At 62.1% G+C, this 56,514-nt stretch carries 51 protein-coding genes and 1 tRNA gene (2 of these 52 running past the window's edge); 11 read left to right on the top strand and 41 right to left on the bottom strand.

The window, feature by feature from the left end:
• Window positions 1-523, top strand: partial view of a LysR family transcriptional regulator gene (locus CAG02_RS15380; protein ID WP_085712665.1) — the 3' portion only. 398 nt of this gene lie to the left of the window's left edge; only the last 523 of its 921 coding nucleotides appear in the window; its start codon lies off the left edge, out of view; the stop codon is at window positions 521-523.
• 39 nt (window positions 524-562) lie between these two features.
• Here the strand turns inward: CAG02_RS15380 and CAG02_RS15375 are convergent, their stop codons facing one another.
• A complete protein-coding gene (locus CAG02_RS15375) occupies window positions 563-1,576 on the bottom strand; it encodes an ABC transporter substrate-binding protein (protein ID WP_085712664.1) in 1,014 nt (337 codons plus the stop codon).
• Window positions 1,577-1,879: 303 nt separating this feature from the next.
• Here CAG02_RS15375 and CAG02_RS15370 point away from each other — a divergent pair, with 303 nt between their 5' ends.
• From CAG02_RS15370 to CAG02_RS15360, 3 genes are read left to right on the top strand one after another with little or no spacing between them, the layout of a single operon-like run.
• The gene (locus tag CAG02_RS15370; protein WP_085712663.1) at window positions 1,880-3,478 is read left to right on the top strand and encodes an ABC transporter permease; all 1,599 of its coding nucleotides are present in this window, start codon (window positions 1,880-1,882) and stop codon (window positions 3,476-3,478) included.
• The gene (locus CAG02_RS15365) at window positions 3,475-4,290 is read left to right on the top strand and encodes an ABC transporter ATP-binding protein (RefSeq protein WP_085712662.1); all 816 of its coding nucleotides are present in this window, start codon (window positions 3,475-3,477) and stop codon (window positions 4,288-4,290) included. The genes CAG02_RS15370 and CAG02_RS15365 overlap by 4 nt, the downstream gene beginning before the upstream one ends.
• 14 nt (window positions 4,291-4,304) lie before the next feature.
• Window positions 4,305-5,915, top strand: coding sequence for an arylsulfatase (locus CAG02_RS15360; RefSeq protein WP_085712661.1), 1,611 nt, complete (start codon window positions 4,305-4,307; stop codon window positions 5,913-5,915).
• A gap of 53 nt (window positions 5,916-5,968) precedes the next feature.
• Here CAG02_RS15360 and CAG02_RS15355 read toward each other — a convergent pair whose 3' ends face one another.
• The gene (locus CAG02_RS15355; protein ID WP_085712660.1) at window positions 5,969-7,042 is read right to left on the bottom strand and encodes a fatty acid desaturase; all 1,074 of its coding nucleotides are present in this window, start codon (window positions 7,040-7,042) and stop codon (window positions 5,969-5,971) included.
• Window positions 7,043-7,142: 100 nt separating this feature from the next.
• Here CAG02_RS15355 and CAG02_RS15350 point away from each other — a divergent pair, with 100 nt between their 5' ends.
• Window positions 7,143-8,147 (top strand): AraC family transcriptional regulator, encoded by a 1,005-nt coding sequence (locus CAG02_RS15350; RefSeq protein ID WP_085712659.1) that lies wholly within the window; start codon window positions 7,143-7,145, stop codon window positions 8,145-8,147.
• 3 nt (window positions 8,148-8,150) lie between these two features.
• Here CAG02_RS15350 and CAG02_RS15345 read toward each other — a convergent pair whose 3' ends face one another.
• A complete protein-coding gene (locus CAG02_RS15345; RefSeq protein ID WP_085712658.1) occupies window positions 8,151-8,834 on the bottom strand; it encodes a Crp/Fnr family transcriptional regulator in 684 nt (227 codons plus the stop codon).
• An 85-nt stretch (window positions 8,835-8,919) separates the two neighbouring features.
• Between CAG02_RS15345 and CAG02_RS15340 the strand changes: the two genes are divergently transcribed.
• Entirely contained in the window at window positions 8,920-9,444 is a 525-nt protein-coding gene (locus CAG02_RS15340; protein WP_085712657.1) for a DUF962 domain-containing protein, read from the top strand.
• Between the two features lie 95 nt (window positions 9,445-9,539).
• Here the strand turns inward: CAG02_RS15340 and CAG02_RS15335 are convergent, their stop codons facing one another.
• The 6 genes from CAG02_RS15335 to dibA all read right to left on the bottom strand — a co-directional run bounded on the left by CAG02_RS15335 (window position 9,540) and on the right by dibA (window position 15,747).
• A complete protein-coding gene (locus CAG02_RS15335; RefSeq protein WP_085712656.1) occupies window positions 9,540-10,529 on the bottom strand; it encodes a sulfate/molybdate ABC transporter ATP-binding protein in 990 nt (329 codons plus the stop codon).
• Window positions 10,530-10,532: 3 nt separating this feature from the next.
• Window positions 10,533-11,405: a sulfate ABC transporter permease subunit CysW gene (gene cysW, locus CAG02_RS15330; protein WP_003220512.1), complete on the bottom strand. Its 873-nt coding sequence runs from the start codon at window positions 11,403-11,405 to the stop codon at window positions 10,533-10,535.
• A gap of 13 nt (window positions 11,406-11,418) precedes the next feature.
• Window positions 11,419-12,237 carry a sulfate ABC transporter permease subunit CysT gene (cysT, locus tag CAG02_RS15325; protein WP_085712655.1) on the bottom strand — a complete coding sequence of 273 codons (819 nt, stop codon included), beginning with the start codon at window positions 12,235-12,237 and terminating at the stop codon, window positions 11,419-11,421.
• Between the two features lie 71 nt (window positions 12,238-12,308).
• A complete protein-coding gene (locus tag CAG02_RS15320) occupies window positions 12,309-13,322 on the bottom strand; it encodes a sulfate ABC transporter substrate-binding protein (RefSeq protein ID WP_065257482.1) in 1,014 nt (337 codons plus the stop codon).
• Window positions 13,323-13,454: 132 nt separating this feature from the next.
• Window positions 13,455-13,637, bottom strand: a complete 183-nt coding sequence (gene oscA, locus CAG02_RS15315) for a sulfur starvation response protein OscA (RefSeq protein ID WP_085712654.1) — start codon at window positions 13,635-13,637, stop codon at window positions 13,455-13,457.
• Window positions 13,638-13,827: 190 nt separating this feature from the next.
• Window positions 13,828-15,747: a phosphodiesterase DibA gene (gene dibA, locus CAG02_RS15310; protein ID WP_085712653.1), complete on the bottom strand. Its 1,920-nt coding sequence runs from the start codon at window positions 15,745-15,747 to the stop codon at window positions 13,828-13,830.
• A 146-nt stretch (window positions 15,748-15,893) separates the two neighbouring features.
• Here dibA and desA point away from each other — a divergent pair, with 146 nt between their 5' ends.
• Together desA and CAG02_RS15300 are read left to right on the top strand one after the other, a co-directional pair.
• The gene (gene desA / locus CAG02_RS15305) at window positions 15,894-17,078 is read left to right on the top strand and encodes a delta-9 fatty acid desaturase DesA (RefSeq protein WP_085712652.1); all 1,185 of its coding nucleotides are present in this window, start codon (window positions 15,894-15,896) and stop codon (window positions 17,076-17,078) included.
• 144 nt (window positions 17,079-17,222) lie between these two features.
• Window positions 17,223-18,212, top strand: coding sequence for a sensor domain-containing diguanylate cyclase (locus CAG02_RS15300; RefSeq protein WP_085712651.1), 990 nt, complete (start codon window positions 17,223-17,225; stop codon window positions 18,210-18,212).
• 25 nt (window positions 18,213-18,237) lie between these two features.
• Here CAG02_RS15300 and CAG02_RS15295 read toward each other — a convergent pair whose 3' ends face one another.
• The 6 genes from CAG02_RS15295 to CAG02_RS15270 form a co-directional block, all read right to left on the bottom strand.
• Window positions 18,238-19,449, bottom strand: coding sequence for a response regulator (locus CAG02_RS15295; protein WP_085712650.1), 1,212 nt, complete (start codon window positions 19,447-19,449; stop codon window positions 18,238-18,240).
• Between the two features lie 141 nt (window positions 19,450-19,590).
• Entirely contained in the window at window positions 19,591-20,868 is a 1,278-nt protein-coding gene (gene gabT / locus CAG02_RS15290) for a 4-aminobutyrate--2-oxoglutarate transaminase (protein WP_085684283.1), read from the bottom strand.
• 186 nt (window positions 20,869-21,054) lie between these two features.
• Window positions 21,055-22,497: an NADP-dependent succinate-semialdehyde dehydrogenase gene (gabD, locus tag CAG02_RS15285; protein ID WP_085712649.1), complete on the bottom strand. Its 1,443-nt coding sequence runs from the start codon at window positions 22,495-22,497 to the stop codon at window positions 21,055-21,057.
• A gap of 319 nt (window positions 22,498-22,816) precedes the next feature.
• Window positions 22,817-23,134, bottom strand: a complete 318-nt coding sequence (locus tag CAG02_RS15280; RefSeq protein ID WP_085712648.1) for a RebB family R body protein — start codon at window positions 23,132-23,134, stop codon at window positions 22,817-22,819.
• A gap of 43 nt (window positions 23,135-23,177) precedes the next feature.
• Entirely contained in the window at window positions 23,178-23,717 is a 540-nt protein-coding gene (locus CAG02_RS15275) for a hypothetical protein (RefSeq protein ID WP_085712647.1), read from the bottom strand.
• Window positions 23,717-23,944, bottom strand: coding sequence for a RebB family R body protein (locus CAG02_RS15270; protein ID WP_085712646.1), 228 nt, complete (start codon window positions 23,942-23,944; stop codon window positions 23,717-23,719). Before CAG02_RS15270 ends, CAG02_RS15275 begins: the two co-directional genes overlap by 1 nt.
• A gap of 198 nt (window positions 23,945-24,142) precedes the next feature.
• On the opposite strand from CAG02_RS15270, the gene CAG02_RS15265 reads away from it, so the two are divergent.
• Window positions 24,143-24,219, top strand: a tRNA-Arg gene (locus tag CAG02_RS15265).
• Between the two features lie 66 nt (window positions 24,220-24,285).
• Here CAG02_RS15265 and CAG02_RS15260 read toward each other — a convergent pair.
• The 20 genes from CAG02_RS15260 to CAG02_RS15165 all read right to left on the bottom strand — a co-directional run bounded on the left by CAG02_RS15260 (window position 24,286) and on the right by CAG02_RS15165 (window position 43,900).
• Entirely contained in the window at window positions 24,286-24,555 is a 270-nt protein-coding gene (locus tag CAG02_RS15260; RefSeq protein ID WP_244220768.1) for a hypothetical protein, read from the bottom strand.
• Between the two features lie 20 nt (window positions 24,556-24,575).
• On the bottom strand, window positions 24,576-25,187 hold the full coding sequence (locus tag CAG02_RS15255) for a hypothetical protein (protein WP_085712645.1): 612 nt from the start codon (window positions 25,185-25,187) through the stop codon (window positions 24,576-24,578).
• A complete protein-coding gene (locus CAG02_RS15250; protein WP_256576855.1) occupies window positions 25,184-25,765 on the bottom strand; it encodes an RNA polymerase sigma factor in 582 nt (193 codons plus the stop codon). The genes CAG02_RS15255 and CAG02_RS15250 overlap by 4 nt, the downstream gene beginning before the upstream one ends.
• Before the next feature lie 29 nt (window positions 25,766-25,794).
• The gene (locus tag CAG02_RS15245) at window positions 25,795-27,486 is read right to left on the bottom strand and encodes a VWA domain-containing protein (RefSeq protein ID WP_085712794.1); all 1,692 of its coding nucleotides are present in this window, start codon (window positions 27,484-27,486) and stop codon (window positions 25,795-25,797) included.
• Between the two features lie 86 nt (window positions 27,487-27,572).
• A complete protein-coding gene (locus tag CAG02_RS15240; protein ID WP_085712643.1) occupies window positions 27,573-28,133 on the bottom strand; it encodes a YbhB/YbcL family Raf kinase inhibitor-like protein in 561 nt (186 codons plus the stop codon).
• A 103-nt stretch (window positions 28,134-28,236) separates the two neighbouring features.
• Window positions 28,237-28,767, bottom strand: a complete 531-nt coding sequence (gene pgaD, locus CAG02_RS15235) for a poly-beta-1,6-N-acetyl-D-glucosamine biosynthesis protein PgaD (RefSeq protein WP_085712642.1) — start codon at window positions 28,765-28,767, stop codon at window positions 28,237-28,239.
• Complete coding sequence (pgaC, locus tag CAG02_RS15230; RefSeq protein WP_085712641.1) at window positions 28,764-30,119, bottom strand: poly-beta-1,6-N-acetyl-D-glucosamine synthase; 1,356 nt, start codon at window positions 30,117-30,119, stop codon at window positions 28,764-28,766. The genes pgaD and pgaC overlap by 4 nt, the downstream gene beginning before the upstream one ends.
• 1 nt (window position 30,120) lies before the next feature.
• Window positions 30,121-32,118 (bottom strand): poly-beta-1,6-N-acetyl-D-glucosamine N-deacetylase PgaB, encoded by a 1,998-nt coding sequence (gene pgaB, locus CAG02_RS15225; protein WP_085712640.1) that lies wholly within the window; start codon window positions 32,116-32,118, stop codon window positions 30,121-30,123.
• Window positions 32,119-32,130: 12 nt separating this feature from the next.
• Window positions 32,131-34,614: a poly-beta-1,6 N-acetyl-D-glucosamine export porin PgaA gene (gene pgaA / locus CAG02_RS15220; RefSeq protein WP_085712639.1), complete on the bottom strand. Its 2,484-nt coding sequence runs from the start codon at window positions 34,612-34,614 to the stop codon at window positions 32,131-32,133.
• Between the two features lie 258 nt (window positions 34,615-34,872).
• Window positions 34,873-36,384 (bottom strand): YdgA family protein, encoded by a 1,512-nt coding sequence (locus CAG02_RS15215; protein ID WP_085712638.1) that lies wholly within the window; start codon window positions 36,382-36,384, stop codon window positions 34,873-34,875.
• A gap of 199 nt (window positions 36,385-36,583) precedes the next feature.
• A complete protein-coding gene (locus CAG02_RS15210) occupies window positions 36,584-37,219 on the bottom strand; it encodes an NADH:ubiquinone oxidoreductase subunit N (protein ID WP_085712637.1) in 636 nt (211 codons plus the stop codon).
• 93 nt (window positions 37,220-37,312) lie between these two features.
• Complete coding sequence (locus CAG02_RS15205; RefSeq protein WP_085712636.1) at window positions 37,313-38,755, bottom strand: efflux transporter outer membrane subunit; 1,443 nt, start codon at window positions 38,753-38,755, stop codon at window positions 37,313-37,315.
• Entirely contained in the window at window positions 38,752-39,636 is an 885-nt protein-coding gene (locus tag CAG02_RS15200) for an HlyD family secretion protein (protein ID WP_085712635.1), read from the bottom strand. The genes CAG02_RS15205 and CAG02_RS15200 overlap by 4 nt, the downstream gene beginning before the upstream one ends.
• Window positions 39,633-39,842, bottom strand: coding sequence for a DUF1656 domain-containing protein (locus CAG02_RS15195; protein WP_007957657.1), 210 nt, complete (start codon window positions 39,840-39,842; stop codon window positions 39,633-39,635). The genes CAG02_RS15200 and CAG02_RS15195 overlap by 4 nt, the downstream gene beginning before the upstream one ends.
• Window positions 39,839-41,902 (bottom strand): FUSC family protein, encoded by a 2,064-nt coding sequence (locus tag CAG02_RS15190; RefSeq protein ID WP_085712634.1) that lies wholly within the window; start codon window positions 41,900-41,902, stop codon window positions 39,839-39,841. The genes CAG02_RS15195 and CAG02_RS15190 overlap by 4 nt, the downstream gene beginning before the upstream one ends.
• Entirely contained in the window at window positions 41,899-42,327 is a 429-nt protein-coding gene (locus tag CAG02_RS15185; RefSeq protein WP_085712633.1) for a MarR family winged helix-turn-helix transcriptional regulator, read from the bottom strand. The genes CAG02_RS15190 and CAG02_RS15185 overlap by 4 nt, the downstream gene beginning before the upstream one ends.
• A 124-nt stretch (window positions 42,328-42,451) precedes the next feature.
• Window positions 42,452-42,733, bottom strand: a complete 282-nt coding sequence (locus CAG02_RS15180) for a type II toxin-antitoxin system RelE/ParE family toxin (RefSeq protein ID WP_065257454.1) — start codon at window positions 42,731-42,733, stop codon at window positions 42,452-42,454.
• Complete coding sequence (locus tag CAG02_RS15175; protein ID WP_039773014.1) at window positions 42,723-42,968, bottom strand: type II toxin-antitoxin system Phd/YefM family antitoxin; 246 nt, start codon at window positions 42,966-42,968, stop codon at window positions 42,723-42,725. The genes CAG02_RS15180 and CAG02_RS15175 overlap by 11 nt, the downstream gene beginning before the upstream one ends.
• 95 nt (window positions 42,969-43,063) lie before the next feature.
• Complete coding sequence (locus CAG02_RS15170) at window positions 43,064-43,309, bottom strand: DUF2789 domain-containing protein (RefSeq protein ID WP_085712632.1); 246 nt, start codon at window positions 43,307-43,309, stop codon at window positions 43,064-43,066.
• Between the two features lie 129 nt (window positions 43,310-43,438).
• Complete coding sequence (locus CAG02_RS15165) at window positions 43,439-43,900, bottom strand: aminoacyl-tRNA deacylase (protein ID WP_085712631.1); 462 nt, start codon at window positions 43,898-43,900, stop codon at window positions 43,439-43,441.
• Window positions 43,901-44,094: 194 nt separating this feature from the next.
• Between CAG02_RS15165 and CAG02_RS15160 the strand changes: the two genes are divergently transcribed.
• Both CAG02_RS15160 and CAG02_RS15155 read left to right on the top strand, forming a co-directional pair.
• Entirely contained in the window at window positions 44,095-44,625 is a 531-nt protein-coding gene (locus CAG02_RS15160) for an NfeD family protein (protein WP_085712630.1), read from the top strand.
• Window positions 44,626-44,627: 2 nt separating this feature from the next.
• On the top strand, window positions 44,628-45,386 hold the full coding sequence (locus tag CAG02_RS15155; RefSeq protein WP_085712629.1) for a slipin family protein: 759 nt from the start codon (window positions 44,628-44,630) through the stop codon (window positions 45,384-45,386).
• Here CAG02_RS15155 and CAG02_RS15150 read toward each other — a convergent pair.
• The 6 genes in view from CAG02_RS15150 to CAG02_RS15125 are tightly spaced (at most 53 nt apart) and all read right to left on the bottom strand, a layout consistent with a single transcriptional unit that may run on beyond the window.
• The gene (locus tag CAG02_RS15150) at window positions 45,352-46,326 is read right to left on the bottom strand and encodes a sulfotransferase family protein (protein ID WP_085712628.1); all 975 of its coding nucleotides are present in this window, start codon (window positions 46,324-46,326) and stop codon (window positions 45,352-45,354) included. The two genes, CAG02_RS15155 and CAG02_RS15150, sit on opposite strands and share 35 nt — an antisense overlap.
• Entirely contained in the window at window positions 46,314-47,099 is a 786-nt protein-coding gene (locus CAG02_RS15145; RefSeq protein ID WP_085712627.1) for an aspartyl/asparaginyl beta-hydroxylase domain-containing protein, read from the bottom strand. The genes CAG02_RS15150 and CAG02_RS15145 overlap by 13 nt, the downstream gene beginning before the upstream one ends.
• A complete protein-coding gene (gene cysC / locus CAG02_RS15140) occupies window positions 47,096-47,701 on the bottom strand; it encodes an adenylyl-sulfate kinase (RefSeq protein WP_085712626.1) in 606 nt (201 codons plus the stop codon). Before cysC ends, CAG02_RS15145 begins: the two co-directional genes overlap by 4 nt.
• Window positions 47,685-49,199 (bottom strand): TolC family protein, encoded by a 1,515-nt coding sequence (locus CAG02_RS15135; protein WP_085712625.1) that lies wholly within the window; start codon window positions 49,197-49,199, stop codon window positions 47,685-47,687. Before CAG02_RS15135 ends, cysC begins: the two co-directional genes overlap by 17 nt.
• 47 nt (window positions 49,200-49,246) lie before the next feature.
• Window positions 49,247-55,630: an Ig-like domain-containing protein gene (locus CAG02_RS15130; protein ID WP_085712624.1), complete on the bottom strand. Its 6,384-nt coding sequence runs from the start codon at window positions 55,628-55,630 to the stop codon at window positions 49,247-49,249.
• Between the two features lie 53 nt (window positions 55,631-55,683).
• A protein-coding gene (locus CAG02_RS15125; protein WP_085712623.1) for a sulfotransferase crosses the window boundary here: on the bottom strand, window positions 55,684-56,514 show its 3' portion. It continues 15 nt past the right edge of the window; the window shows 831 of its 846 coding nt (coding positions 16-846); the start codon falls outside the window, past its right edge; the stop codon is at window positions 55,684-55,686.

Here is a 56,514-nt window from a genome sequence, read left to right as displayed (position 1 = left end):
CCGTGCCCTGAGCCGCGAAGAGATCGAATTCTTCATCGCCGACATCCGCCATTTCGAGTCCGACCCGAACTTCCAGACCCAGCCGCTGACACCCAAGCGCGGGGTGTTTTTCTGCCGGCCGGGGCATCCGCTGCTGGCCAAGGAAAGCCTGTCGACCAACGACATGTTCGACTACCCGCTGGCGACCACGCTGATCCCGCCGGGCATTCGCAAACTGCTGGCGAACCTCAGCGGGCGGATCGATTTTTCGCCGACCATCGAGACCGAGCATTTTCCGGCGCTGGTGAAAGTGGTGTTGCAATCCAACGCAATTGGCGTGGGCACTGAAGAGGCGTTTGTCGAGGATATCGCCCAGGGCTCGCTGGCGCTGCTGCACTGGCGCAATCTGCCGCAGAATCTGGAGAGCATGAATGCCCGGTGCGGGATTGTGAGCCGCACGGGATTCCGGCTGTCACCGGCGGCACGGGCGATGATCGAGACGTTGGTGGCAGTGGATAAACAGGCGATCAGCGTTGCGGTTTGAGGGTCATTCCCACGCTATGCGCGGGAATGAGCGCATGACTCAGAGCTTCGCCGCCGCCAGCTCTGGCGCGACCCAGTCGTTCACCTTGAACGGCTTGCGGATCAGCTTCTGTTGCGCCGCCAGATCCACCTTGCCCTGCAGGTTTTCGAGGAACAGTGGGTCCAGTGTCGACGGGAAGACTTCACTCAGATTCTGATCCTTCAGATCCTGGGTGAGGATCACCGGTGGATAACTCGCCAGCCCAGAAACCAACTGCACGTAAGCGTCTTTGTTGCTGTCCTGAGTCAGCCACTCCACCGCCTGCTGCTGCGCCTTGAGCAGCTTCGCCACGGCGTCCGGGTGCCCGTCGACAAACTTGCCGGTGCCCACCAGCACCGACTGCACACTGCCGGCGCCACCGAGATCCTTGGTGTTCAGGGGCAACTCGGCCAGGCCCTTGGCCTGCAATGCAGTCAGCCCGGAGCTGCCCCACGACGCATCGATCTGCTTCGCCGCCAGCGCCGCTACCGCCGCGTTGAAATCGAGGTTGATCACCTTCACGTCCTTCTCGCTCAGGCCCACGCTGGCCAACGCGGCATCGAACGACAACTGGGTCGCGGTGCCCCGGAAGATCGCCACGCGCTTGCCTTTGAGATCCTGCAACGTTTTGATCCCCGAACCTGGCACCACGCCCAGATATTGCTTCACACCCCGGGCGCTGGCACTCAGCAGCCGTGTATCCAGCCCGTTGGACTTGCCGATGATGGCTGCCAGATCCCCCAGATAAGCCAGATCCACCTGGCCGTTGGCGAATGCCTCGTTGATCACCGGGCCGGCGCCCTTGAAGAAGCTCCACTGAATCTTGATGCCCTGATCGGAGAAGGCCTTTTCGAAGATCTGCTGATCGCGCAGCACGTCCACGATGCCCCCGCCGCTGTGCTGGGTACCGGCGCTCAGATCAGGCACGGCAATCCTGATTTCCTTGAGCTCGTCGGCCTGGGCAGAGAACGCCAGCAGGCCCGCCAGTGCCGGCGCGGCAAACAGACTGATGACACGTTTGAAGGGAAGGTTCATGGGTGCGGCTCCTGATCACGGCGGGCATTGAGGAGCCGAAAGTAGGCGCAATCCGCATCAGCACTTAAATACTTAAAAAGCACATTTTTATAGCTTTTCAAGCTAAGCCAGCAAAGTCGGGACATGCAGGCCGGTATGCATGGAGAGCATCGAAAATATTCTTCGAATGCATTGGATGCGTGCAGGGCTGGAGGCCTTAAATGGCGCTGCTTATCTCCAAAATGATTATTTTTCAATTCACTTATAACGATTAGTTCACCGCTAATTCCGCTGACACGATCCAACCCGACAACGGAGGTCACCATGGCCCGTGAATCCCTGCTCAGCCTGCCACTGGCCGCACCGCCGTTGAAAAACCGGCGCACCTGGCCAAGCCTGAGCCAACGCGTTTTACCCTGGATATTGCCGCTCGGACTGTTCGCCCTGTGGTGGCTGGCGGCGCGCAATCAATGGATGAGCGAACAGATCCTGCCGGCGCCATCGCTGGTGTGGAACAGCGCGATCGAGTTGTCCCAGGGGGAGTTGTGGAGTCACTTGTGGATCAGCCTGCAACGGTTGTTCTGGGGCTTGTTGGCGGGCGTTGCCGCCGGTGCGGTGCTCGGTGCGGCGCTGGGCTTCAGCCGTCGCCTCGAACGCCTGATCTTCCCGACTTTCGCCGGCCTGGCCCAGGTGCCGACGCTGGCGTGGATTCCACTGTTCATGGTGTTTTTCGGCATCGGCGAAACGCTGAAACTGGTGGTGCTGGTCAAGGCCATCGTGGTGCCGGTGACTTTGCACACGCTGGTCGGCGTGCGTGACGCGCAACCAAAGCTGCGGGAAGCCGCCGCTGTTTTACGTTTGCCGCCACGCCTGCTGATTCGCCGACTGGTGTTGCCCGCCGCCCTCCCCGCGTTCATGGCCGGCGTGCGTCTGGCATTGGCCGCTGGCTGGACTTCGTTGCTCGCCGTGGAGCTGCTGGCCTCCAGCGAAGGCATCGGTTACCTGATGGTCTGGGCGCGGCAGCTGTTCATGCTCGATATCGTCTTCGTGTGCATCGTGGTGATCGGTCTGATCGGCGTGGCGATGGATCGCGGCATCGGTCTGCTGGACAGGAAACTGGTGCACTGGCCGCATCCGGCCACGGCAGAAATTCGTCGCGGACCGCGCTATGAAAGCTGGCAGCGCGTGCAGCCGTGGCTGTTGCCGCTGGGGTTGTTTGCGCTGTGGCAACTGGCGGTCGATCAGCAGTGGGTCGACGCCAACATTCTGGTCAGCCCGTGGGTGGTGCTTGAGGCGACGAAAACCGGATTGCTCGACGGCACGTTGATTTCGGGGATGGCCCTGAGCCTCGGCCGCACACTCGGTGGCCTGTTGATTGGCGGCGGCCTCGGCCTCGTGCTGGGCTTGCTGCTGGGGCTGTCGCGTACCAGCGAACGTGTGCTCGGCCCGACCCTCGCCGCCCTTCGTCAGATCGCGATTTTTGCCTGGGTTCCGCTGCTCACCGCATGGTTCGGTCTGGGCGAACTGGCCAAGTGGGTGTTCGTCGCCCTCGCCGCTTTCTTTCCGTTGTTTGTCGCGACTCAACGCAGCGTCGCCAACCTCTCGCCGCAACTCAACGAAGCCGCACAGGTACTGCGCCTGAGCCTCGCTCAACGCCTAAGTCGACTGGTGTTGCCGGGCGCTGCGCCGGGGATTTTCGCCGGCCTCAGATTGAGCCTTATCTACGCCTGGCTCGGCACCATCGGCGCCGAATATTTCATGCCGTCCAACGGCGGCATCGGCAGCCAGATGATCGGCGCCCAACAACTGCTGCGCATGGACCTGATCATGGCCGGGATGCTGCTGGTCGGCCTCACCGGCGCCCTGCTCAACCTCATTGGCCAACGCCTGGAAATCCGCGCCACCCGCTGGAGACACGTATGAACGCACCGATTGTCAGCTTCAACCACGTAGGCAAATCCTTCGACGTCGACGGCTTCGAACTGGAGGCGATCCGCGAATTCAACCTCGACATTGCCGAGGGCGAATTCGTCGCCATCGTCGGCTCCAGCGGCTGCGGCAAGTCCACCTTGCTGCGCTTGCTGGTGGGGCTCGACACGCAGTTTCGCGGGCAGATCACAGTCGATGGCAAAGCCGTCAGCGGCATCGGTGGCGAGCGCGGAATCGTGTTTCAGGAACACCGTTTGTTCCCGTGGCTGACGGTGGCCGACAACATCGGCCTGGGCCTGGTGAACGAGCCGCTGAGCGCCACTGAAAAGCAGCAGCGCGTCAACGATTTCATCGAACTGGTGGGCCTGCGCGACTTCACCCGCGCCTACCCGCATCAACTCTCCGGCGGCATGGCCCAGCGCGTGGCGATTGCTCGCGGGCTGGTGGCGAGCCCACGCATCCTGTTGCTCGACGAACCCTTCGGCGCCCTAGACGCGCTGACCCGCCAGCAGATGCAGGACGAACTGCTGGCGATTCGCGAGCGGGCAAAGATCACCACGATTCTGGTCACCCACGATGTCGAGGAAGCGATTTTCCTTGCCGACCGCGTGGTGGTGATGGAACCGCGCCCCGGCCGGATCAAACAGGTGGTGGACATCGCCCTGCCCCATCCGCGCCAGCGCAGCAGTTTCGACTTCCATCAGTTGCGCGAAGAACTGCTGCACGAACTGACCAGTGACGACCATTACCAACCGAGCGCGCCGGTACAGATCCGTGATCTGCCGCTGTCGTTCATTGCCTGCTGAACAGGAGCCTGTTGATGCCGCAACGTCCCAATTTTCTGGTGATTCTGGCCGATGACCTCGGCTTCTCCGACATCGGTGCCTTCGGTGGCGAAATCGCCACGCCAAACCTCGATGCCCTGGCCAACAACGGTCTGCGACTGACCGACTTTCACACCGCACCGACCTGCTCGCCGACCCGCTCGATGCTGCTCACCGGCACCGATCACCACATCGCCGGCATCGGCACCATGGCCGAAACCCTGACTCCCGATCTGATCGGCAAACCGGGTTACGAGGGTTACCTCAACGACCGTGTCGTCGCATTGCCGGAGCTGCTGCGCGAGGCCGGTTACCAGACCTTGATGAGCGGCAAATGGCACCTGGGCCTGACCGCCGAACTGGCGCCCCACGCCCGTGGCTTCGAGCGTTCGTTCTCGCTGCTGCCCGGCGCGGCGAACCACTACGGATTCGAACCGACCTACGATGAACACACGCCCGGCCTGCTGAAATCCACCCCGGCGCTGTACATCGAGGACGACACTTTCATCGACGAACTGCCGAAGGATTTCTATTCCTCCGACGCGTTCGGCGACAAGCTGTTGCAGTACCTCAAGGAGCGCGACCAGAGCCGGCCGTTCTTCGCCTACCTGCCGTTTTCCGCACCGCACTGGCCTTTGCAGGCGCCAGCCGACATCGTCGAAAAATACCGCGGCCGCTACGACGCGGGGCCGGAAGTGCTGCGCCTTGAGCGTCTGGAAAAACTCAAGGAATTGGGCCTGATCGAGCCGGATGTCGAGCCGCATCCATTGATCCAGCTGACCGCACAATGGGACGCGCTAAGCGATGAGCAGAAAAAGATTTCCGCACGGGCGATGGAGGTCTACGCCGCGATGGTCGAGCGCATGGACTGGAACATCGGCCGCGTCGTCGACTATCTGCGCCAGCAGGGCCAGCTCGACAACACCTTCATCCTGTTCATGTCCGACAACGGTGCCGAAGGCGCGCTGCTGGAAGCGTTCCCGAAATTCGGCCCGGAGCTGGTGACCTACCTGAGCCAGCATTACGACAACAGCCTCGACAACATCGGCCGCGCCAATTCCTACGTCTGGTACGGGCCGAACTGGGCGCAGGTGGCGACCGCACCGTCACGCCTGTTCAAGGCCTTCACCACCGAGGGCGGGATTCGCGTTCCGGCGCTGCTGCACTATCCGCAACTGCCGCTGAAGGGGCAGATCAGCCATGGTTTCGGTACGGTGATGGACATCACGCCGACCATCCTCGATCTGGCCGGCGTGCGCCATCCCGGCAAGCAGTGGCACGGCAAACCAGTGGCGCCGTTGCGCGGTAAATCGTGGCTGGGTTTCTTGTCCGGCGAGACGGCGCAGGTGCATGACGAACACACCGTCACCGGTTGGGAATTGTTCGGACGCCGGGCGATTCGGCAGGGTCAGTGGAAGGCGGTGTGGATCCCCGGGCCGGTGGGGCCGGCGACCTGGCAGCTTTATGATCTGGGGAGTGATCCGGGGGAGATTCATGACCTGGCGTCGAGTCAGCCGCAGAAGCTTGAAGCGCTGATCGGGCATTGGCAGCGGTATGTGGAGGAGACTGGCGTGATTTTGAGTGAGTCGCCGTTTCAGCCGGATTGAGGATGGCTGATGCAGGGCTATCGCCGGTTAGCCGGCGATAGCTTCGGATACCTTCAAGCCTGAGCCGTCTGCACTTCTTTCTGCAGAACTTCTTCCTTGCGAACAAACCTGTTCGCCCGCCCAAACGTCCCAAAATCGTTAAACCGAACCCCCATCTCCCGCATCACTTTGTGCGCCACCGGCACCGTCAGCTGGCGAATGTAAAACGGCTCCTTCACCACAAAATGATGAATCCCGTGGCTACTGCCAAAGTTGAAGCAGAACGCCTGCAACGGCCACAGCCACCACGGATTCAGCACCTGACACTGCTGCAACACATTACCCAGCTCCACATCGCCGTAGTAATGCATGTTCGAACTGATGAAATGCAGGCAGAAGGTGCGCAACACGTTCGGCCCGATGATGACCACAGCGGCGATGTCGATCACTTGCATCACCGACAATGTGGTCGCCGACCATTCAATCGGCGACCCCATCAAGTAAGCGATGCCATTGGCCGCATGGAAGCCGAGAAACACGTACCACGCGCCCCAATGCACCAGCGCCAGCGGCGCGTAGACCTTCAGCGAACGCTTGATGATGCTGAATTTGTGCGCCCAGGTCTTGGCCCGCAGCATGCGGATGAATGCCGACATCACGTTGTCGCCGACCATCAGCAACCGCGCAAAACCCCAGGGTTCGCCGTTGGTGATCGCCCGTTCTTCCATGTCGGTTTCGGTGCCGGACACCTTGTGGTGGTTAAGGTGCAGATGCCGGCGGATCCACGGGTTGATCGTGCTCGGCCGTGCCAGCCACACCAGCCCCATCATCAGGTTGTGCGGCACACGCTGCTTGCGGAAATACATACTGTGAATCAGGTCGTGCTCCAGCTCATGGGTCAGCGAGGCAAAAAACGCGTTCAGCAACAGGCACGCCCACCACGCCATGTGCCCGGTGATGTAGAGCGCCGCCGAACCGATCATCCCGGCCAGGGCAAACGCCAGAATCCCCGCACCGAGGGCGTCCTGATGCTTGAGAATCGGGTAGCGCTCGCGCAGCTCGACGCCTTTGGCCAGCACCACTTCGCGAATATGCGCTGATCGCTGGGCAGCATTGTGTCGCTGGGGACTTGCAGAAGTACGGTCCATGCTTCCATCCTCTGGTTATTGATGTTCGCATCCTGCCCCGCGCAGGGTCCGGACGCGGTAGCCGAGAACGCCAACCTGTTGACCGGAAGCGCCAATCAGCATGAAGGAACCGACTTCTCTCGCCAGCTGGACCCGTGCCCTGCGCAAGCAACTCGACGCGCTGGGGCTGGACAGCACTGCCCTGTGCCAGCAGGCCGGGCTCGATCCGCAACTGATGGACGACCCGAATGCACGCTATCCGTTGTCCGCCACCACGCGCCTGTGGGAAATCGCGGTGCAGGTCAGCGGTGATCCGGCGATCGGTTTGCGCGTGTCGCGGTTCGTCAGCCCCACGACGTTTCACGCATTGGGCTATGCGTTGGTGGCCAGTGGCAGTCTGAGGGAAGTGTTCGAGCGGATCGTGCGTTATCACCAGGTGGTCAGCGACGCGCTGGAGCTGGAGCTGACCCGCAGCGAAGATCGTTACCGGTTTCGCCTGAAAATCCCGGCCGACAACCCGGCCCCGGCCTTCGAAGCCATCGACGCCTTCGCCGCGATCTACGTGCGCACCTGCCGCAATCGCCTGGGCCGTGACTACGCGCCGCTGGCGGTGTACCTGCGCCGCCCGGAACCGGCCGATGCGCATCAATGGCACAAGGTGTTCCGCTCGCCGGTGCATTTTTCAGCCGAAGAAGACCGCATCGAATTCGCCCTCAACGACTTCGACAGCCACCTCGACGACGCAAACCCCGAACTGGCCGAGCACAACGAAGCCGTGCTCAAACGCACCCTCGCCCAGCTCAAGCCGCTGACCTGGGAGCGCAAGGTGCGCGACGCCATCGAAGAACAACTGCCCGAAGGCGAACCCAGCGCCGAACGCATCGCCCAGGCCCTGCACCTTAGCCTGCGCAGCCTGCAACGGCATTTGGCGGACGAGGGTTGTCGTTTCGATACGCTATTGAATGAAAGCCGCGAGAACCTCGCGTTGCTGCACCTGCGTGATCCGCAATGCTCGTTGAGCGAAGTCAGTTATCTGCTGGGATTTGCCGATACGAGCAGCTTCAGTCGAGCGTTCAAGCGCTGGACCGGGATGACGCCGGGGCAGTTTCGGGATCAGTTGCGTTGAGTTTCAAACTGCAGCCATAGCCCGCAATCGGACGGCATCAAGGATCTCGATCTCCCCGTAAGCCAACCCGATAATCCCCTGCCCCTGCAACTCCTTGAGGATCTGGTTGGTGGTCTGCCGCGACAGCGAAAGCATCGAAGCCAATTGTTCCTGAGGCAGTTGCAGCACCCGGCGTGGCGGATCAAGTTCGCCGTAGCCTTCGGCGATCATCAGCAAGCGATGAGCCAGACGGGCCGGGGCCGGCAGCAGGCTCAGCTGTTCCAGATTGATGAAGGTCAGGCGCAGTTTATGGCTCATCAGCAGGGCCAGATGTCGCCAGTAGACGGGATGTTCGTCTAGCAGTTTCAGCAGCGTGGCCTGGGGAATGTTCAGCAAGGTGCAAGGCCCGACCGCGTAGGCATCGTGGGTGCGAGGCTGGCCGTCGAACAGGCAGATTTCGCCGAACCAGTGCGGCGCCTCCACCAGGCTCAGCAACGCCTCCTTGCCCTGCTCGCTGACCGCACCGATGCGCACTGCGCCGTCGAGCACCGCGTACAGCCCGCACGGCGCATCGCCGCGCTGGAACAAGCGCTGCCCCGCCGCCAGCCGCCGCTCCTTTGCCGCCGCCAGCAGACTATCCTGAAAGGACAAAGGCAGATGACTGAACCATTGCCCGGTCAGCAGGCGCTCGCGCCAGACCTTTTCCATGCGTTCTCCTAAAGATTGTCGCCTGCCTGACAGAGCGAGCCGTGAACCCGGGGCATGATTCGATCACCCTACAGGAGGAACAACAATGAAAAGCCTCGTCGATCATTTGAGTCAATACGCCGCTTACCACCGTGACCCGCGCAACATCGCCAGCCACTTTATCGGGATTCCGCTGATTGTGGTGGCGGTGGCCGTACTGTTGTCGCGGCCGGAATGGTCGGTGGGTGGATTGTGGATTTCCCCGGCGGTGATTGCCGCCCTTGCGTCGGCATGGTTTTACCTGCGACTGGAACTGAAGCTCGGGGTTTTGATGACCGTGTTGATGGGGCTGTCGGTCTGGACCGGGCATGCCTTGGCACAGCAGAGCACCCTGGTCTGGCTGAGTGCAGGCCTGGCGATGTTTGTGATCGGCTGGGCGATCCAGTTTGTCGGGCACCACTACGAGGGGCGCAAACCGGCGTTTGTGGATGACTTGAGCGGGCTGATTGTCGGGCCGCTGTTTGTGGTGGCCGAACTGGCGTTCATGCTCGGGATGCGGCATGAGCTGAAAGAGCAGATCGAGGCGCGGGCGGGTGTGGTGCGGGCCAATCCGAACAGGGCCGCTGTGTAGGCCGCTTTCGCGAGCAAGCTCGCTCCCACATTTGGAATGCATTCCATTGTGGGAGCGGGCTTGCTCCGGGCGGCGATCCGACGAACCTTTTGATTTTAAAGGTTGGCGACTTTCTGCCAGACCTTCGGCTTGAAGAACAACGTCTCACCCTTGGCCAACCCGGTCAGGCTGTCGTGATCTTTCACCACTTCCGCCTCGATCAGGTCAGTCTGGCCTTCAACCTTCAACGTCACCCGCGTGGTCGCGCCCAGCGGCCGGATATCGCGGACTTCAGCGGCATGGTGATCCTCCAGCTCATGCCGCGACAGCGACACTTCGTGCGGGCGGAACAGCACGTGGTTGTCATCCCCCAGATGCAGACGGTTCGAGTCGCCGAGGAAGTGATAGACGAAATCGCTGGCCGGGTTTTCGTAGACATCGCCCGGTGAGCCGATCTGCTCGATCACACCCTTGTTCATCACCACGATGCGGTCGGCCACTTCCATCGCCTCTTCCTGGTCGTGGGTCACGAACACCGAGGTCAGGTTGATGTCTTCGTGCAGGCGCGCCAGCCAGCGGCGCAGCTCTTTACGCACCTTGGCGTCGAGGGCGCCGAACGGTTCGTCGAGCAGCAGCACTTTCGGCTCCACCGCCAGCGCTCGGGCCAAAGCGATACGCTGACGCTGGCCGCCGGACAGTTGCTCCGGGTAACGATCCGACAGCCAGTCCAGTTGCACCATGTTCAGCAGCTCGTGAACCTTGGTCGCGATCTGGCTTTCGCTCGGGCGCTGGTTTTTCGGTTTCATGCGCAGGCCGAACGCGACGTTGTCGAACACCGTCATGTGGCGGAACAGGGCGTAGTGCTGGAACACGAAACCGACGTTGCGATCGCGCACGTCGTGGCCGGACACGTCTTCGCCGTGGAACACGATGTTGCCGTTATCCGGGGTTTCCAGACCGGCAATAATGCGCAGCAAAGTGGTCTTGCCGCAGCCGGACGGGCCGAGCAGCGCCACCAGCTCACCGCTGTGGATGTCCAGGCTGATGTTGTCCAGCGCCTTGAACGCATTGAAATTCTTGCTGACGTTACGCACTTCGATCGACATGAATTATTCCTCCGCGGCGCTGGCGCGCAGGCGGTTGATACGGTTTTCGCTCCACTGCTTGAGCAGCAGGATGAAGAGCGCCAGGATCAGCAACAGGCTCGCCACGGCGAACGCGGCCACGTGGTTGTATTCGTTGTAGAGGATCTCGACGTGCAGCGGCAAGGTGTTGGTCACCCCGCGAATGTGCCCGGAAACCACCGACACCGCACCGAACTCACCCATGGCCCGCGCGGTGCACAGCACCACGCCATAGATCAGGCCCCATTTGATGTTGGGGACGGTCACGTGCCAGAACATCTGCCAGCCATTGGCACCAAGCAGCCGCGCAGCTTCCTCTTCCTGAGTGCCTTGTTCCTGCATCAGCGGGATCAGCTCACGGGCCACGAACGGCACGGTGACGAAGATCGTCGCCAGCACGATGCCTGGCAGGGCGAAGACGATCTGGATGTCGTGATCCTGCAGCCACGGCCCGAACAGGCCCTGGGCGCCGAACATCAACACGTAGACCAGACCTGCGATCACCGGCGAGACCGAGAACGGCAGGTCGATCAGCGTTACCAGCATGCTCTTGCCACGGAACGAGTACTTGCTCACGCACCACGCGGCGCTGACACCGAACACCAGGTTCAGCGGCACCGAAATCAGCACCGCAATCACCGTGAGCTTCAGCGCCGACAAGGCATCCGGTTCGAAGATCGCGGTGAAGAATGCACCGAGGCCGTTCTTCAACCCCTGCGACACCACGATAAACAGCGGCAGCACCAGAAACAGGAAGAAAATCAGCCAGCCGAGACCGATCAGGACTCTGCGCGAAGTGGCGCTGCCACGGCGGGCGGCGTTGGCCGAGGAAGCGGCCGCAATAGACGATTGGGACATGGTTCGCGCCTCCTTATGGGGTTTCGATGCGCCGCTGCAACAAGTTGATCAGCAGCAACAGGACGAAGGAAACCACCAGCATCAACACGCCGATGGAGGTAGCGCCGGTGTAATCGTACTGGTCGAGCTTGACCATGATCAGCAGCGGCAGGATTTCGGTTTTCATCGGCATGTTGCCGGCGATGAAAATCACCGAACCGTACTCGCCGACGCCCCGGGCAAACGCCAGGGCAAAACCGGTGAGCCAAGCTGGCAACAGCGCCGGCAGCAGGATGTGGCGGAACACCTGCAACGGCTTGGCACCGAGGCACGCGGCGGCTTCTTCGACTTCACGGGGAATGTCGGCCAGCACCGGCTGCACCGTGCGCACCACGAACGGCAGGGTCACGAAGGTCAGCGCCAGAGTGATCCCGAGCGGGGTGTAGGCAATCTTGAAACCGAGGTCGGCGGCGAATTGCCCGACCAGCCCGGTCGGCGTGTACAGCGCCGTCAGCGCAATACCGGCCACCGCGGTCGGCAGGGCGAACGGCAGATCGATCATCGCATCGATCACCTTGCGCCCCGGGAACGTGTAGCGCACCAGCACCCAGGCCAGCAACGTGCCAATGATGCCGTTGATGATCGCGGCGCACAGCGCGGTGCCAAAGCTCAGCTTCAGTGCGGCGAGAACGCGGGGCGCGGAGATGATCGTCCAGAACTGATCCCAGGTGAGCTGTGAGGCGTGGATGAACATCGCCGCCAGCGGGATTAGCACAATCAGGCTGAGGTACACCAAGGTGTAGCCCAGCGTCAGCCCGAAGCCGGGTATGACGGGGGAGATACGACGCGACATAAAAGTCCTTGGTTTGAGAACGCACAAAGCCCCGACGGTTAAATCGGGGCTCGTTTATGACCTATTTCAGATTACTGCGCCTGATAGATCTGGTCGAACACGCCACCGTCGTTGAAGAATTTCGGCTGTGCGGTTTTCCAGCCGCCGAAGTCCTTGTCGATGGTCACCAGTTCCAGTTTCGGGAACTGCTGGGCGTACTTGGCCGCCACGTCCTTGTCACGCGGGCGGTAGAAGTTCTTCGCCGCGATTTCCTGGCCGGCCGGGCTGTACAGGTGCTTGAGGTAGGCTTCGGCGATCTGCTCGTTGCCCTTCTTCTCGGCGTTCTTGTCGACCACGGCCACCGGAGGTTCGGCGAGGATCGACAACGAAGGCACGACGATGTCGAACTTGTCCTTGCCGCCGTCTTCTTTCAGCGCCAGGAAGGCTTCGTTTTCCCAGGCCAGCAACACATCACCCTGACCGTTGTTGACGAAGGTGATGGTCGAGCCACGGGCGCCGGTGTCCAGGACCGGAACGTGCTTGAACAGGGTTTGCACGTATTCTTTGGCTTTCGCCTCGTTGCCGCCGTTGGCTTTCAGGCCGTAGGCCCACGCCGCGAGGAAGTTCCAGCGTGCACCGCCGGAGGTTTTCGGGTTCGGCGTGATCACCGATACATCGTTCTTGATCAGGTCGCCCCAGTCCTTGATGCCTTTCGGGTTGCCCTTGCGCACCAGGAACACGATCGTCGAGGTGTACGGAGTGCTGGCGTCCGGCAGACGCTTCTGCCAGTCGGCCGGCAGGGTCTTGCCGAGCTTGGCGATTTCGTCGATATCGCCGGCCAGGGCCAGGGTCACGACGTCAGCGCGCAGACCGTCGATCACCGCACGGCCCTGCTTGCCAGAACCGCCGTGGGATTGCTGGATTTTCACGGTGTCGCCGGCATGCTCTGCCTGCCAGTACTTCACGAATTCGGCGTTGTAATCCTGATACAGCTCGCGGGTCGGGTCATACGAAACGTTGAGCAGTTCGTAATCCTTGGCAACCGCGGAACCGGCAAACACAGCGCTGGCCAGGGCGGCCAGAGCGTAACGGCGAATCGACGACATGGTGAAAGCTCCTGGAATTCTTGGTGGTGGCTTTTTCTTATGTATTGCTGGAATCGGATTGCTCATTCAGTGATCGCGCCTGCGGCAACTCCTGCGCATGGCCCCCTGCAGGAGCTGTCGCAGATGCGATCTTCAGGCCTGCTTGTTGCCCGGTTGCTGCAGACGGAATTTCTCTTTGCGTTCGATCTGGACGACTTGGGCGTTGTGCACAGTGATTTCCACCGCGCCGAAACGCAGGTCGCGCAAGGCGCTCTGGATTTCACGCAAGATGGTGGTTTCGTCCTGACCGTCAACGCTACGCAGGGATGCGCTCATGGTGCTGCTCCTTTGTATGGGATATGCCTGGCAGTGGGCGGCACTGCGTTCGGCGTGGGAGCAATATAAGAGAGGCGCAGATATTCTTAAAAAGACTATTTAAGAATGTTTATATAACTGGAAAACATTATGTGATGCAGCAAGGGTTTGCGGCGGATTTGCCCGTTCGCAAACCCGCTGCACAGGACTGTCAGCCGATTGCCGGCGCTCTGGACCAGTCGATCTGCGCTTCAGGCACCGGCCGCCCGAACCAGTAGCCCTGTCCCAGATCGCACGCCTGTTCGAGCAGAAACGCAGCCTGCTCGGCCTGCTCGATACCTTCGGCGTGCACCTGCATGCCCATGCTGCGAGCCAGGGCGATGATCACCCGGACAATGGCGGCATCGTCCTCGTCCCACGGCAGGCCGGCGACAAAACCCTGATCGATTTTGAGCTTCTGCACCGGCAGGCGCTTGAGCCGCAGCAGCGACGAATAACCGGTGCCAAAGTCATCGATGGCCAGACGAATCCCCAGCTCGCGCAGACGATGCATCTGCTCCAGCGCCACTTCCGGATCGTCCATCACCGCGCTTTCGGTAACTTCCAGCTCCAGATACGCCGGATCGAGGCCGGTGTCGTGCAGCACCTGCGCCACCTGTTGATACAACTCGCGGCGGGCAAACAGTCGCGACGAAACGTTCACCGCGACAAACGACAGCACCACCCCGGCCTGCTGCCATTGGCACATCTGGCGGCAGGCCTGCTGCATCACCCAGGCGTCGATTTCCGAGATCATCCCGGTGCGCTCGGCAATCGGGATGAACTCCGCAGGTGACACTAGCCCCCGCTGCGGATGCTCCCAACGCACCAGCGCCTCGACGCCGATCAGGCGGCTGGTCTGCAAGTCGTGGACGGGCTGGTAGTAAACCCGCAGCTCTTGTTGCTCCAGTGCGCGACGCAGTTCGAAGGCGATCTCGACCCGTTGCTGGGCGTGCGCCGTGAGTTCTTCGGTGTACAGCGCGTAGCCGTTGCGGCCGCTGCTCTTGGCCTTGAACAATGCCGCATCGGCGTTGCGCAGCAGTTGTTCGGCGCTCAGGGCATCGCTGGGAAACAGGCTGATGCCGAGGCTGGCGTTGATGAAGAGTTCATGGCCGTCGAGGCAGAACGGTTCCTTGAGCGCATCGAGAATGCGCTGGGCCAGGGCTGCGGCCTGCGCCGGTTGTGGACAACTTTCCATCAGTACCGCGAATTCATCGCCCCCCAGCCGCGCCAGAGTGATGCCCGATCCGAACAGCGCCTGCAAACGCACGGCGACCGACTTGAGCAAACGGTCTCCGATGTTGTGGCCGAGGCTGTCGTTGATCAGTTTGAAGTGATCGAGGTCGATCATCAGCAGCGCGCAACCGCGCTTGTGGCTCTGTGCCGAAGCCAGCGCCTGTTCGGCGCGGTCGCTGAACAGCAGGCGGTTGGGCAGGTCGGTCAGCGGGTCGTGGTGGGCCAGGTGCTTGAGCTCGTGCTCGGAATCCTTGATCGCGCTGATGTCGGAAAACACCGCAACGTAATGACTGAGCCGACCGTCCTCATCGCGAATCACCCGGATGGTTTGCCACTGTGGATAAATTTCACCGCTCTTGCGCCGGTTCCAGATTTCGCCGCTCCATTCATCCTTCGCCTGCAGCGTGGCGAACATCGCCTGATAGAAGCCTGGTGGATGGTGGCCGGACTTGAACAGGCTGGGCTGCTGACCAATGACTTCCTCACGCTGGTAGCCGGTGATTTCCATGAACGCGCGATTGACGTGCACGATCAGCCCTTGGCGGTCCGTGACCAGCACGCCTTCGCGGGTGCAATCGAACACCGCTGCAGCCTGGCGCAGGCGTTCGCGATCGGCCTGGCGCTCACGCAACCGGGCACCGATGCCCAGGCATTCGAACAGGCGGGCCCGGGCGAGAAAGATCAAACCGGCGCTGAACACCACAAAGGCATAGCCGTTGATCAGTTGCCAACGCAGCAACTGATCAGAGCTATCGAAGAAACTGTTCAATAAATAGCCAATGCCTTGCAGCCAGACAACGGCAAGAACCAGGTAAAGCAGCGCTGCACGCAAGGCATCGCGGTATGTGGCAGACATTCGGCCGTCCATGTCCCTACAAAAATGTCGGGATTATAGGTCAAGAAACATCCAGCCATCTCTTATCTGAAAGGGCGACTGGTTTTATCTGTGTGCTTGGTGATAATGCAACGGCTGTTTTTTCTCTATCGAGGGCCCTATAGCCTATGTGGTACGAAGGTTTTCTTGGCTTGTCGGCCTGGTCACTGGTCGCCGTGACCCTGCTGATGACCCATGTGACGATTGTTGCCGTCACGGTCTACTTGCACCGCTACTCGGCCCATCGCTCCCTGGAGCTGAATGCCGGGCTTAAGCATTTCTTCCGTTTCTGGCTGTGGCTGACCACGGCGCAGAACACCCGCGAGTGGACCGCTATCCACCGCAAGCACCACGCCAAATGCGAAACCGAGGATGACCCGCACAGCCCGGTCGTCAAAGGCCTGTCCACGGTCCTGCGCAAAGGTGCCGAGCTGTACCGCGAAGAAGCGCAGAACCCCGAGACCCTGCGCATCTATGGCAAGAACTGCCCGGAAGACTGGATCGAGCGCAACCTCTACAGCCGCTATCGCCTGCTGGGCATCGCGATCATGGCGGTCATCGATTTGATGCTGTTCGGCACCATCGGCATCACCATCTGGGCGATCCAGATGATGTGGATCCCGGTCTGGGCGGCCGGCGTGGTCAACGGTCTCGGCCATGCCATTGGCTACCGCAACTTCGAATGCCGCGATGCCGCGACCAATCTGGTGCCATGGGGCATCCTGATCGGCGGCGAAGAGCTGCACAACAACCATCACACCTATCCCAATTCGGCCAAGCTGTCGGTCAAGAAGTGGGAGTTCGACCTCGGCTGGGCCTGGATCCAGGTCTTCAGCTTCCTGCGCCTGGCCAAGGTGCAGCGCGTTGCGCCGATCGCCCACCGCGTCGAAGGCAAGGGCAGCCTGGACATGGACACCGCCATGGCGATTCTCAACAACCGCTTCCAGATCATGGCCCAGTACCGCAAGCTGGTGATCGGGCCGCTGGTGAAGCAGGAGCTGGCCAAGGTCGATCATTCGGTGCGCCATCAGTTCCACCGCGCCAAGCGTCTGCTTTCCCGTGAAACCAGCCTGTTGGAAGATCGCCATCACGCGCGCATCCAGAACATGCTCGAGCACAGCCAGGCGCTGAAGGTAATCTACGAGAAACGCCTGGCCCTGCAGCAGATCTGGGTCAAGACCAGCGCAAATGGCCACGACATGCTCGCCGCCATCAAGGAATGGGTCCACGAGGCCGAGGCCAGTGGCATCCAGTCCCTGCGCGAATTCGCCGACCAGTTGAAAACCTACTCGCTGCGCCCTGCCGCCGTCTGATGCCGTTGATCGGTGCGCCCGGCTCCCGGGCGCACCCTTCGGAACTTCACCCCCGATCCCCTATCTCAAAGACACTTCGCCACCCCGGCGGGCTATCCCGTGGCTGTTGTCGACTTCCCGGCACGCCCTTTGAGATCCGTGTCGATGGTCAACAACAATCAAAAAGACTCATCCCTTCCCCAGTGGCCCGAGGCCGCACAAACCCTGATGGCATTGATGCACGCCCAGGGCGAAGTCGCGCGCCTGAGCGAACGCGAACAGTTGTTCAGCTCGCTGCTGGTCAGCGTCAACGCCGTGCTTTGGGCCTTCAACTGGGAAACCCGTCAGGTGCTGTACGTCAGCCCCGCCTATGAACGGATTTTCGGCCGCTCGGCCGCCCTGCTGCTGGCCGACTACAACCAGTGGCGCGACAGCATCTACCCCGACGACCTCGAGTACGCCGAACGCAGCCTCGCCGAAGTGCTGCACAAGGGCGCCGTGGAAGACCGCGAATACCGGATCATCGACGCCGACGGCCAGGTGCGCTGGATCAGCGACAAGTGCTTCATCAACCGCCAGGAAGAACCGGGGCAACCGGTGATCATCGTCGGCATCGCCGAGGACATCACCGAAAAGAAACAGATGGAAACCGAGCTGCAACGCCTGGCCACCACCGATGTGCTGACCCAGAGCAGCAACCGTCGACACTTCTTCGAATGCGCCAACCGCGAGTTTGAAGAGGCCCGCCTGCAAGGGGCGCCACTGGCGTTTCTGCTGCTGGACATCGATGACTTCAAGGTGATCAACGACACCTACGGTCACCCGGAAGGCGACAACGTGCTGCAACGGATCGCCGAATGCGGGCGTGCCTCGCTACGCCGGGGAGACCTGTTCGGGCGGATTGGCGGTGAAGAGTTCGCTGCGGTATTTCCGGGCTGCGCGCCGGACATGGCGATGCAGGTGGCCGAGCGGCTGCAACAGGAAATCCAGCGATTGAGCTTCAGCCACGGCGAACAGACGTTCGGCATCACCGTCAGCCAGGGCCTGACCAGCCTCACCCCGGAAGACGAAAGCCTCGACGCCCTGTTCGCCCGGGCCGATACGGCGATGTACGAGGCCAAGCGTCAGGGCAAGAACCGGATCATCTCGGCCTGAACACCGCGCTGATGCAGGACAAGCGCTATTTGCGCATCCGCATCAGCTCCGGCAAGCCGATCTTGAGCAGGCGCGCCGTGCGGCTCTTCGCCAGTTCCTCGACGCCCTCGTGCTCGGTCAGCCGCGCCATCTGCGCCGCCATGTTCATCACCAGTGCCTCACGGGAATACACGCCGCCACCGAGCTGGTAGACCGAGGCAATCAGCTCGCGCAACTCCAGTGGCAGGCGCCAGCGGGTGCGTAATGCCGAACCGTACGCCGCACCGAATTCCGCCAGCGCATCGCCGACTTCTTCCAGTTCATCCAGCTCGCCGCCGGCCTGCTTCCACTCCTGCAAACAACGCAGCAGCGCCAGATCGCCGAGACGATGGAGCATTCCGGCGCAGTAACAGCGCTCCTGATCCAGATCAAGCAGACGCGCCAGGGTGCGCGCGTATTCGGCGGTGTGCAGCGACAGGCCCCAATAGCGCTCGGCATAGTCCGCCAGACACGGATCGCTGAGTCGTGCACTGCGCTTGAGCGCCAGGCCAAGAATCAGGTTCATGCTTTGCCCGGTGCCCAGGCGATGCAGCGCCTGGGCCAGGGTCTGCACCGCCGCGCCGTGGTGCTGAGCGGCGCTGTTGGCCGCTGCGATCAATACCGCAGTGATCTGCGGGTCGGTGCGGATTTCCTCTTCCAGCAGTTTCAAGTCCAGCCCGTTGGGGTGGAGGCTGCGTTTGACCGCCACTTGCACGTCGGTCATCAACGGCGCGCCGTCAGCCTGCTCGCGACAGCGCTCGAGGAACACCGACAGGGTCATGCCCGGCGCCAGTGCGGGCACTTCGCAGAATACTTCCTGACCGGCATTGAGCAGCAGCCCCTGCAAACGCTCGGTCAGGCTTTCCATGTTCAGAGGTTTGGCCAGATAGGCCGTGGGTGCCAGCGGCAAGGCTTCGCGCACGCTGGCGCTGTCGTTGCGGCTGCTCATCAGAATGAACGGCAGCGGCGGATTGCGTTTGCGCTGGCGCACACTGCGCAACACATTCAAACCGTCGACACCGGGCAGCTCCCAGTCGACGATGGCCAGGTCATAGGGGACTTCGCCGAGCAGAGACATCGCCTCCTGGCCATCGGCGCACAGATCCAGCCGCGCATCGCAGCGCACGTTGAGCAAAACCTGTTTGAGCAGGTCACGAGACCAGGGGTCGGCCTCGGCAATCAGGACTCGGGGTACAGCGGGTAATTCGACGGCAGTCATGCTCGCCCTCCCTAGCAATGCTTGAACCTTAGCCAATGCTGGCGCTTCGATACAGCTCGAATGCGGGGTATGTGTTTCAGCAAGCGTAAAAAAACCCGCCGAAGCGGGTTTTTTGTCGATCCGATCACACAGTGCCCGGCATTACAGCTCCGAGAAGCACTCTTCGATGATCGCCAGACCTTTGTCCAGTTGCTCGTCCGGCGAGGTCAGCGGAACCAGTACGCGCAGAACGTTGCCGTAGGTGCCGCAAGACAGCAGGATCAGGCCCTTGTCGCGTGCCTTGGCCACCACTGCTGCTACGGCAGTCGGGTTTGGCTTGTGGCTGTCGCCGTTTTCGAACAGCTCGACCGCGATCATCGCGCCCAGGGCACGGACTTCGCCGATCACCGGGTACTTGGCCTGGATGGCCTTCAGGCCGGTGACCAGACGCTCGCCGACAGCCTTGCAGCGGTCCAGCAGTTTTTCTTCTTCGAACACTTCCATCACGGCCAGGGCCGCAGCGCAAGCGATCGGGCTACCGGCGTAGGTGCCGCCCAGGCCGCCTGGAGCGATGGCGTCCATGTACTCGGCCTTGCCGCAGACACCGGCCAACGGGAAGCCGCCAGCGATGGATTTGGCGAAGGTGGTCAGGTCGGCGGCAACGCCCATCTGTTCCATGGCGAAGAAGGTGCCGGTACGGCCAGCGCCGGTCTGCACTTCGTCAGCGATCAGCAGGATGCCGTGCTGGTCGCACAGGGCACGCAGACGCTTCATGAACTCTTTCGGCGCGACGTAGAAACCACCTTCACCCTGCACAGGCTCGATGATGATCGCGGCGATGTCTTTCGGCTCGGCGTCGTTCTTGAAGATGCGCTCGATGGAAGCGATCGAGTCGTCGATGCTCACGCCGTGCAGTTCGTTCGGGTACAGCGCGCGGAAGATGCCGCCTGGCATCAGGCCCATGCCGGCCGAGTAAGGCACGACTTTACCGGTCAGGCCCAGGGTCATCATGGTACGGCCGTGGTAAGCGCCGGTGAAAGCGATCACGCCGGCACGGCCAGTGGCAGCACGGGCGATCTTCACGGCGTTTTCAACGGCTTCGGAACCGGTGGTCACCAGCAGGGTTTTCTTGGCGAAGTCGCCCGGTACGCGAGCGTTGATTTTTTCGCACAGCTCAACGTACGGCTCGTAGGCCAGAACCTGGAAGCAGGTGTGAGTCAGCTTGTTCAGCTGTTCGGTCACGGCGGCGATGATTTTCGGGTGCACGTGGCCGGTGTTCAGTACGGCGATACCGCCGGCGAAGTCGATGAACTCGCGACCTTCAACGTCGGTCACGGTCGCGTTCTTCGCGGACTCGGCGAAGATCGGGTGAATCTGGCCAACACCACGTGGAACAGCAGCGGTACGGCGGGCCATCAAGTCAGCGTTAGTCTTGCTCATTACAGTCCTCATTCACCGCTCATCGGGCGGCGTGGTTCAAGGATTAAGCGGGAGGAATCGGCGGTGGCAGCATGCGATGATCGACTGCCACGGCGTTCCCGGCCGCAGAGAAAATTCCGGTTTGAAACGACGCAAAGGGACAGCGCTCTCGTGCCCTTTGCGTTTACAGCGATCTTCTACCGAGGCTTAGATGCCCAGGCAGAGGTATTTGATTTCCAGGTAATCTTCGATGCCGTACTTGGAGCCTTCACGGCCCAGGCCCGAGGCCTTGATGCCGCCGAACGGCGCGACTTCGTTGGAGATCAGCCCGGTGTTGACGCCGACCATGCCGTATTCCAGGGCTTCAGCCACACGGAACACACGGCCCAGGTCACGAGCGTAGAAGTACGAAGCCAGACCGAACTCGGTGTCGTTCGACATCGCGATCACTTCGGCTTCGTCTTTGAAGCGGAACAGCGGCGCCAGCGGACCGAAGGTTTCTTCCTTGGCCACTGCAGCATTTTTCGGCACGTTGGTCAGGATGGTCGGCTCGAAGAAGTTGCCTTCCATCTGCTTGCCGCCGGCCAGCACGGTGGCGCCTTTGGCAACGGCGTCGGCGATGTGCTCTTGCACCTTGGCTACAGCTTTCTCGTCGATCAGCGGGCCAGTGGTGGTGCCGTCTTCCAGACCGTTGCCGATCTTCAGCTTGGCGACAGCCGCTTTCAGCTTCTCGGCGAAGGCGTCGTAGACCGAATCCTGAATGTACAGACGGTTGGCGCAGACGCAGGTCTGGCCGTTATTGCGGTACTTGGAAATGATCGCGCCTTCGACGGCCTTATCCAGGTCTGCGTCGTCGAACACGATGAACGGCGCGTTGCCGCCCAGTTCCAGGGAAACTTTCTTGATGTCCTTGGCGCATTCCGACATCAGCTGACGACCGATTTCGGTCGAGCCGGTGAAGGACAGCTTGCGCACGATCGGGTTGCTGGTCAGCTCGCTGCCGATGTCGCCGGCGCTGCCGGACACCACGCTGAACACACCTTTAGGGATGCCGGCGCGCTGGGCCAGTTCGGCCAGGGCGAAAGCGGAGAACGGGGTTTGCGAGGCAGGCTTGAGCACCATGGTGCAACCGGCGGCCAGGGCCGGGCCTGCTTTACGGGTGATCATCGCCGCCGGGAAGTTCCACGGGGTGATAGCGGCGGTCACGCCGATCGGCTGCTTGATCACGATCAGGCGCTTGTCAGGCTGGTGGCCCGGAATCACGTCACCGTAGATACGCTTGGCTTCTTCGGCGAACCACTCGATGAACGAAGCGGCGTAAACGATTTCGCCCTTGGCTTCGGCCAGTGGCTTGCCCTGCTCCAGGGTCATCAGACGAGCCAGGTCTTCCTGGTTTTCGATGATCAGCTCGAACCAGCGACGCAGCTTGCCTGCACGCTCCTTGGCGGTCAGTGCACGCCAGGCCGGCAGCGCTTTGTCAGCGGCTTCAATCGCGCGGCGGGTTTCGGCAGCGCCCATCTTCGGCACGGTGCCGAGGATTTCGCCGGTGGCCGGGTTGTTGACCTTGATCGTCTGACCGTTGTCCGCGTCGACCCAAGCGCCATCGATGAAGGCTTGCTGGCGGAACAACTGGGTGTCTTTAAGCTGCATGTCGGCTTTCCTTAACAGCACCGCGGCCAGCGCGGAGCAAAATTATGATTGTAGAAAGGCGCCTCGCAAGGCTGCCGTCAGGGAAATCATTTACCGGGCTCAAGCACCTGAATAGTGCACGGTTGCAAACACGTGCGGCTCGGCACCCGATCAAAGAGCGTTTGAAATCTCAAACGGATCCTAGGATCAAAGGGGGTAAAGGACAATAGGTCGTTCGAAAAAAAGAACAAAAACGCCGCAATTGCTGAACATTTCGGATCAACGTACAGACGCCCCCGTTCCCTGCCGCCGCCGAACGGCAGGGAATAGAGGGGCGTGACTACTTGTTCTGAAACGATTTGAGCACCGTCAACAGACTCGTCAGGTTGTCAGCGACACCCGCCTGCCCCAGCTTTTCCGTAGCAGCGGCGCCAGCCGTGGTATCGACGCTGTAAATCTGCATCACCCCCTGGTTGGTTGCCGCCTGAGCCAGCGTGTTCTGTTGCTGCTGGGCGCTGACGGCGTTCTCGAACAGGATGCCGGTCGAGTGCGCCATGCTTTGATAAATGCTGCCCATCGCCATGGCCGGTGCCTCGGCCACCACCTTGACGCTGGTCTGGGTGACCGCATCGGTGATCTGATCATTCACGGTTGCCATGTTCGGACTCCTTTCAAGGGACAGTGGGTGTTGCAAATATTGCTCAGGCGCCCGCGGACCGCTCGGGATGGCTGGCGCTGAACTGGGCAATGCTCTGGTTGATTCGCTCGAGTGCCTGATTCACCCCGTCGGCGTCCAGCACTCCGCTCGCCGCGGCCACCGCTGCAGCGCCGCCTACCAGCAGATGGGTATTCAAGGCGCCGAGCGCACTTTCGGTAGCCGCGTCGAGGTCATCCTTGATGATGCTCTCGGTCATCTGGCGCAGCAGTACACCTTGAGAGGCCAGAGCGAGCTTGGTGACACCATCGAAGTAGCTCGCCGCCGACTGCGCCACCAGCCCGCTGGCCTGACGAACCAGCAGTTCAGAACCCAGCTGCGCCAGAGCAGGCGCGTGAGCAGCAAGCTGTGTGTTGAGCAGGTTCACCGCATCGACAATCTGCCGGTTCAGGGCTTCGGCACCCACACCCTCTGCCGATTGCTTGAGCAAATGTTCATTGAGCGATTCGAGCAACGCTGCGGCGGCAGCAGCCGGATCGACGGTCGGTTGCTCCACGTTATCGCTCTGCGCCTTTTCCCCGGCCATCAGGAGCGCCCTCCCACCGCCAGAATCTGCTGCACGGCCGCTGCCACCGTGGCATTGCCGATAATGTTCATCGCCTGCTGATGGCTGACTGCGTTCTGCAGCGCCAGACTGACCGCATGACTGGTGACCTGGGTCAGCGTGGCAATGGCCGTGGCCGGTGCCGAACCGACGACCTGCACATTCGACTGGGTGACGGAATCGGTGATTTGAGGATTGACGACGCTCATGCTTTTCTCCCTGAGTAAGGCGATCGAAGAACCCGCCGCAGGAAAACAATAGAACAGCTTCGCCAAACTGCCACGAGAGCGTTTTGCAGGACGTTACAGCCTTTTGGAATGCGCCCTCACCCGACACAAACACTGACAATGAGCCGGCAAAAACCGGCATGGACGCCCCGAGCCGACCTAGGTATGATGTCGCCCGCTGCACCAGTAGCTCAGCTGGATAGAGTACTGCCCTCCGAAGGCAGGGGTCGTGGGTTCGAATCCCGCCTGGTGCGCCATGAACAGAAACGAAAAAGCCTCAGGCCGAAAGGTCTGAGGCTTTTTTGTGCCTGCTGGTTGGCGGCTCACTCCGTCGTCCAGTCAAACTCGTCATATTCATCATCGTCTTCGTCGTCCTCGATCCACTCGTCATCAAGAACGTCTTCCTGCAGATCTTCTTCTGCCTGCTTGGCCAGAAGAAACTCCTTGCGACTCTCCGTCACTGCTCGCCGCAGTTCCTCGCCCTTCACCGGGCAGTTGAGCATTTGGGCGATGCGGTCGATTTTTTGGGCCACGGCATCCTCCAGCGCATCGGCAATGCCCCGATAGTGCGCGTTTTTGCGGGGCAATGCCAAATGGCTGGACGATCAACCGGTCAGTTCTGGCGGATTTGTTCGAGGCGCAGGTCCAGATTCACGCTCGGGTAACGCTTGTGCAGATTGTTGTACAGGGTGTCGGCAGCCTGTGATTGACCGGATTCGCGCAGGCGCAGGACTTCGCGCAGTTGCTCGTCGAGGCCATTGGCCGGGGCGGCGGCGCGCTTGCTGGCTTTGGCTTCGTCAGCTCTGTCGGCGCTGATCGATTCGCTTTGCATCGGCGCAGCCATTTCCGCCATTGGTGCGGGTGCCGGTGCGGATAACGCGCCCGCAGGGGCTGACAATCTTCGGGATTCAACAGCTTCCTTTTGGGCCAGTGGAGCAGCAGGTTTTGTGGCAGGAGCGAAATCGTAATGAGCCACAGGTTCCGGGGCGCGCTGCACCAGCGACAGCATCAGCGCGATACCGACCAGACTGGCGAAAGCCACCTGATAACGCGGCGTCTGGCAGACCTTGAGCCAACGCTGCCACAGACTTGGTTTCGCCGGCGAGACCTGACGATGTGCAGCGTCGAGAATTAGCGCATCGAGATGCTCCGGCGGTTCGGCGTTGTGCTGTTCGCGCACATGTCTGAGCAGTTGCTCTTCGGGTGTCTGGCGGGTGTCCGTCATGTCAGTACCTCCTCGGCCAGCAGCCGACGCAGTTTGTGCTGGGCGTAGCGCAAGCGGCTCTTGACGGTTTCCAGCGGTGTTTCGGTGAGGCTGGCGATTTGCGCCAGGTCGAGGTCGCCGTGGGCGCGCAGCAGGAACACTTCGCGCTGGTCGGCGGGCAAGATTTGCAGGGCGCTGTCCAGGCGCTGGCTGTCGCGACTGAGGCTCAGCAACTGTTCAGGATCGCTCGCGTCGTCACTGACCGCATGGGTCTGTTCGTCGTAGCTGTCATGCAACGGCTGATGGGCGCCGTGCTTGCGCCAGTGATCGATCAGACGGTTGCGGGCAATCTGGAACAGCCAGGTACGAAAAGTCGCCCGACCTTGTGGCTGACTGGCGCTGCGGATCAGGCTCAGCCAGGTTTCCTGATACACCTCTTCGGCCAGTTCCGGTTTGCCGCTCAACCCGAGCAGAAACCGGTACAGGCTCTGGCGATGGCGGGCGTACAAGATCTCGAACGCCTTGCCGTCGCCCTCGCGATAACGGGCCAGCAGCGATTCGTCGCTGCTGGCCTCAAGGCTGTCTGCGCTGGCAAACAGCTGGCTGATAAACCCCTTCAGGCGGCTCACTATTCAATCCGTCGCTCGGTCGGCATCGTGTTGGACGCGGTCGAAGTCCGCAGGCTCTGCGCCAGTTCCACCAGTTGCACGAACTCGTTGCGCAGACCGAAGCGATCATCACCACGGGCACCTCGGGCCAGCGCTTCGGTGTCCTTGAGGCTGAAATCACCGGTATAGCGGCCATCCTTGAGCTGCTGGGAAAACGCAGCGACGGCGGCAGCAAAACGCAGGTCTTTACTGGCGGGCGCCACCTGACTGGCAATCGGCCGCTCGATCAGCAGACTTTTCCCACCTTCAGGCTTTTGATATCGCACACGCAGCATCGCCAATTCTCCTTTCTTCTCGGAAACCACTGCATCGGTTTTTCCGTAACGCAGCGGCTCCAGCCAGCCCTTCTCGCCGGCCGGGACAATTTCATACAGCGCGGTAACCGTATGGCCTGCACCGATTTCACCGGCATCGACCTTGTCATTGCTGAAATCCTCACGCTTGAGCGCGCGGTTTTCGTAGCCGAGCAGCCGGTATTCACTGACCTGCGCCGGGTTGAATTCCACCTGCAATTTGACGTTTTTCGCCACCACGGCGAGAGTCGAACCCAACTGATCCACCAAGACCTTGCGCGCTTCACGCAGATTGTCGATGTAGGCGTAGTTGCCGTCGCCGGCGTCCGCCAGTTGTTCCATCAGGTGTTCATTGTAGTTATCCACACCGAAACCCAGGGTGGTCAGGGAAATCCCGGTCTTGCGTTTATCCACAGCCATTTGCTTGAGGCTGTCGAAGTCGCTGACGCCGACGTTGAAGTCACCGTCGGTGGCCAGCAGGATGCGGTTGATGCCTTTGGGAATGAAGGCTTGTTGCGCCATTTGGTAGGCCAGTTCGATTCCGGAGGCACCAGCGGTCGAGCCTCCCGCAGTCAACTGCTCGATGGCTGTGCGAATTTTCGCTTTTTCCCGTCCGGACGTCGGCTCCAGCACCACTCTGGATTCGCCGGCATAAACCACCAGCGATACGCGGTCCTGCTCGCGCAATTGATCGACCAGCAGCTTCAAGGTGCTTTTGACCAGCGGCAGCCCCTCGCGACGGTCCATCGAGCCGGAGACATCCACCAGAAACACCAGGTTGGCCGGTGCCAGTTCCGCTACTGAACGGTCAGACGCCTTGATGCCGATGCGCAGCAACCGGGTGTGCGGGTTCCAGGGAGAAGCGGCCAGTTCAGTGGTCACGCCGAATGGCGATCCGTCAGTGGGCAACGCATAGTCATAGGGAAAGTAATTGACCATCTCCTCCAGCCGCACCGCGCCTTCCGGCGGCAGACGGCCCTGATTCAGCAGACGGCGGACGTTGGCGTAGGCGCCGGTATCCACATCGGCACTGAAGGTCGAGACGGGCGTTTCGGCAACGCTGTGAATCGGGTTATCGGCCAGGGTTTCATATTGCTCGCGCGGCTCGGCGCGATAGTCCTGTGGATAACTTTCCCCGGCGGGCATCGGTGCAAAACTGGCCGTCGGCACCGCCAATGCACTGCGCTTGGCCAAAGAGTGATCGGCCATGACCCTCTCTTGTTGCGCTACGGGTTTTGACGGGGACTGTGCCGGTGACCGCACGGCGGCGGATTCCGGGTTGGAGGAAACACCGCAACCGGCGACGACCAACAGCACACCGGCAGCCAGGGGTCGCAGAAGCGTCGATGGAAGAGACATGGGGCTGACCTCGAGGAAGAATTGATCCATTCAACCTCTGAGACGGACAGCCCTTTCAGTTCGGGTTAAACGCCGCCGAATTTTTTTCAGCGGTGATAACGCCGCACTGCACTGCTGTTGCGCAGTACATGACCTTTGATCTTTTCCAGCAGTTGAGCGCGGGTCAGGCCGGCCGGCAAGGCGTCGGGGGCCAGGTCCAGTGCATAGATCTGGATGATGTAGTGGTGCGCACTGTCACCGGTCGGCGGGCACGGCCCGACATAAGTGGTCGTGCCTTTGCTGTTGGTGCCGCCCAGGCCTTCGAAAGTCGGCTTGGTGCCGCTGCCGGCCGGGATCTGCCGGGTCGTGGCCTTGATGCCGTAATGAACCCAATGATCGACGCCCAGGCCTTTCTGGCCGTCCGGATCATGCATCACGATGGCGTAGCTCTGGGTGGCGGCCGGGCCGGCGTTCCAGCTCAGCGCCGGGGACAGGTTCTTGCCGCCGCAACCGGCGGCGTCACTGGCTGCCGCCGCGGTGAACAGACGGTTGTCCGAAACACCGGGAATGCTGAGGGTGAAACGCTCTTGGGCCTGCGCCGGAAACTGCACGCAAAGGGCGACGGCAACGGCCGCCAGCCAAGGGTTGAGAGAGGTCAATCGGGTCATTCCGGGAGCACCTTGTGCAGTTGGGCCGTCTTCGGCCTGCAGACTATAGCTGTACCGTTCGTGCCGTGGCAGTGGCAAATGACGCCCATTGGTATCACCGCGCTTACAGACGGTTCGTCGGCTCACGGTTATCGTCGTCCTCGGCATGCAGAAAAATCACCCGCGGATGCTCCAGCGGCGCCAGGGGTGGCGGCAGTTCCGCCGGTTCCACCGGCCACAGGTGCGGCACCACGTGACTGACATCACCGTCCTGATTGTTGTGGATGGTGATGACGCCCGGGCTGCGCAGCTTCTGCAGGCGGTCATCGCACAGCTTGAAGCTTTTGCTCAGGCCGTCATCGTCGACCACCGGCGCGGCCAGACGACGCTGGGCGAAACTGCGGCTCTTGCGCTGTTGATAACGGGCCCAGGAAATCAGGATCACGGCGTTGACCAGCGCCACCCACAAATAAATCTGCAAGGTGCCAAGGGCTTCGAACGCCGAGTTGTCGATGCGCGGCCCGCCGGCATGGGTTTCAATCAGCGGCCACAGCCCGCGCACCAGCAAATACAGCAGGCCAACCCAGGCCAGCACCGTGAGGATCACGTCGATCACCACCAGGAATGGCCGCTGGCGGGTCCGGATGATTTTCATTTGATGACCTCCTCTTCGTCGTCGCCTGCCGGTTTGATGCCCCGGTCAGGGCTGACCCAGCGCGCACGCTTCTGATGCTGGCCGAACAGCACCTTCGGAAAGCTGACCAGTGTGGTCAGCAGACTGATGAACCAGAACACCAACGGATACCAGACCACCCAGAACATGGTTCTGCCCAGACCCGGCTCATAGCGTCGGTCGATGATGATGCTGACCGCGAACTGCACCAGGCAGACAAACGCCAGCAGCAGCCCGGTAAAGGCCGGAGGCATCAGGTGATGCACGGCAATGGCCTCGGGCATGACCATGAACTTGCCCATCGCCCAGAAGATCACCGACAGCAGGAAAGTGAATGCCCAACCGGTCGACAGGCAGTATTCGAACAGCAGCGGCCACAGATAACGGTGACGGTACTGCCAGATCCCGCGAATGTTCTTGAACAGCACTTCGGCACCGCCCTGGGCCCAGCGCAGGCGCTGCTTCCACAGGCCGCGCAAGGTTTCCGGCATCAGGATCCAGCACAGGGCGCGGGGCTCGTAGAAGATGCTCCAGTGATCCAGTTGCAGTTTCCAGCTGATATCAATGTCTTCGGTGATCATGTCCGGGCTCCAGTAGCCGACCCGGTTCAGCGCGGTACGACGAAACGCGACGATCACACCGGACACGGTGAAGATCCGCCCGAACACCCGCTGGGTACGCTTGATCAGCCCGATGATCGACGAGAACTCGCCGACCTGAACCCGCCCGACCAGGGTGGAACGCGTGCGGATCCGCGGGTTGCCGGTCACCGCGCCAAGCCGCGCGTTGTCGAGCATCGGTGCCACGAGATAAGCAGCGGTGTTCGGCGCCAGCAGCGCGTCACCGTCGATGCACACCAGATATTCACTGCGCGCAGCAATGGCGCCCATGCGCAGGGCCACGGCCTTGCCCTGGTTTTCCGCCAGGTGCAGCACCCGCAAACGTGGGTCTTCTTTGGCCAGCGCATCCAGCACTTGCGCGGTGTTGTCCTTGGAACCGTCGTTGATCGCGATGACTTCGATGTTCGGGTAATGCTGGGCCAGCGCCGCGTGAATGGTATCGGCGGCGTTGTCGCCCTCGTTGTAGCAAGGGATCAGGATCGAAATCAGCGGTTCGCCTTCCAGCGGTGGTGGCAGCGTGTCGTCCTTCCACGGCCAGTGTCGTTCCCAGTGCAGCCAGAAATACAGGCCGCCGGAAATCCACAACCCGGACATAAACAGCGGGTAGAAGAACACGAAGTCCATCAGGAATTGCCCGGTGACCAGGAAGATCAGCCCCAGCGGGACGCCGAGGACGATCGCCAGAACAAGCAGGGCCAGCAGTCTATCCAGCATGTCATGGGTTCCATTTGTTGGAGAGCGCAGGCCGCACGGTTTTCAGGTCCGGCAGGTTCTCGAGGAAGTTGTCCGGGTAGTAGCCGAAACTCGTCGCGCCCTGACGCTTGAGGCGGCCCATCCAGTCGGCCAGTTGAACACCGTCGATGTCGGCCTGATCCTTTTTCGTCCAGTCCCGGGCCTGCAATTCGAACACCGTGCGATCCAGCGCACCGGGGCGCTGTTTGATCTTCGCCACCAGTTCTTCCAGCCACGGGCCGGATTGCGCATGGGTCTGTTTTTCCATGAGCGGCATGGCCATCGGCGCCGTCCAGTCGTAGCTCACGAGGAAGTCGTCGAGGTTCTGCGCGAACCACGCTTCGCTCTCGGGGTTGAGAATCGGCTCGGCGAAGATGTTGCGCGCAGTCAGCACCTGCGGGCCACGGATCGCCCGGACCTTGGCGGTCAGTTCGTTAGTGAAGTCGATCAGGTAACGGCTCTTGAACCGGGTCCAGCGCTGCATGGCCGCCGGATCTTCACGCAGGGCGGCAATCGAGCCCGGCAGACCGTGAGCGGCATAGGCCTTCAACGCTTCGGGGCTGGCGTCCTCGAAATCCGACAGCACGGCGTCATCGTGGTAGAGGATGCCGTCGACCGAGGTCAGGCGCGCCACGTCTTCGTAGATTTCACCGATGATCCGCCGCACCTCGGGATCGAACGGCGACAGTCGCTTGTACTGATCCGGGTCGACTGAAGTGGTGCCGGTCTTCGGATCCCAACGCGTGACTCGCGGCAGTTTTGAATCCAGCGCAAAACTCAGCACCGGCATCCAGGCGAACACTTTCACGTGAGCCCGGGTACGCAGTTGCCAGGCGACACGGTCGAAAATATCGGCACGCACCGGCAAGTGGCGGTTGGGGAAGTACAGCGAATGCACCAGGCCATCGCCTTTCGGATCAGCGAAGGCTTGCAGGAACACGGTGTTGGCGCCCATGTCGGCCATGCGCTGGATCAGCTTGCCGAGGTTCACTTCCTGCTGCGCCGGATCCGGGTCATAGACGTTATCCAGATCCACGTGCACCACGCGCATGGCGAAGTCCGACTGCACCGCGACGATGCTGTTGGCGAAGTGTTCGCCATCCGGGTCGGACGCAACGAGGAACCGTGGGCTGCTCATCAGGTTGTCGAGGGCATCGAGACCGTCGTCGAGGGTCAGGGCCATTTCGTAACCCTGCTCACTTACCACAGTCAGTGAAGTACCGTCCGCCGTGCCGTAGGGCCAGACCCAGACCCGTGGTTTCTTGCCGGTGGCCTTGCGGATTTTTTCCGAGATGGTGGCCACGTCGGTGCGAATCCGCGCCTGGAAATCCGCCTCAGACTCATAACGTTTGGTCACAGGGTCATAACGCCGGGTCGCCGCCGCCGGCTGCATGTTGCCTTGCGGGTTGGCGAGGATGCCTTTGTGGCTGGCGTCGGTGTGAGCTGCGATTTCCACCAGGCCGGATTGCGAAATTTCGCGCACCTGATCCCAGGTCAGGAAGTCGGAACGCGGGCGCATGGCGCCGGCAAAATCCACCGGCTGATTCAGCGGCGTGTCGATCCAGACGCCCACCGGTGCCAGCAGCGCATGCCAGTTATAGGCGCGCAGCACCGGCATCACGCGGGTGTAGAAACTCGCGTAGCCGTCGTCGAAGCTGAGCAGGATCGCTTTGGGCGGCAGTTCCGGCCCACCTTTGCGCGCGGCCATGATCTGATCGACCGTCACCGGCTTGTAGTCGTTTTCCCGCAGCCACGCCAGTTGCTCGATCATGCGCTCGGTGCGCACCGCCACCACGGCCTGATCGGGATCACGATCCTCGACGTCGTGATAGGCGATGCCCAACACGTGGTTTTTCGGCCATGGCTTTTCATTGGCCGCCACCGGGCGCTCGGACGGCGGCGCGAAGGCCGGGGCTTGCTGGGCGCAGGCGCTGACCAGCAGCACTCCCAGCAGAAGGATGAAACGCGAAATAAAAGGCATCTTCAAACTCTTCTAGAAGCGGAAAGTGAGGTCGACGAGCAGACGCAGATCGGTTTCCCGATCACCGTCGTAGGGCCGGTTGATCACACTGAACAAGCCGCCCACCTCGAATACGTCGTTCCAGGCATAACGCTGGCCGTAGCCGAGCATCGCCATGCCGCCGGTGCCGTGGTCTCGCTGGCTGTACGTACCCGCACCGGCCTGGAACTGCTGGCTCCAGGAGGTTTCGTAGCGGTGGTAGAGCACGTGGTTGACGTTGACCGTCGGCATCACGCTGAAGTCCGCCTTCGGGTTGTAGTAAGGCACGTCTTCGGAATTCGAGTTGTGGCTGGTGCTGACTTCCAGACCGGCATCGACCTGCACATGAGTCGTGCTGTAGACGCCCTCGCGCCCGGTCAGCAAGGCTTCGACGCGGTTGTTGCCGTCGCTGAAATGCGAAGGGCTGACCGACAGTTTCCACTCGCGGCTTTCGTTGGCGCGCCAGCGGATGAAACCGCTGCCGCCGTTGGCCTTGATGTTGCTGTTCAACGCCCGCAGCGGGGTGTCGGCCGACAGGTATTCAAGGCTGCCGCCGTACTGCCAGTTGTCGTTGATGTCCCGGGCAATCGCCAGACGAGCGCCCTGCTTGTCGCCGTAACCGTAGGAATGGTTGGAGACTTCGGCTTCAAGGGTCATGTCACGGGTGCGACGCTCCAGACCGACACGCTGGAAGCGGTGATTGCCGGTACCCTCGGCAAAGTCGCCAGTGGCGTAACCGATCCCCGCGAACACCCGCCAGTCTTCATCGATCGGCGGACTGTACAGCGTGCTCTGGATGCCGAAGTCCCGGCTGCCGCTGACCGCGCCGGCATTGCCACCGCTGCCGCCATTGGCCTTGCCGCCGTAGGCTTCGACGCGCAGCTCGGACATGTCATGCACTTCACGCTCGCGGGCCGCTCGCTGCACCTGGCGGTTGTCCGGGAATCGCTCGACGACGTCGTCGGTCAGGGCATCCATCTGCCTCCATTCCTGAAGCGTCATGGCCGTGCGGGCCTGAGCGACTTCCAGGCCCATGTCCCGGGGCACCATGCTCTCGACTTCCTTGAGCTGACTTTCCGCACGACGCGGCCATTGGCGGGCCAGGTACAGATCGGCCTGGGACAGGCGCAAACCGACGTTGCCCGGCGCCTGATCGACCAGTGTCTGCAAACGGTCCTCGCCATGGGGCAGGTCCGCGCCGTAGGTGCCGGCGGCCTGGGCCGACAGCAATTGGGCGTCCATCCAGTCGTCGCTGGGGTTGCCGATCGGCAGACCCTTGAGTTCTACGCGGGGTTTCTCGTTTTTGGCCAGGTCTTCGGCGACCTTGCGTGCTTCTTCGGCACGGTCGCTTTCCAGCAGCGAGTAGTACAGCGCGGTGGTGTCTTCGAGGCGATCACCGGCATCGGCGTCCGGTGCCGAGAGCACCTGGCGATACAGGTCGGTAGAAACTTCCGGCTGACGCTGATCCAGATAGGACGCGGCCACCCAGCGCAGGGCGTAGGTCGGAATCTTCACGCCTTCGGCTTGCAGCTTCTGGTATTCGGTAATGACGTCGGCGGTGCGCGCCCGGGCCTTGAGGGCGCCCATGCGATCGATGCGCCAGCGGGTCACGTCATCGTGGGCGCTGGCGTCGGGGGTCCAGGTGGCGAGCAGTTTGTCGTAGTCGGCCAGTGCGCGGTCGGCGATCACGTAGCGTTCTTTTTCGCTGCGGGTAGCGAATTCCGCGAGACGCACCCGTTCGGCAGCCAGATCGCCTTCGAGGCGGCGCAGGGTCACCGGATCGATCAATCCCGGCCGCTGGTTGGCCAGGCGCAGTGCAGGCTCGGGCAGGCGAGCCTTTTGCAGGGCGACCACGTATTCACGGGCGACTTCCGGTTTGCTGCCGGCGCGAACGAAGGCCTGATCGTATTCAAACAGTGCGTCGTATTGTTTGCCGGCGCGGGTCAGGGCATAGCCCAGTGCTAGACGGCGGGATGGATCATCGGGTTTCGCGGCAACCAACGCCTTGGCGCGGGCCACGGCTTCATCGGGTTTGCCGGAATCAGCCTGGGTCAACGCCAGACCCAGTTGCAGGTCGGCATTGTTCGGCTCCAGCGCCAGGGCCTTGTTGTAGACCTCGGTGGCCTGATCCCAACGCTTGAGATTGCGATAGGCGCGGGCGGTGGCGGTCAGGGCCTGAACGGGCAGGACACGGTTGCGGCCCTCGGTTTCATAAACCTTGATCACTTCGGCATCGAGCCCGGCCCAACTGGCGATTTGCAGGTGATCGCTGACCTGCCCGGTGGTCGACTGGCCCGGCGGAACCTGACGCAGCACGTTCAGTGCTGGCGTGGTTTGCCCGGCACGCGCATCACGCACCATCTGATCATAGGGCGTATCGGCCAGCGCCAATGCGGGCCAGAGCAACTGGCTGCACAGCGCGACTCGAAACAAAGGGCGTAAACCACGATGTAATACGGGAACATCAATACGCGGCATTCGTCAGCATCCTTACATGGCCAGCCGGGTAGCTACGCCCCCCCTTGCCCGATTCGTGACGGAGGCCAAGTCGGTATCACTCGGCCAAGCTAATCCAAGCAGTCTTGCACGCAAGCGTAGACCAATATTCAGAACACAATATTTGTTCAGATTCGTGACCGGAAACGCGGGGGCTCGCCGCAAACGCAGATTCCAGACAGCAAAACGCCCGGCGTTTGCGGGAGGCAAAGGCCGGGCGCTGAGGTATTGCGCGGGGTTTTACTGTTCCTGGCTGACGCTGACGCCGGCAAATTTGCTCATCAGGAAACCGACGAATTGCTCGACGGTCATCTTCTGGCCGTTGAACTCCACCTGATTGGCGGCGTAGTGCAACTTGGTCGTCACATTGGTGCCATCCAGCGTTGCCAGCTGCGAACCCACGGCCATGCCCGAGAACATGTCGGCCGCGGCGCTGGCCTGATCAACAATCGCTTTGGCGTCGGTCTGACCGTCGATCTGGGCCTGTACGCTGAGCAGATCCACCAGCATTGGCTTGGATACCTGCACATTGAGGTCAAGCAGGGCGATCAGTTGTTTGCCCAGTTGATCCGGCGGCAGGTCCATCGAGGCCGGTTTGGTCAGGTCGAGCACCAGGTTGGCGCGGCTTTCACCGTTGGCGGTTTTCAGCGACAGGTCTTCCAGCGCCAGTTGCGGGCCGGCGGCCAGCAATTTCTGCATGTCAGCCTTAACCTGCGCGGACTCGGCTTCGGTCAGGTTCAGCTCGGGAGCCGGCAGGCCGGCGGCGGTGGCTTCGGCGGCGGCTTTTTCGTACGGCTGCAGTTTGGTCTGGTAGATCTGCATCAGCGACAGGGCCGACGGGATGTCGAGGTTTTTCAGGCTCATGGCCAGGTTGGCCGAGCCGATTTTCTTGTCGTTGAGGGTCACTTCGCCGATTTTGTAGTCGGCACGACCGGAGGCGTTGCTGCCGTTCTCTTCGGTGAGGTTCTTCATCTCGAAGTTCTTCACGCCCAGCACCAACTGCTTGGCGCCGAAAGTGGTTTTGCTGCTGGTCAGCTCCAGCGTGTTCTCACCGGTGTAGTAGCCGTAGCTGCTCTTGTTCAGGTTGCTGGCCAGGGTCAGGCCGTTGAGTTCGATCTGCACCGGCGCCTGATCTTCGGCCACGGTGGTCAGGTGCAGGCTGTCCATGTAGCCATTGGCCTTGACCTTCTGCGCCTGGGCGCTGGCGGAAATGTCCATGTTCAGACCGGAAAACTTCAGGCTCGACTTGTCATCCAGCGCGGTTTCCAGCGGCAGCAGTTCGAGGTTGCCGGTGGTGGACTGGTCGTAGCCGATGTTGACCACACCCTTGAGTGGCGCAGCGCCCTTGGTGGCGGCGAACCATTTTTCGGTGACCGGAGTCTTTTCCAGCTCGTAGTGACTGGTGGCCATGACCGGCAACCATTTCAGCGAGACCAGACGCGAGAACGGCAGCGGGCCGTGTTCGATGTGGTCGACGAACAGCAGCTCGACCGGCGCTTCGCCGAACATCTCGCCTTCACCCTTGAGGCGATAGTGCGCGGTGCTGCTGAAGGTGTGACGCTCCAGCGATACCAGCTCCAGCGACGCGCTGCCGTTGGAACCGGCCATGGCGGTTTGCAGCTCTTTGTTGGCGTCGACGACGGCGTTGTTGAGCACGCCTTCAATCTTGGTGCCCGTATACCAGGCCCCGCCGACGCTGATGGCGCCGATGGCAACAACGATTCCGAGAAGCACGCCTGCTGATTTATTCATGAATGACCTGATCGATTTCCGTGGCTGAATGTATGGTCGTCTTCCGTGAACCCGTGACCGGGCCGTGGTTCGACTCCGCTGAATTTAGCGGTGGAGATTAGCACTGGCCGCGCAGGGCGGCCCAATGTTTAAAGGTTAAAGAGTGTCCACGGGACATGGACAAACAAAAAGATCGCCGGGTTCGGCGATCTTTTCGGGATCAGGAATATTGGACCTCGATCTCGTCGAGCTGATGATCGAAGCTTTTCAGCCTCGCGGTCCAGGTGTACACGAGCACCTCGAAATCCCGGTCGATCACCGCCCCGCCCGGCCCGTCGCCACGCGGATCACAGAAATCCAGCTGATAGCGCTCGCGGGCCATGGCCGTGGCCACGTCGGACAGTTCACGGGCGTTGTTCAGCCAGTGCCAGCCGTCATCGGCGACCTGCCTGTCGAGTTCCAGGCATTGTTTTTTCAGGGCTTCGAGGCTTTTTTCCAGCGGGGTGCCGGTGAGTTCGCCCATGACCTCGGCGAAGGTGCGTCCGGGTTGCCAGTAGCTGCCCCAGAAGTAGCGGTCGAACACGGTTTCGACTTTGCGCAGCGCGACTTTGGTGTCCCAGATCAGCAGCAGGGTCTTGCTTTGCTCAAGCTGGCGCTTCTTGAGTCGTTGCACCTGCACCAGCGACCAGGCCACCACGACGATCGCCATCACCGCGATCAACGCGGTCGCGCTGTCGAGGAAGACCATCGCCTTGTCGATCTGATGGGCCAGCATGATGCCGTAGAAATAGGTGGCAGACAGCAGCACCAGTGCGACCAGGGCGCACCAGAAGCCGAGAGCGTAAGGGTTTTTCATTATTGGTTTCCCCTAGACCTGCGCTAGCAATGTGCACTGAAAAGGCGCCTTGCTCTGGGCGCCCCTCCAACACTTCAAAGCATAGCAACGGCCTCAGGGTTTGCTGGCGCTCGAGGCTTGCGTTCGTCCGCTTTCCCAACCGCCGCCGAGGGCGAGGAACAAATCGATCTGGCTCATGGCAACCTGGGTGTTGGCGGCGGCCAGTTGCGCGGTGACATCGGTGTAGGTGCGGGTGGCTTGCAGATCGGCGAGGAACGACTCGCGGCCCGCCTGGAAGAAGCGGTGAGTCTGGTCAGCCGCCAGCTTCGCCGACTGCTCGGCATCGGCCAGGGCATCGCGGCGTTGCAGCAGCGCGGTGTACTGAGCCAGACCGGTCTGGGTTTCACGGATGGCGTTGAGCACCACGCCGTCGAAATGCGCCAGCGCGCCTTGGGTCGAGGCTTCGGCTTCGCGGATCCGTGCCCGGGCGCCGTTGGTCGGCACCTTCCAGCTCAGCGACGGGCCAAAGCCCCAGCGGTTGGTCGACGGGTCGCCAAGGTCGGAAACAATGCCGACGGTGCCGATGGTCGCGCCGATGCTGATGTCCGGGTACAGCTCGCCGGTGGCAACGCCGATCCCGGCGGTCGCGGCGGCCAGTCGACGCTCGGCCTGGCGGATATCCGGACGGCGCTTGAGCAATGCAGCGCCATCACCGACCGGCACCAGTTGGGCGATTTTCGGCAGTTCGGCGCAGGTCGCGGTGCCGGCCGGTAATTGATCGACCGGTTTGGCCAGCAGCATCGACAGACGGAACAACCCGGCCTGACGCGCCGCTTCATAACGCGGCAGATCGGCGCGCAGGGACTTGAATTGGGTCTGCGAACGGGTGACCTGGGTTTCGTCGCCGCGCCCGGCATCGCGCAGACGCTGGATCAGCGTGGTGCTCTGGGATTGCAGGTCGAGGGAGTGCTGAGCGATTTCCCGTTCTTCGTTGGCCGCACAAACCTGGGTGTAAGCCCGGACCACATCGGCGACCAGGGTGATGCGCGCGGTGTCGGCGGCGGCCTGAGTCGCGTCGGCGTTGGCTTTCGCCGCTTCGATCCCGCGCTGCAGAACGCCCCACAGGTCGAACTGGTAGGACGCGCTGATGCCGATGTCGGCGACGTTGGCCACCGGGACCTTCTCCGGCAACAGAAACGCCTGACCGGACTCCTGCAAGCGCTGGGCGCCCATTTTCACGCCGCCGCTCCAGCCACCGGCTGCCTCGGCCTCATCGACCTGCGCACGGGCCCGCGACAGGTTCGCCGCCGCCACCCGCAGATCGGTGTTTGAGGCCATGGCCTGCTGCACCAGTTGATCCAGACGCGGATCGCGATACAACCGCCACCAGTCCGCCGGCACGGGAGTAGAAACTACAGGCTTGCCGGCCACCGCCAGATCGCCCTGAAAATCCTTGCGCTGAATCGCCGCATCACCCGGCAGGTGATAGTCCGGCCCGACCATGGAACAGGCCGACAGCATCATGCCCAGCCCGGCGATCATCAGGGCCCTGCTCATTTCGCGGGCTCCTGCTGATCGTCGATGATCGATACGGTGGCGGTACGCCCGGCGATCATGCGGAAGTCTTCCGGTACGTCGTCGAAGGCGATACGCACCGGAATCCGCTGGGCCAGACGCACCCAGCTGAAGGCCGGGTTGACGTTGGGCAGCAGGTTGCTGCCGCTCGAACGGTCACGGTCTTCGATGCCGGCGACGATGCTTTCGACATGCCCGCGCAAACGGGCGCGGTCGCCGATCACGCGGATATCCACCGACTGACCGATATGGATGCCGTCGAGTTTGGTCTCTTCGAAATAGCCGTCGATGTGGAACGAATTGCTGTCCACCACCGACAACACCGGACGCCCGGCGGTGACGAACTCTTGCGCGCGCGGCGCACGGTCGTTGACGTAGCCGTCCACCGGGCTGCGGATCACCGAACGGTCGAGGTTGAGCTGGGCGCTGTCCACCGTCACCAGCGCTTCGGCCAGTGCCGATTGCGCACGGGCTACTTTCGACTGACTTTCTTCCAGCTGTTCCGCCGGCACGAGATTGCCCAGACCACGGTTACGCTTGGCTTCACGCTGGGCCTGAGCGAGGGTTTCTTCGCGGTCGGCAACGGCTGCCTTGGCCTGACGCAGCGCCAGTTTGAAACGGTCCTGATCGATGCTGAAGAGCACCTGGCCACGTTTCACCAACTGGTTGTCCTTGACCTCGACCTGCTGGATCAGCCCGGATACATCCGGGGCAATCTGCACGATGTCGGCACGGATGTGGCCGTCGCGGGTCCAGGGCGCGAACATGTAATACATCACCATGCGCCAGACCACGACGACGGCGAAAGCCACGATCAGCAAGGTCAGCATCACGCGACCGATAGTCAAAAACGGTTTTTTCATGTCATCAGGTATCGACTGAGTGAGTCCACGCCGTACAGCATCACGGCGTAGAGGGCCACGTTGAACAATGCCCGGTGCCAGACCAGACGGTAAAAATGCAGGCGTGTGAGCACGCCATGTACCAGTACAAACAACACATACGTGATGCCCATCAGCACCAGCAGGGTCGGCAGGAAGATGCCGCTGATGTCCAGGTCACCGATCATAGGGGCGCTCCTTCGGGAAGCGGTTCTTCGGGCTCGGCACTGGAGACGAATTCAACGCCGGGCAACAGCGCCAGACGCAAACCGCTCAAGGCGTGCAACAGGTGTAGTCGGGTTTCTTCATCGCCGTGGCCGTTGAGCGCACGACGGGTACGGTCCATGGTCATCAGCAAGGCGCTCGGCGCCGGCAGGCGTTCGCCGGCCTTGAGGCAGGCGCGGAAATACTCGCCGACCTCGGCCACCACTTGCTGCAGCAACGCGTTCGGCGCACCGGTCACGCGTGGTGTGTAGGCCAGCAGGTCGAGCAGGTTCAGCCCCACCCGCACTTCGCGCATGGCGATGCCGGTGTCCTGACCGGTCAGCGCCAGACGCGGCAGGTGCTGCATCAAGCGGTCGAGCAACTGCACGCCCAGTTGCCGGTGCTCGGCGAGGTTCGCCGGCTCGGTCATGCTGACGATGTCTTTCCAGCTGAAACGGGTCAGGCGCTTGGCCGCCAGTTCGGCGCCGAACGGCCGGGCGATCAGGGTCCAGATGAAAGCGAACAACAGCCCCAGCGGCCCCGCCAGGTTGGAGTTGGCGAACGCAAAGAAGTCGGCGTCGTAGGCGCCCTGGATGCTGATGAACGACGAGGTGTTCACCAGCGTCAGCAACATGCCGAGGTAGAACCGTGGCTGCACCGTAAGCGTACCGACGCAGATGAACGGGATGGCAAACGCCAGCACCAGCATCGGGAAGTCGTGCAGGTTCGGCAGCACCAGAAACAGGTACAGACTGGCGAACAGCACCGACATCCCGGTCCAGAAAAAGAACCGGTAAATCTGCGGCGCCGGGTCGTCCATCGAGGCAAAGAAACTGCACGACACCGCCGCCAGAATCACCGCGCTGCCGCCGTCGGTCCAGCCCAGCAGAATCCACAGCGTCGAGGCGACGATGATCGCCAGAATGGTCGACGCCACCGAATACAGCATCAGTCCACGGTCGAGGAACGGCGTCAGACGACCGAGGCGCCAGTGGCGGTAAACCGCGCGCCAGCTGTCCTGGCGTTCGCACAGGATCGCGTCCTGCAGACTGCGGCAGTCCTGCCACAGATCGATGAATTCGCCGAGGCGGTACAACGCGTTGGAGAACAGCAACTGTTTGCGATCTTCCAGGGCTTCGGCGCTCGGTTGCAGGGCTTCGAGCTGATCCCGCAGGGCTTGCCAGCGGTCGAGATCGGCGTCTTTGTAGCCGAGCCATTCCCGGGTGGCAGTGAGCAGCGGCGCGAATTTTTCCACCAGTTCCGGCGTGCGCCGTTCGAGGGCGTAGAGCGAATCCTCCAGCGCATCGATCACCGGCAGCAGATGAATCATCCGCCCGCGCAGTTCCTTGGTGTTGCGCACCGTCTGCGGCCGCGCGCCTTCGTGGGGCAACTGACCGATCATCAGTTCCAGACTGTTGAAACTGCCGACCATGGCCATGCGCAGGGCGGTGACTTCTTCGGGGTTCACGTCGCGGCTGAGGAACTTCAGGCTGTAGGTGGTCGCATCGGCGAACCACTTGCCCACGGCATCGTTGAACACCGGCGCCAGGCGCCGTGGCCAGAACATCGCCCCGACCACGGCAGCGACCGCAATGCCGAGGAAGATCTCTTCAGTCCGCGCTTCCGCCACGTCCCACACGGCCAGCGGGTTATCCACCACCGGCAGGGCGATCAGCGGCAAGGTGTAGCCGGCGAGCATCAGCGCATAGTTGTTGGCGGTGCGCAGATGCAGGGACAGGAACAGCAGAATCCCGGTCCACAACGCGATGACCACCACCAGCACATACGGGCTCTGCACGAACATCGGCACGAACAGCACCGCCGCAGCGGCGCCGAGGAACGTACCGATCGCCCGATACAGCGCCTTGGAACTGGTCGGCCCGAGGAACGGGCTGGAAACGATGTACACCGTGGCCATCGCCCAGTACGGACGCGGCATCTGCATCAGCAAGGCGATGTACAGCGCGATCATCGACGCCGCGAAGGTACGGATCCCGTAGAACCAGTCCCGGGCCGGAGGAATGCCGGAAAAAAAGCCGTTCACGGATGGGTCACCGCTGGCGGACTGGCCGCTTCGAAAGCCCTCAATACTCGAAGCGTAGCTTCCAGATCACTCCGGTCGATGCCTTCGAGCACTTCATTACGCAGACGCACCAGCTCGCCTTCCACCGCCTGCACCAGCTCGCGGCCGGTGTCGGTGAGGCTCAGGCATTTGGCCCGGCGATCCTGCGGATCTTCAGTGCGGCAGACGTAGCCGGCGTGGCACAACTGATCGAGCAGCCGCACCAGCGAAGGACTCTCGATCCCCGCCGCCTGTGCCACCTGCACCTGATGCACACGCTCCCCCAGCCGCCCGATCATCAAGAGCGGGACGGCGCAGGCTTCGGAAATTCCATAGTTGACCAGCGTGGTCTGGCAGATCTTCCGCCAATGCCTGGCGGCCACCACCATGGCACTGCTGATGTTCATCTGGAGGGATTCGAGGTTGTTCGGCACGAAGGAATGCACACACTGTTAGTTTGCTAACTATCAATATGGCATTGGAGGGGAAATTCAGTCAAGTTTTGAAACATATTGGCAGTCACGCGTTAACTCAACGTCGCTTGGCGCTCTCGTAAACATCTCCACGCTCACGCTTACCGACCGCAACTACCGAGACAACCACCCGCTCTTCGATCACTTGGTAAACCAGACGATAACCGGATGCCTTGAGTTTGATCTTGTAACAGTCAGGCATCCCATGCAGGGAATCAGCTGGAATGCGAGGACGCTCCAGGCGCTCAGCCAGTTTCTTTTTGAATTGATCGCGCAGCGTATGACCCAATTTGTTCCACTCTTTGTGAGCGGAAGGCAGGAATTCGAGCTTATAGGTCATCCAGGCTTACCGGTATGGGAGTCTCATGACTGCGAGAACGAACGATTTCTGCCAACTCGAGATCATCGAGCCGCTCCATCATCGCTTCGTAAACGTCAGCCGGCACCATGTAGCCCATGACCCGGTTGTGATTCAGGACAGCTACCGCTCCTCCGTGCGCGCCGTTGAGCACCGCAGAAGGATTCTTCTTCAGTTCAGAAACACTGACGGCCATATCGGCCAGCACACTTTGCATAATAAAAGACCTCAATTGAGGTCGTGATTCTGGTCTAAATAATCATCACAGGCAACCGGATGAGTTGACCCAGCTTACGAACGGCAGACTGACAGTTACCCCGCCCGCCCCTTCCTCAACATCACATCCAGCTGATCCACCACCTCCGCCCAATCCGCATCGTCAAGAATCTCGTCCCGCAAAAAATCCGCCTGGCTCTTGGTCCAGAAAAACGCATCGCACAGGTGCAGTTCGGGTTTGAGCGGGGAATGGGTGGCGATGAACTGGTCGATGCTGACCGGGTCGTTGGGCAGGCCGAGTTGTTTGAACAGGGACGGGAGGCTGTGGGTCGGATTTTCCATTGATCTACTCCTTCAAAGACTCCGTGGATAAAAACATTTCGCGAGCAAGCCACATTCCCACAGATTCATTGCAGAACCTGTGGGAGCGAGCCGGCTCGCGATTGGCGTCGGCACAGACGCTGAAAAAACCTACTGACTCAACTCCCGCACCTGGGCATGGGGCACCATTTTCAGGAACTCGGGCATGCTCATGTGCAGCAGGTTGTTGTGGTTGCCGGCCTCCAGGTAAATATCTTTCTGCCGGGTCACCAGCGGGTCGATGACCATGTCCAGGCCATAGGAATCGCCCAGCGGCGGCACCGCGCCGCGTTCGCAGTCATCGAACAGATGCGCCAGGGTACTTTCGCGGGTGATCTGCCACTCGCCGCTGGTGCGCACTTTGCTCAGGTCCAGATGGCGGCTGGCGGGCAGCACGGCCATCAGGTAATGCCCGTGGTGGTCGTCGAGGATCACCGATTTGGCCACCCGTTCCGCCGGAATCCCCGAAACCCGCGCCGTTTCCAGGCTGCTGCTCGAGTGCGGATGGGAGACGACGTCGTATTGGCATTGCGCCCGGGTCAGGCTGCTTTGCACTTTTCTTGCCATACGCATGATGCACCTCGGTGCCCGCCGACGCTGCGCGGCGAGCGATGATGAACGTTGTTCCTGTTCTGGAAAGTCTAGTCGGGCAAGCCGTGAATGAAGGTAAATCCGCCCACTGGCGACGCTGGAACTGATCAGAATTCCTCCGACCCCAGGCTCAACTAGACTGATAAGAGATCCCCATGACTCTCCCGGAGGGTCACGTGAACACCCGTCGCTGTGCGTTTGTCCTGTTGATGCTGCTGAGCGGATCGGCCCTGGCTGCGGACATCCCGTTGCACGCCATCGATCCCATCGGCCTGTGGCTGATCACCCTGGGCATCGCCTTCCTGATCGCCGAAGCCGCGCTGCCCAATTACGGCGTGATTGGCCTGGGCGGCATCGTCATGTTCGTGATCGGCGCGCTGATCCTGAGCAACGCCGAGCTGCCGGTGCCGATGATGATCGGCCTCGGGCTGGTCAGCGCGCTGCTGCTGATCGCGTTGCTGGTTCGTGCCCTGAAGACCCGGCCGCGACACCCGGTCAGCGGCGACGCCGGCCTGGTTGGCAGCGTGACGGCCGTGACCGTCGTGGAGTCGCCGGACACCCGCAATGGCTGGGTGCAATTGCAAGGAGAACGCTGGCAAGTGTCGAGTGCCACGCCGCTGCACGCCGGGCAACCGGTGCGGGTGGTCGGGCGCAAGGGCTTGTTGCTGCAAGTGGCCGCGGCTGACGCGGCACCGCTCGGAGAGTGATCATGGGTCTGCAAATCGGTTTTGTCGCGCTGCTGCTGTTGCTCATTGCCCTGGCCGGCTCGACGTTCCGCATCCTGCGAGAATACGAACGCGGCGTGGTGTTCCAGCTCGGGCGCTTCTGGCAGGTCAAGGGGCCGGGGCTGATCCTGTTGATTCCGGTGGTGCAGCAAATGGTCCGGGTCGATCTGCGCACCATTGTCCTCGACGTGCCGCCGCAGGACGTGATCACCCGCGACAACGTCTCGGTCAAGGTCAACGCGGTGCTGTATTTCCGGGTGCTCGATCCGCAGAAAGCGATCATCCAGGTCGAAGACTTTCTGGCGGCCACCAGCCAACTGGCGCAGACCACCCTGCGCGCGGTACTCGGCAAGCATGAACTGGACGAACTGCTGGCCGAGCGCGAACAGTTGAACATCGACATCCAGCAAGTGCTCGATGCCCAGACCGACGCCTGGGGCATCAAGGTCGCGAACGTCGAGATCAAACACGTCGACCTCAACGAATCGATGGTCCGCGCCATCGCCAGACAGGCCGAAGCCGAGCGGGAGCGGCGCGCCAAGGTGATCCACGCCGAGGGCGAATTACAGGCCTCGGAAAAACTCATGCAGGCCGCCGAAATGCTCGGCCGCCAGCCTGGCGCCATGCAATTGCGCTACATGCAGACCCTGAGTTCGATTGCCGGCGACAAGAGCTCGACCATCGTCTTCCCGTTGCCGATCGAATTGCTCAAGGGGATGGCGGATCTGTCGGCCAAGTCGTGAGCGCGCGCAAACGCTCCAGCGCTTCGTAAGGTGCTCGCGCGCACCGTTCTACTCGCGCCTGCAACAGTGGAGACGCTTCGCGGCGTTTGCTTTCGCCATCGGCAACAAACGCCTGTGACGGCTGTTTCGCATGTTGTGCCGAAGCTGCCAGCGCCTGTTCGCACTGCCCGGCATTCAGCTGAAAAAACCTTGCCAGCCGTTCCGTTATCGCTTCGGGCAACTCGTTGTAGTTGACCGCCAGCCCGCCGAAATCAGCGCAGTGCAAGCGCGCCGCCTCCAGCAGACGTCCGAGCCTGCGGGCGATGAAATCTTCGCGCCCCTCGAATGGCAGGTCGTCGTCCAGCACGCACTCGCCAAGCAGGCCGGGCACCATGTGCATACCCGGGCGACGCAGATGCGAAACGGCGATTTCCAGCGGATCGCGATAGACAAACAACCAAGGCGTATCGGGGAAGCATTCGTGAAGCAGAGGCCATTCACCGATGTTCCAGGCGTCGAGCTTGATCACCAATCGTTGCTCCATCCCGCGCCGGCGCTGGCCGTAGGCCGAAAGCAACCCGACGATGGCCGCACGGCGTTCTGCGGCGGGCAGATCGCTGCGCAGCAAGGTATCGAGGGGCGGCGGTTCCGAGATCACGATGTGATCGTCAAGGCGGGCGAGCATCTGGCTGATCAGCGTCGATCCGCAACGCGAGGCATGCAGGATGAAGGCGCTTGGCGCCAGGCCAGGGCTGAGCGCCTGCCAATCCGTGAGGGCCGACAACGGGGTTTGCCGGCGGAACGCCTGATTGAACGGCAACTGCAGCGCCTGCTCCACCGCTTCGCGAAAAAACGGCTGGTGCAACGGCGTGTCGCCAAACCAGCACCAGTCCACCTGCCATTGACCGGCACTTTTCCAGATGCGGATCGGCAACCAGCCGTCGAAACTCAGGCTCGCCATTGTTCGTTCCATGATCGGCGGCCGTTGCGCATCGCCGCGTGCAGTTCTTCCCGGGAGAATGACAAGCCGCGCTCGGCGGCCAGCGCCAGTGTCTGGCTGATGAACGCTTCGGGATCGCGCAACGCCTGCAACGTCGCCGACAACGCGGGATCCGTGACCAGCAGACGCTGAAAACGCTGTAGCGCCGAATCTTCGGCATCAGGCTGCGGCGTACTCGGCAAACCGTCGGCAATCAACTGCTTCAGCCAGGCGCCGGGGCGACAGTCGAGAACCAGATGTACGCGTGCCGTGCTGTCGCGATTGTCGACCCGATGCGGTCGCGCAAGATCGAGAAACCAGCACTCGCCCGCTGCCATTGGCATGCGCAGACCGTCGAGCCAGAAATCCACGGCGGGCGGACTGAGCAATGGAATGTGCAAACGCAAATCGGCATCCGGCCCGTCGAGATCGTAATCACGATGCTCATGAATCTGCCCGCCGGGCCCGAGTCGCAGCAGCCGCGCACTGACGATCTCCAGCGGCAGATCCTGCAACGCCTGCTGCCAGCGGCGGTCGTTCAGCCAAGGGGCTCGCTCCACGGGCTCGGCGGTTCCGGGAGATAGTTCGGTCAACGCATCGGCCGCGGAAATCAGCGCCACGCCACTCCAGTCGCCGGCGAAATAGGCCGTGTTGAAATGCCCGCGCCAGGCATCGTTTTCAATCGCTGCCAGTGCCTGCAACAGCAACGGCAGATCCACCGTCACCGGCAGACGCGAAAACGCCGGCCGACTCATGTCCTTGGCAACACCGCAGATTCGCCGAGCCAGGTCAGCAATCGGTCAAGGCAGGCCTCGACCGTCAGCGTTCCGGTATCGAGCACCAATGAAGCCTGAGCCGGCGGCTCGTAAGGCGCCGACACGCCGGTGAACCCGGCCAGCTCGCCCCGTCGCGCCCGGGCGTAATGCCCTTTCGGGTCACGCTGTTCGCACACCGCCAGCGCGGCGCTGCACCAGACTTCGCGATAGTCATCGCCCAGGCGTTGGGCGAACACTTCGCGCAACTCCACCAGCGGCGCGATCATCGCCAGAATCACGATCTGCCCGTTTTCCACCAGCAACGCCGCCAGTTCACTGGCCCGACGGATGTTTTCCAGCCGGTCGGTATCGGTGAATCCCAGGTCGCGGTTGAGCCCGACGCGCAAACTATCGCCGTCCAGCACCACACTTTGCTGACCACGACTGAACAACTCGGCATGTAACGCCTGAGCAAGGGTCGATTTGCCCGCCGCCGGCAATCCGGTCAGCAACACCGCCGTGCCGCGATGACCGTTGCGGGCCTCGCGTTGCGCACGGCTGATGCTGGCGTTCGGCGCCAGCACATCACTTCGCGGAGGCATGGGCCACCGGCACCGAAATATCCCCCGAGGCCCACGCCGCTTCGCGGTTGGCCAGCGCCGTGGCGATCGACTGCACCTCGGTTGACTGCACCTGATCCGGCAGCGGATCGAGGCCGGCACTGGCGAAGATCTGGCCATAGGCATTGCGCAGATCGGCGTAGGACAGGTCACGGCGCAAGTCCGCCTGGAGGTTGTTCAGTTCACCCTGGATCAGATCCAGTTCGCCGATGCCCGCTGCCTGATGACGGTTGCGCAACTGACCGACAATCTGCCCGTCGATGTCCGACAGTTGCTGGTTGGTCTTGAACTGACGCAGCGCCTCCTGATAGTTGGCGTTGGCCACGTACAGTTGCGCCAGCACCGCAATCGACATCGCCTGACGGCGTGCGGTGGCGACTTCTTCGCCGGCCTTGGCCACGTCGATGGCCGCCGGAGCGGAGATCACGTTGAACAGGTTCCAGGTCACCTTCACGCCGTAGTCGGCCCAGCGGTCGTTCACCAGGAACGAGTTGCTGTCGTAGTGCCCGCCGGCGGAAAACTCCAGGCCCGGCAGCATGCGCAGCATGGCCTTGCGGGTTTCGGCGGCGCTGATCCGGGTCTGGTAATCCTGCTCGCGCAATTCCGGGCGGCTGGTCAGGGCTTCCTGTTCCAGTTTGGCGATATCGACCTTGAGTTCCGGGATCTGATAACCGTCGTCGGTGGCCAGGGTCAGGTTGGTGCCCATCGGCAGGTTGATCAGGGTTGCCAGTTCGGTTTTCGCCAGTGACAGCGCGCGACGCTGCTCTTCCAGTTGCCGGGTGGCTTCGATCAGCGAACGCTGGTAGCCGAGGGACTGCACCGGATCGCCGATGCGCTGCTCGCTCATGCTTTCGCTGTTGCGTCGGGCCGCATCGACCCGCGCCATCAGGCTGTCGATCTGCTTGAGCAGACGCTCGGCCGCCATCGCCCGCCAATAGGCCGAGCGCACGTCCTGAACGATGGTGTTGATCACCTTGCGCCGGCGTTCCTGAACGATCAGACGCTGGTCGCCCTGCTGCTTGGCGTTGATGTAGCTGACACCGAAATCGAGAACGTTCCAGACCATGGTCAGGTCGGCGACGTTGCGGTCGCGGTCCTGAGAGGTCGACGGTTCCAGGGACTGGGTGCCGGTGCGTACACTCTGGCTGCTGGAGGCGCTGACGTTGTTGCGCCCAACGTAACCGGCGTCCAGCGCCATGCGCGGCAGCATGTCGAAACTGGCGAGGTCGAGCTGCCGCTTGGCCAGCGCTTCCTCCATGATCTTCAAGCGACCTTCGAGGTTGTATTTCACCGCGCGGGCCATGGCCTGGTGCAGGGTCAGCGGACCGCGCAACGGTTCCTGGCCCTTGTACATGGTTTGCAGGTCAGATTTGGCCCGTTGTTCGCTGACACTGCGCTCGATCGGTTCACTGGTGACTGCACATCCGCTGATCGCCAGCGCCAGCAGGCTGGCGCCGAACAGTTTCTGACTTTTCTTCATCCCTGGATCGCCCCTAGGTCCCGCACATATTGAGTTGTTGTGTGTTGTCAGGCCGGCATTTCGCTGATGCCGACCTGTTGCAGAGCCGCCGCCAGGTTGTCCACCCGGTGCTGCTCGCTGTCCTTGATCTCTTGCAGTTGCTGGCCCAGGGTCGGCGCGCCGAACACACCGCGCAGGCCTTGGGACACGTCGCCGCCCCGGATCGAATGGCTGTCGAAAGCGTTCAGTGAGTCCCGCTCGGCGGCGCTGTCCTGGTTGAACAGGCTCGACAGCGTGCTGATGCCGAACACCCCGCCATCACCCCCACCGAAACCAAGGAAGCCGTGGCCGGAACCATCACCGCCGCTGTCGCTGCTGGTGAACACCTGGGCAATGAAGCTCGGGCTCAACGCGCCGTGGTTGATGAAGATGTCGCCCAGCGGACGGATGCCATTGCCGATCACCCGCTGCTCGAACAGCGGCGGGAAGGTCAGCGGTGAACCGAGGCCACCTGTGGGTGGCGCAAAGATGGTCGGTTGCAGCGGCACGTCGACCCGCGACGGCAAAATGACCGGAACTTCGATGCGGAACTCCGGATCCGGCGATACCACCACCAGCGGCGAGGTCGGAGGCACGGCCGGCACCGTGTTGATCACATAGTTGCCGGACTGACTGATCCCGCTGCCGCTATTGCCCGACAGATCGCTGACCCCGGCACTGTTGACGCTGATCGCGTTGCTGGCGCTGTTGACGTTGGCGTTCGGCGTCAGGGTTGCGGTCCAGGTCTTGCCGCCGTCGCTGCTGCTCAGGTTGGACAGGGTGCCGTTGGCCACGCTGAGGTCTGACAGGTCGAAACCGGTCACCGCTTCGTTGAAGGTGATGATCACTTGCGAGGTCTGGCCGACGCCCAGATTCGGATTGGCGACCACCACTGTGGCGGTCGGCCGTTCGCTGTCGAGGGCGTAGTTGTTCGACACCGCAACCGTGCTGCCGGCATTGCCCGCCAGGTCGGTAACGTTGCTGGTGTCCAGGGCAATGAAGTTGCTCGGGTCGGTCACGTTCGCGGTCGGCGTGAAGGTGGCGGTCCAGGTCTTGCCGCCATCGCTGCTGCTCAGGTTGCTCAGGTCACCGTTGGTCACGCTCAGGTCCGACAGGTCGAAATTGCTCACTGCCTCGCTGAAGGTGAAGGTCACCGTGGTGGTCTGGCCGATGCCCAGGTGCGGGTTGGCGACCACGATGTTCACCGTCGGCCGGGTCGCATCGAGGATGTAGTTGTTGGAGATGGCAATGCTCGCCCCGGCGTTGCCGGCCAGATCCTGAACGCCGGCGGTGTCGAGGACGATCAGGTTGGTCGCGTCGTTGATGCCGGCAGTCGGCGTCAGGGTCGCGGTCCAGGTCACACCGCCATCGCTGCTGGTCAGGTTCGACAACGCACCGTTGGCGACGCTGATGTCCGACAGATCGAAACCGCTCACCGCCTCACTGAAGGTGATGGTCACGGTGGTGGTTTCACCGATGCCCAAGCGATTGTCGGCGACCACGATGGTGGCGGTCGGCAGCGCGGTGTCGATGGCGAAGTTGTTGGAGTCGGTGGTGCCCACGCCGCTGTTGCCCGACAGGTTGGCCACCCCGGCATTGTTCAGGGTGATCAGGTTGGTGGCGTCGGTGACATTGGCGGTCGGGATGAACGTCGCGGTCCAGGTGATACCGCCGTCGCTGCTGCTGACGTTGGTCAACGTGCCGTTGGCGATGGTCAGGTCACTGTTGTCGAAACCGCTCACCGCTTCGCTGAAGGTGATGGTCACCAGCGAGGTTTCCCCGGCCCTGAGCGACGTGTCGGCAACCACGATGGTGGCAGTCGGCACCTGGGTCTGGATCTGATAGTTGGCCGAACTGGTGGTGCCGGTGCCGGTGTTGCCGGCCAGGTCGGTGATGCCGGTGTTGTTCAGGACAATCAGGTTGGTGAGGTCGGTGATGCCGATGTTCGGCGTGAACGTGGCCGTCCAGGTGATGCCGCCGTCGCTCGACGAGACATTGCTCAGGGTACCGTTGGCGACGCTCAGGTCGGAATTGTCGAATCCGGTCACGGCTTCGCTGAAGGTGATGGTCACCAGCGAGGTTTCCCCGGGGCGCAGGTCACTGTCGGTCATGACAATGGTCGCCGTCGGCCGCTGACTGTCGACGGCGTAGTTGTTGGAATCGGTGGTGCCGCTGCCGAGGTTGCCCGCCAGGTCGGAAATGCCTGTGTTGTCCAGGGTGATGACGTTGGTGGTGTCGGTGATCCCTGCCGCCGGCGTAAAGGTGGCGGTCCAGGTGATGCCGCCATCGCTGCTGCTCACCGCGCTCAGCGTACCGTTGGCGATGATCAGGTCGGCGTTGGTGAAACCGGTCACCGCTTCGCTGAAGGTGATGGTCACCAGCGAAGTCTGGCCGACGCCCAGTGCCGTGTCGGCGACCACGATGGTGGCGGTCGGACGCTGGGTATCGATCGAGTAATTGTTCGAATCGGTGGTGCCGATGCCGGCATTGCCCGACAGGTTTTGAACGCCGCTGTTGTCCAGAGTGATCAGGTTGGTCGCGTCGGTAATGTTGGTGGTCGGCGTGAACGTTGCCGTCCAGGTGATACCGCCGTCGCTGCTGCTGACCGCGCTCAACGTGCCGTTGGCGATGGTCAGGTCGGCGTTGGTGAAACCGGTGACCGCCTCGCTGAAGGTGATGGTCACCAAAGAGGACTCGCCGATTTTCAGACTGGGGTCGGACACGATGATGGTCGCGGTCGGCACCACGGTGTCGATGGTGTAGTTGTTGGAGTTGGTGGTGCCGCTGCCGGCGTTGCCGGCCAGGTCGGTGATGCCGGTGTTGGCCAGTGTGATCAGGTTGGTGGCGTCGTTGACGCCGACGTTCGGCGTGAAGGTCGCGGTCCAGGTGATACCGCCGTCGCTGCTGCTGACCGCCGTCAGGGTGCCGTTGGCGACCACGATGTCGGCGTTGCTGAAACCGGTCACCGCTTCACTGAAGGTGAAGGTCACCAGCGTCGTTTCGCCGGCCGTGAGGGTGCTGTCGGCAACCACGATGGTGGCGGTCGGGCGCTGGGTGTCGATGGCATAGTTGCCGGAATCCACAGTGCCGCTGCCGGCATTGCCGGACAGATCCGAGACGCCGGTCTGGTCCAGGGTGATGACGTTAGTGGCATCGGTGATGTTGCTGGTCGGTGTGAACGTCGCCGTCCAGGTGATACCGCCGTCGCTGCTGCTCACCGCGCTCAGCGTGCCGTTGGCAATCGTCAGGTCGGCGTTGGTGAAACCGGTCACTGCTTCGCTGAAGGTGATGGTCACTACCGAGGTTTCGCCGATTTTCAGCGCGTTATCGGACAAGACAATGGTCGCGGTCGGACGCTGGGTGTCGATCGCGTAATTGTTCGAATCGGTGGTGCCGACACCGGCGTTGCCGTTCAGGTCAGCGATGCCGGTATTGTTCAGGGTGATCAGGTTGGTCGCGTCGGTAATGCTCGCGGTCGGCGTAAATGTTGCCGTCCAGGTGATGCCGCCGTCGCTGCTGCTGACCGCTGTCAGCGTGCCATTGGCGATGGTCAGGTCGGCATTGGTGAAACCGGTCACTGCTTCGCTGAAGGTGATGGTCACCAGCGAGGTTTCGCCGATCTTCAGATTGTTGTCGGCCACCACGATGGTCGCGGTGGGACGCGCAGTATCGATGGCGTAGTTGTTGGAGTTGGTGGTGCCGCTGCCGGCGTTGCCGGCCAGATCGACGACCCCGGTGTTGTCCAGGGTGACCAGGTTGGTGGTGTCGGTAATGTTGTTGGTCGGCGTGAGCGTGGCGGTCCAGGTGATGCCGCCGTCGCTGCTGCTCAGGCCGGTCAGGGTGCCGTTGGCCACCGTCAGGTCGGCGGTGGTGAAGCCGCTGACCGCTTCGCTGAAGGTAATGGTCACCAGCGAGGTTTCGCCCGCCGCCAGATTGCTGTCGGCCACGACAATGGTCGCGGTCGGTCGCACGGTATCGATCACGTAGTTGGGCGAATCCGTGGTGCCGCTGCCGGCGTTGCCGGCCAGGTCGGCGATACCGGTGTTGTCCAGGGAGATCAGGTTGGTGGTGTCGGTGATGCTCGCGGTCGGGGTGAAGGTCCCGGTCCAGGTAATGCCGCCGTCGCTGCTGCTGACTGCGCTCAGCGTGCCGTTGGCGATGGTCAGGTCAGCATTGGTGAAACCGGTCACCGCTTCGCTGAACGTGAAGGTCACCAGCGAGGTATCGCCGATCTTCAACGCCGTGTCGGACATCACGATGGTCACGGTCGGCCGCGCGGTGTCGATTGCGTAGTTGACGGAACTGGTCGTGCCGACACCCGCCACACCGTCGCTGATCGCGGTCACCCCGGTGTTGTCGAGGGTGATCAGGTTGGTGGCGTCGGTAATGTTGTTGGTCGGGGTGAAGGTCGCGGTCCAGGTCAGGCCGCCGTCGCTGCTGCTCACCGATGTCAGCGTACCGTTGGCGATGGTCAGGTCGGCATTGGTGAAGCCGGTTACCGCGCGGCTGAAGGTGATGGTTACCAGCGAGGTTTCGCCGATCTTCAGCGCGGTATCGGACATCACGATGGTGGCGGTCGGCGGTTCCACATAAGCGGTGTTGAGGGTGCCGCCGTTGTTGTAGATTGCTGCGAAAGCCAACGGCACGGAACCCGTCACGCCGCCGCCCAGCTCTGAGCCGCCGGAGCCGCTGCCCGCCGCGTTACCGCTGATGGCGCTGAAGTTGGAGGCCGTGATCAGTACCGTGCCGCCCTGGTTCCAGATCGCGCCGACACCCCGCCCGCCGTCGCCGCCATTGAGGTTGTTGCTGCCCTGGCCACTGCCGCCGCCACCACCGCCGCCCGCGCCGATGTTGTTGCTGATGACCGAGGTGCCGACGATTTTCAGGGTCCCGGTGGAAGCGTTGTAAATGCCGCCGGCCGCGTTGCCGCCGACGCCGCCGACCTTGTCCCAGCCGGAGCCGCCACCGCCGCCGCCAATGGCAATCGTGCCGTTGTTGGCGGTGCCGCCATTGCCGCCGTTACTGTAATAGGACACGCCGACACCACCGGCGCCGCCGATGGTGGAGCCGCCACGACCGCCCATGTGCGTCGCATCGTAGCCACCGCCATAGCCGCCGACACCGCCGCTGCCGGCCTGGCCGCCCAGCGTACCGGTGCCAGGCCCGGCGGTACCGCCATGACCACCACCCTGACCGCCGAGGCCACCGCCACCGCCACCACCGCCGCCGTAGTTGGCGCCCGTGACACCACCGCCGCCGCCACCGCCCGCTGCCGCGTTGCCGGTGACCGAGACGTTGTTCAGCGTGAGGATGCCGGCGTTGAAAATCCCGCCGCCCATGGCCCCGGTCGCGCCGTAGCCGCCATTGCCGCCGTTGCCCGAGACCAGACCCCGGGTAATCACCAGACCGTCGAGGGTCACGGTGCTGCCGGAAGTGATTTCCACCACCCGGGTCTTGTACTGGCCGTCGAGGGTGACGTCGGCGACGCCGTCATTGTTCAGGTCGCCATCGACGGTGATGTTCTTGTTGATCAGCAATTCCGAGGTGAGCTGCACCGTCATGCCGGTGCTGAAGGTCACAATGTCGCCGTTTTGCGCCGACGCCAGCGCTGCGCGCAGCGAGCCGACCCCGGTGTTCGCGTTGTTGGTGGCGGTCCAGGTAGCAAGGCCCCACTGGTACTCGCTCATCGACAGGGCCGACAGCACGTTGGCGCTCTCGATCTTGCCGGTGGCGATCTCCAGATCCCAGTCGCCGCCCACACCGGTGCGGTTGTTCGACGCCGCCACGTCGCGGCCGGTCAGTTGCGCCAGCGAGTCGACGAAGCTCAGGCCACGGTCACCCTCGGCGGTGTAGCAGCCGTAAATGAGGATGTCGCCACCGACGTTCATGTCCTTGCCGATTTCCGCCAGCACCGCGCTGCGTTGTGCAACGTTGTCCGCCGACAGATAGCTGTTGCCGAGCCACAGGTCGCCGGCGTTGCCGTGGGCGATGATTTCCACGGTACTGATGCCCTGATGCTGATCCAGGTAATCGGCGATCTGCTGCAAGCCGTCCTTGTTCGCATCGAGCTTGACCACTTGCGTGCCGGGGGCGACGCCTTTGAGCAGGCTGTCGGCATCCTTGACCCGGGCATCGACGAACACCACAGCCTGGCCCGGCACCGCGACAGGGCTGGCAGCCGGCGTGGCATCGGCCTGACCGTGGGTGTCCTTGCTCGCCACCGGATGATCGGCGGTCGGCGCCTTGGCCGCATCGGTGGTGGGATGAGTGTCGGGCTGGGCCGCAGCGGTATCGGCCACGGTGGCCGCCACAGCGCCGTCGAACAGCATGCGCGGCTCCAGTGACATGATCAGCGGCGCAGCCAGCGTCCGTTGGCCCTCGGTTACCCGCGACTTTTGCTTGCTCCACCACATGTTGCTCACCCGGACTCGAACAGTTGTAAACGCATCAATGAAAAACGCCGCGATCAACTGATCGCGGCGTCGGACTTCATACGAATCACATTGGCAGCGCTGGCTGAGCCATCGAGCCAAAAGGACAGATCGGCGTATTGCTTGAACAGGTCCGGCGGCAGAATCGTGCGCCGGGACTGCAGGGCGACCTTGGGTTTGACCTTGTGCAGGCCGGCCACACCCAGGGCCTGGTCGAACTCCGGCGCGTCATAGGCCAGGTGTTCGAAATCGTGCTCGAACCACGGCTCGCCGATAAAGTCGTAGACCAGCCGCAGCACGCGCTCCGGGGCCTGGGTCAGCAAGTCGTAATCGACGATCAGCAGCGAATCGGCGTGCTCGCCGTAATAGGCTTCCTTGAGCGCCGCCCAGGCGAATCCCACCAGGCGGTTGCGCTGGGCCAGGGTTTCGCAGCGGCTGTAGACGGTGTTGCGCTCGACGGCATCGCCGAACAGCTTGGTGTTTTCGTAAGGGTTGGCGCGGTACAGCCGCTCCAGGCTGTCCATCACCCAGGCGACGTTGCGCACGCAGGCGATGACCTTGGCTTTGGGGAACAGATCGCTGATCGCCGGCAGGCGCGAGCTCCATTGCCGGTTGGTGTCGAACACCACCGGTTTGTCGGCCTTGTCGGCGTAGTAGGAATCGAACAGGCCGCGCAGCAGGCGACGGCGCATGTCGGTGTCGATCACCGCGCCGAATTCGCTGCCGGCGCTGCATTGTTCAAGGACACCGGAAAACAGTGCGCCGACCGGGCTGGTCATGCCGGCGTGGAAGCGCGGATTCTGCAAAAGGATCGCAGAAAGGAGGGTCGAGCCCGAGCGCGGCAAGCCGGAGATAAAGTGGAACTG

Origin of the sequence: Pseudomonas sp. R43(2017) (assembly GCF_002112345.1) — a bacterium.
GTDB lineage: Bacteria > Pseudomonadota > Gammaproteobacteria > Pseudomonadales > Pseudomonadaceae > Aquipseudomonas > Aquipseudomonas kribbensis.
This window is presented reverse-complemented; position numbering and strand designations above follow the sequence as displayed.

Coding starts and splice junctions, on each gene's coding strand:
- pgaB (WP_085712640.1), bottom strand. CDS start 32,118: ATGCCTTTTATTTCGCGTTTCATCCTTCTGCTGGGAGTGCTGCTGGTC.
- CAG02_RS15205 (WP_085712636.1), bottom strand. CDS start 38,755: ATGAGCAGGGCCCTGATGATCGCCGGGCTGGGCATGATGCTGTCGGCC.
- CAG02_RS15340 (WP_085712657.1), top strand. CDS start 8,920: ATGAAAAGCCTCGTCGATCATTTGAGTCAATACGCCGCTTACCACCGT.
- CAG02_RS15165 (WP_085712631.1), bottom strand. CDS start 43,900: ATGCGTATGGCAAGAAAAGTGCAAAGCAGCCTGACCCGGGCGCAATGC.
- CAG02_RS15180 (WP_065257454.1), bottom strand. CDS start 42,733: ATGACCTATAAGCTCGAATTCCTGCCTTCCGCTCACAAAGAGTGGAAC.
- CAG02_RS15255 (WP_085712645.1), bottom strand. CDS start 25,187: ATGACGGACACCCGCCAGACACCCGAAGAGCAACTGCTCAGACATGTG.
- cysC (WP_085712626.1), bottom strand. CDS start 47,701: ATGCCTCCGCGAAGTGATGTGCTGGCGCCGAACGCCAGCATCAGCCGT.
- gabD (WP_085712649.1), bottom strand. CDS start 22,497: ATGCAGCTTAAAGACACCCAGTTGTTCCGCCAGCAAGCCTTCATCGAT.
- desA (WP_085712652.1), top strand. CDS start 15,894: ATGTGGTACGAAGGTTTTCTTGGCTTGTCGGCCTGGTCACTGGTCGCC.
- oscA (WP_085712654.1), bottom strand. CDS start 13,637: ATGAGCGCATCCCTGCGTAGCGTTGACGGTCAGGACGAAACCACCATC.
- CAG02_RS15270 (WP_085712646.1), bottom strand. CDS start 23,944: ATGAGCGTCGTCAATCCTCAAATCACCGATTCCGTCACCCAGTCGAAT.
- CAG02_RS15170 (WP_085712632.1), bottom strand. CDS start 43,309: ATGGAAAATCCGACCCACAGCCTCCCGTCCCTGTTCAAACAACTCGGC.
- CAG02_RS15145 (WP_085712627.1), bottom strand. CDS start 47,099: ATGAGTCGGCCGGCGTTTTCGCGTCTGCCGGTGACGGTGGATCTGCCG.
- CAG02_RS15200 (WP_085712635.1), bottom strand. CDS start 39,636: ATGAAAAAACCGTTTTTGACTATCGGTCGCGTGATGCTGACCTTGCTG.
- CAG02_RS15185 (WP_085712633.1), bottom strand. CDS start 42,327: ATGAACATCAGCAGTGCCATGGTGGTGGCCGCCAGGCATTGGCGGAAG.
- CAG02_RS15355 (WP_085712660.1), bottom strand. CDS start 7,042: ATGGACCGTACTTCTGCAAGTCCCCAGCGACACAATGCTGCCCAGCGA.
- CAG02_RS15135 (WP_085712625.1), bottom strand. CDS start 49,199: ATGAAGAAAAGTCAGAAACTGTTCGGCGCCAGCCTGCTGGCGCTGGCG.
- CAG02_RS15300 (WP_085712651.1), top strand. CDS start 17,223: ATGGTCAACAACAATCAAAAAGACTCATCCCTTCCCCAGTGGCCCGAG.
- pgaC (WP_085712641.1), bottom strand. CDS start 30,119: ATGCTGGATAGACTGCTGGCCCTGCTTGTTCTGGCGATCGTCCTCGGC.
- CAG02_RS15150 (WP_085712628.1), bottom strand. CDS start 46,326: ATGGCGAGCCTGAGTTTCGACGGCTGGTTGCCGATCCGCATCTGGAAA.
- cysT (WP_085712655.1), bottom strand. CDS start 12,237: ATGTCGCGTCGTATCTCCCCCGTCATACCCGGCTTCGGGCTGACGCTG.
- CAG02_RS15175 (WP_039773014.1), bottom strand. CDS start 42,968: ATGCAAAGTGTGCTGGCCGATATGGCCGTCAGTGTTTCTGAACTGAAG.
- dibA (WP_085712653.1), bottom strand. CDS start 15,747: ATGTCTGCCACATACCGCGATGCCTTGCGTGCAGCGCTGCTTTACCTG.
- CAG02_RS15245 (WP_085712794.1), bottom strand. CDS start 27,486: ATGTCTCTTCCATCGACGCTTCTGCGACCCCTGGCTGCCGGTGTGCTG.
- cysW (WP_003220512.1), bottom strand. CDS start 11,405: ATGTCCCAATCGTCTATTGCGGCCGCTTCCTCGGCCAACGCCGCCCGC.
- CAG02_RS15130 (WP_085712624.1), bottom strand. CDS start 55,630: ATGTGGTGGAGCAAGCAAAAGTCGCGGGTAACCGAGGGCCAACGGACG.
- CAG02_RS15345 (WP_085712658.1), bottom strand. CDS start 8,834: ATGGAAAAGGTCTGGCGCGAGCGCCTGCTGACCGGGCAATGGTTCAGT.
- CAG02_RS15275 (WP_085712647.1), bottom strand. CDS start 23,717: ATGGCCGGGGAAAAGGCGCAGAGCGATAACGTGGAGCAACCGACCGTC.
- pgaA (WP_085712639.1), bottom strand. CDS start 34,614: ATGCCGCGTATTGATGTTCCCGTATTACATCGTGGTTTACGCCCTTTG.
- CAG02_RS15240 (WP_085712643.1), bottom strand. CDS start 28,133: ATGACCCGATTGACCTCTCTCAACCCTTGGCTGGCGGCCGTTGCCGTC.
- CAG02_RS15215 (WP_085712638.1), bottom strand. CDS start 36,384: ATGAATAAATCAGCAGGCGTGCTTCTCGGAATCGTTGTTGCCATCGGC.
- CAG02_RS15360 (WP_085712661.1), top strand. CDS start 4,305: ATGCCGCAACGTCCCAATTTTCTGGTGATTCTGGCCGATGACCTCGGC.
- CAG02_RS15295 (WP_085712650.1), bottom strand. CDS start 19,449: ATGACTGCCGTCGAATTACCCGCTGTACCCCGAGTCCTGATTGCCGAG.
- CAG02_RS15155 (WP_085712629.1), top strand. CDS start 44,628: ATGGGTCTGCAAATCGGTTTTGTCGCGCTGCTGCTGTTGCTCATTGCC.
- CAG02_RS15370 (WP_085712663.1), top strand. CDS start 1,880: ATGGCCCGTGAATCCCTGCTCAGCCTGCCACTGGCCGCACCGCCGTTG.
- gabT (WP_085684283.1), bottom strand. CDS start 20,868: ATGAGCAAGACTAACGCTGACTTGATGGCCCGCCGTACCGCTGCTGTT.
- CAG02_RS15365 (WP_085712662.1), top strand. CDS start 3,475: ATGAACGCACCGATTGTCAGCTTCAACCACGTAGGCAAATCCTTCGAC.
- CAG02_RS15320 (WP_065257482.1), bottom strand. CDS start 13,322: ATGTCGTCGATTCGCCGTTACGCTCTGGCCGCCCTGGCCAGCGCTGTG.
- CAG02_RS15210 (WP_085712637.1), bottom strand. CDS start 37,219: ATGAAAAACCCTTACGCTCTCGGCTTCTGGTGCGCCCTGGTCGCACTG.
- CAG02_RS15335 (WP_085712656.1), bottom strand. CDS start 10,529: ATGTCGATCGAAGTGCGTAACGTCAGCAAGAATTTCAATGCGTTCAAG.
- pgaD (WP_085712642.1), bottom strand. CDS start 28,767: ATGAAAATCATCCGGACCCGCCAGCGGCCATTCCTGGTGGTGATCGAC.
- CAG02_RS15350 (WP_085712659.1), top strand. CDS start 7,143: ATGAAGGAACCGACTTCTCTCGCCAGCTGGACCCGTGCCCTGCGCAAG.
- CAG02_RS15375 (WP_085712664.1), bottom strand. CDS start 1,576: ATGAACCTTCCCTTCAAACGTGTCATCAGTCTGTTTGCCGCGCCGGCA.
- CAG02_RS15195 (WP_007957657.1), bottom strand. CDS start 39,842: ATGATCGGTGACCTGGACATCAGCGGCATCTTCCTGCCGACCCTGCTG.
- CAG02_RS15280 (WP_085712648.1), bottom strand. CDS start 23,134: ATGGCAACCGTGAATGATCAGATCACCGATGCGGTCACCCAGACCAGC.